This window comes from Paenibacillus dendritiformis, from assembly GCF_015845845.1.
Lineage (GTDB): Bacteria > Bacillota > Bacilli > Paenibacillales > Paenibacillaceae > Paenibacillus_B > Paenibacillus_B dendritiformis_C.
This window is the reverse complement of the sequence record NZ_LDIG01000113.1, coordinates 1-57671: the sequence shown is the minus strand read 5'-3', so window position 1 is coordinate 57671 and position 57671 is coordinate 1. Positions and strand designations below refer to the sequence as shown.

Sequence of the window (57671 nt, the reverse complement as noted above, 5' to 3'; positions counted from 1 at the left end):
TTCCTAATCGCTTTTTTCTGAGGGACGGGGATACCGATCAAACGAAACGCAGACAGACGATCAAAAGAAGCGCTGACAGACCATCAAAAGAAACGGCTACACCGATTAGATCCAAGAACCGTAGAGGTAATGAAGGATAGCAAGCCCTCACCTCCTACCCCACGAACCAACGCCGCCAAGAAAAAAAGCAGCGCCCCCGGCACTGCTCTGACCACCGTATTTAGACCATATTATTCGGGCACATTGGTTGAGGCTCTTTGCCCAGACACGCCGTCTGCTTGACTCTTATAAGCAGGAGCAGGCGGAGCGATTCGCGGAAGCTCGATAATGAACAGCGTTGCCTGAGGCGAGCTTTCGGCACGGATAGTTCCGCCATGAAGCTCGATAATCGTCTTGGCGATCGCAAGGCCGAGTCCGGAGCCGCCGGTTTTCTCGGATCGTGATTTTTCGACCCGATAGAAGCGCTCGAAGATATGCGGCAAATCTTGGCTCGGGATAGGGTCACCCGCATTTTTGACGATAATCTCCACCTTGTCTTCATCTTGGCGAAGATGAAGCTCCACGACGCTGCCGCTGTATGCATAGTGCATCGCATTGGACAACAGATTGTCGAACACGCGCACCAGCTTGTCGGGATCGGCGTTAACCCAGCATTTGTCCGTATTGCTGCTCATTTGAAGGGTCAGTCCGGCCTGCTCCATCGGGTAGCGGTAGTGAACGCACAACTGGCCAGCCATCTCAGACACGTTCATCGGCTTGGTCCGTAAAGTCATTCCGCCGTTCATCCGCGTATATTCGAACAGATCGTTAATCATGACATTCAGCCTCTCGGCCTTCTCATAGGCAATATGAATATATTGCCGAAGCTCCACTTCATCGCGGTAACGGTCCTGCTCGACCAGCCCCAAATAACCGAGAATCGAAGTAAGCGGCGTCCGCAAATCATGGGATACGCTCGTAATCAGCTCGTTCTTCGTCCGTTCCGCCAGCCGTTCTTCCTCAATAGAGGTCTTCAATTGGTAGACCATGATATCAATGTTCTTGGCCAGACGCCCAATCTCGTCATCGGTCGTAATATTGCACCTCTGATCGAAATCCCCATCCGCAATATGCTGCACCGTCTCTGTAATCCGCTCGAGACTGCCGATCAGCTGGCGATTCAGCAGCACATAAAAGAGGATAAAGAGGATGATGCCCGCAATCACCATCGTCGGCACGACGCCCACCTCAAACGCCAAGAAATTGATGATGCGGTATGTGACAGGCTCCTTCAGTTCCCGTATCACGCCGGCGGCGAACATGAGCAATACAAGGCTCATAAAGGTAAGAAGCAGCGTCAGCGCAAACCTGAAGAGCAGCTTCCAACGGATGCTTTTAGCCCAATGCTTGTTCAATCTTATACCCTACTCCCCATACGGTCTGTATATATTTCTCGCCATGGGCCTCCAGCTTGTCCCGCAGCTTGCTGATATGCACCGCTACTGTATTGTGGGAGCCGTTGAAGCTCTCCTGCCATACCCGTTCGTACAGTTCTTCCGCGCTGTATACTCTTCCTGGATTGCTTGCCATTACATAGAGGATCTCGAATTCCATCGAGGTTAAATGGATGGGCTGCCCGTTCACCCGGACGGAATGCGTCGCCTTGTTAATCTCAAGATCCTGGATGCGAATGACCCCGGCAGGCTCGGAGCCTGCCTGGATATGAGCGTTCAACTGATAAGTGCGGCGAAGAAGCGATTTGACGCGGGCCACCAGCTCCAACGGATTGAACGGCTTCACCATATAATCGTCCGCGCCGGTCATCAGCCCCATAATTTTGTCCATGTCCTCCGCCTTGGCGCTCAGCATAAGGACCGGTATCGCCTGCTTTTCCCGAATCTTCAGGCAGACGGACATCCCGTCCAGCTTCGGCATCATGATATCCAAAATAACCAGATCCACCGGATCCCGCTCCAGCACCGACAAAGCCTCAACCCCGTCATGGGCCTTGCACAATTGGTAGCCTTCGTTCCGTAAATATATTTCGATTAAATCGGCAATTTCTTTATCGTCATCCACAATTAAAATGCGGGTCACGTTCGAACCTCCTCGCTATATTCGTGAACCTTTCGGCTTTAGCATAACAACATCAGAGGGCTGAATTCAAGCGTACCCGTGATTTGCCACAGCCCAATCGTATCTGTTCTTCGCTCCTTGGGAGCTCCGCTGCAGCGGATCACTGATCCGGTACGCCCGTGAGACCGGCATCGTCAAGACGGAGCAATGGGGAGCCGTCTGTGGGCCTTGCACAAAAAAATCCTGTGTCACGCAAAGGGCGACACAGGATGGCGCTTACAGACTCTTATTTATGTCTTATTTTGCCGGAGCGCCTACCGCTTCCAGCCAAGCCTTCGCGATCAGCGCGTGGCCAGCGGGCGTCGGATGAACGCCGTCCGGAGCCCAGAATTGCGATTCGCGGCGGGCGGCCGCCTGCGCGAACAGACCGTCCAGCGGCACATAGTAAGCGCCGTATTCCCGAGCAAGCCCGCGCACGATATGAATTTTCGGATCCAGATCCTCCCGCCATTGCGTCCGATCGGCCGGCACCGGCAGCACGAACGGCTCGACGAGCACGAGCTGCGCTTCCAACTCCTTCAAGGTTCGTTCAATAATATCGCGATACCCCGACTCGAATTGCTCGGCCGTCGTCTCCTCCTGACGGGTATAGCGCCTCCAGCAATCGTTAATTCCGATGTAAATGCTGACCCATGTCGGCTTCAGCTTCAGGCAGTCTTCCTCCCATCGCGCCTGCAGATCGCGGACCCGATCCCCGCTGATTCCCCGGTTCAGGAAAGAGACATCGAGCTGCGGGTACATGCTCTGGAACAGACCGGCCGCCATGAAGGCATAACCTGTGCCCAGATGGGAGGACAATTCCCGCTGACGGCCCGCATCCGTGATGCTGTCGCCTTGAAAAAGAACCACATCTCCATCTTGAATCGTTCGCTTCGGTACTGAGCTACTCATCGAATCCCTCCATCGATTGGAATGACCATGTTCCACCGATGATGCGCATGATGGAACCCGCCCGTTCCGTCCTTGGCAATCATCATATACCCTACCTCCCCGTCTGTCCATACAAAAGGATCCACGAAATGTACGAATTCGGGAAAAATCGGTGCCTCCGAACGGCATGCGGGAGCGGCCTTCCATGCGGAAGAGGGCGAGGACGAGCGCCATTCTGCTGTGCTCATTCGTTCGGGACATTTCCTCGATATGTATATAAGCCGTATCCTTCCTGCTTCCTCTCAACAGCATGGATGGCATCGAATCCGGCGCATTCTGCATACTATATTTTCAAGCCTAATTACTGCGTCAGAGTAAAGCAATGGAGTTCTTGAGGTGCATTCATGTGACAAGCTTACACTAGGGGGGAGAATGCGAATTCAACACCTATAGAAGGAAAGAATGAATAATTCGGACCCGGAATAACAAAAAATAATCACCACAATAAAAAAATCATTTCCATTATAATAGGGCACATTTTAGGATAGAAGAACAGCACTCCGCACTCCGTTATGCCGGTTCGCCGGGTGAAGCGAGGTCCCTCGTCCATTTTCAAAAAAACACGAACGTCCACCAGAGAAAAACAAAGTTCAAAAAACGAGAAGGCGTGCTGTCATTAGGATTATGCCACGTCAGCTTTCCCTTCCTTACTTCTTCCATTGCCCGAATGTCCACATCACGTAGACGAAAAAAGTGCGTATAATTGACAAATATTTTCTATTAAAAGGTTTTATAGCCATAAAAGAATAAATTAATGTCATGAAAATTTACACTAAACGTCATATAATCTTTAACTATTTTATGAATTTCACAATGTTTGCTATTTCAAAATCCGCACATTCTCAGTATAATGTTTGAAAAGTGTTCCTATAATGCTTGAAAGGATGGGTGATGAGCCTTGGAAATGTTACAACGTGAACAAGCAGAAGTGCTAAACCCGTACGAAATCGTACAAAAGCAAATCGATGCGGCTGCGGCAAAATTACAGTTACCCGAGCATGTTACTGAACTATTGAAGAAACCAAAACGGGTATTATCGGTGAGCTTCCCTGTACGGATGGACGACGGTACGGTACGGATTTTTGACGGGTATCGTTCCCAGCACAACGATGCTATCGGGCCAACAAAAGGCGGCATCCGATTCCATCCGGACGTGACACTGGACGAGGTCAAAGCATTATCGATGTGGATGACATTCAAATGCGGCGTCGTTGGCCTGCCTTACGGCGGGGGCAAGGGCGGCGTCATTTGCGACCCTCGCCAAATGAGCAAAGGGGAAATTGAACGGGTCAGCCGCGCTTTCATGGAAGCCATCTCGGATATTGTAGGACCTGAACGGGATATTCCTGCTCCAGACGTATACACGACACCGCAGATTATGGGCTGGATGATGGATACCTACAGCAAGCTGCGCGGACATTATACGCCGGGCGTCATTACAGGAAAACCGATTATTATCGGGGGATCCCAAGGACGGAATGCAGCGACGGCCCAAGGCTGCGTATATACCATTCAATCGGCGCTTCAGGACATCGGCCGGCCGATGGAGAAGGCGACGGTAGCCATTCAAGGCTTCGGCAACGCCGGACGCATCGCGGCTCGCCTGCTGACCGATCTCGGCGCGACCATCGTAGCCGTAAGCGACTCCCGCGGCGGAATCTACGATCCGAACGGGCTCGATCTCGACCGCGTCGAGCAGTTAAAGGACGAGGCGACGATTTTGGAATATGGCCACGATTTCCACATTTCGAACGAAAAGCTGCTTGAGCTGGACGTCGATATCCTCATTCCGGCAGCATTGGAAAATGTCATCACGAAGGAAAATGCCCCTCGCATCAAAGCCCGCATCGTGGCAGAAGCGGCGAACGGCCCGACAACGCCGGAGGCGGACACTATCCTGAATCAAAAAGGCTGCATCGTCATCCCTGATATTTTGGCGAATGCCGGCGGCGTAACCGTATCCTACTTCGAATGGGTACAGAACTTGATGAACTACTACTGGAGCGAAGAGGAAGTCCTCGACAAGCTGCAGACAAATATGGTCAAGTCGTACGAAGCGGTGCGCGACATGGCCAATGAGTACAATACGGACCTGCGTACGGCCGCATACATGATCTCGCTTCAACGCGTTACTGAAGCTATGCGCGCTCGCGGCTGGGTGTAATCGATCGAATCAGCGCACGAAAGAGCTATCTTGCTGCAGAATCCATCTGCCGCAGGGTAGCTTTTTTGCTGCATTCCGGTTAAGCTCCTGCGACCAAGGCTTCCATCCATTCGTTCGGATTCAACTCACCCATTTTTCATTTTTCCGCTTCATTTGGCTTACGGGCGCTATTTTCCTATAATAGGTTATAACGCATGAAGGATGATGCGCCTCAGGCAGCGTCGAATTGTGGTACATTCTCATCTAAAGGAAACGTATTCATCATGAACTCCATGAACCTACGGACGCGGCGTCCGTTTCAAATGATTCGCGGGGTGCTGCAGGTCTGGAAATACGCCTACCGGCCCTTTCTTCTTTTTGAGCTGTTCTACAAGCTCATGACAATCGGATTATTTATCCCGTTCCTGTCGATCGTATTCAACAAAATATTGGAGATCGGCGGCTTCGGAGCCGCCGCCAATCACGATCTGCTGCGCTTTGTCCTGAGCCGGTACGGATTGCTTAGTCTCATCCTGCTCGCTCCGGTGGCAATGATGCTGATTTATACCGAATTCGCCGTTCTTATTTATATCGCTTATTATGGGATGCAAGGAAAAACAGTCCGGCTGCGCGTCGTCGTGCTCAAGGCCTTATCCCGTCTGCCCGGCCTGTGGCGCATCGGGATCTTTGGCTTGGCGATGTACCTGCTGCTGCTGTTCCCGCTGCTGAATACGGGCTTCGGCTCCTCGCTGCTGCCGAATGTCACGATTCCGAACTTCATTACGGGCGAGCTGATGAAGACCGGTACCGGAACGGCGGCGTTTGTCCTGTTTTTCACGTTCGTCGCCATTCTGAATCTGCTCTGCATCTATGCGCTGCCCATTCTTGTGTTGGAGGAGTCGAACCGGTTCTGGCGCGCCTTCGCCAAGAGCGCCCGCCTGTTCTGGAAGAGCAAATGGTCGATTCTCCGGGCCGTCGGCGAATGGGTGCTCGTGTTCGCGCTGATCGTCGCCGTCTTCATCGCCCTCATCGCCGGAGCGATTGCCATCCTTCCGGAAAGTCTGCCCGAGACGGCCATCGTCACGGCCGGGGCCGTCATCAGCTTCGGCATCTATGTGATGACCCTCGTCATGACGCCTTTGTTCATCACGGTCGTCACCCGGCTCTATGTGCGCTATGCCGGCAAGAAGCACATCTCCCTGCATTCGGGGGAGCTGGATATCACCGAAGGCCACACCCGGGCGGAGAGACGCCTCTTCGCTTCGCAGCATCGCCCGAAGCTGGCCCTGTTCGGCCTGCTGATGCTCATTGCGGTCGGCTGGGGCGTCACGGCGCTGCTGACTGACTGGGGCGAGGCGAAGGATGAGTTCGTCATTATCGCCCACCGCGGGAATGTAAATACAGGAGTCGAGAATACGCTGGACGCGTTCGAAGGGGCGGTCGAGGCCGGGGCCGATTACATTGAGCTCGATATTTTGCAGACGAAGGATCGGAAGCTGGCCGTTATTCACGACCATAATCTGAGACGCCTCGCGCGGCGCAATGTCAACGTCTATGATCTGACCCTGGCCGAGCTGCAGGACATTCCGCTTTTCCAAAACGGTTATGCCGGACGCATTCCTTCGCTGGATGAAGTGCTGGATGCGATGAAGGGCCGCATCCGCCTCAACCTCGAACTGAAGACGCATGGCTTTGAGACGCCGGATTATGTCTCCAGCTTCATCGATACGATCCGGCGGCACCAGGCCGAGAATGAGGTTGTCGTATCCAGCCTCGAATATGATTTGCTTCAAGAGGTGAAGGAAAAGGCTCCCGAGCTGAAGGTCGGCTACATTATTTACGCCACCTTCGCGCCGCTGAACCGGTTCGACGCCGACTTCTTCGTCGTGGAGGAGGCGTTCGTCACCGCCCGCCTGGTTGCCTCCGCCAAGCTGATCGGCAAACCGCTCTATGTATGGACGATTAACGACCCGGAACGGGCAGCCCATTTCTATTCGCTCGGGGTCGACGGCATTATTACCGACATCCCGAAGGAAGCGAGAGAAGCCGTCAAGGAGCTCGGCGGAGAACCGGTCTTTTTGCTTGATCTCGAGTCGCTGCCATAGCGCAAAATCGCCTCCCTTCGGCCGTTCAGGCCGGGGAGGAGATTGCTGTCTTGCCGCTGCCGCAGCAAGCGAGACATTATGGATGCTTTTTTAATGCTTCAGCTTTTCCCGTACGGAAGCCAGCTTCTGCTCCATCGATCCGGCCTTGTCGCGGCGATCGTCGATTTTCACGACGGTCGATACCCGGGAAGCCCCGCTCTGGAACGGGCTCTCATGCAGCGCGCGGATCGCCTCGAACAATCGATCCAGCGGCCCTTCAATAATCGTCCCCATCGCCGTCAGCTCATAGACGATGCCGTCCACCTGCTCGATCGCACGCTGCATCTCGGCGACGTACGAGCTCAAGCTCGTCGACTCCGTCCCGATAGGAATGACCGTAATCTCTGCCAGCGCCATGGCGCCATCCTCCCTTCGTCACGCTCTCCTTGAGTGCCTTATCTCCGTTCTCATGACTACGCCAACATATTATCCGCTCAATCCGACGACGCCCTGCTCTTCATCGAGGCGAATCCGTTCCGCCGCCGGATGCTTCGGCAGCCCCGGCATCGTCATCACCTGCCCGGTATGCACGACGAGGAAGCCCGCGCCCGCGGACCAGCGAATATCGCGCACCTCCAGCGTGAACCCTTCCGGCGCGCCGAGCAGTCCCGGCCGATCGCTGAACGAATACGGCGTTTTCGCCATGCATACCGGGAGCTTCGCCGTATCGAACCGTTTCAGCTCGCGCAGCGCCCGCTTGGCGGCCGGGCTATAGGCTACCTCGGCTCCGCGGTAAATGCGGGTGACGATCGTTTCGATTTTCTCTTCGATCGGAAGTTCATCCCCGTACAGCAGCCGGAACCGGCCCTCTTCCTGCGCGTCGGCCAGCCGCGCGACGGCTTCCGCCAGCGCCGCGCCGCCTTCTCCGCCCTTCGCCCACGCTTCAGACAGAATCGCCTCCGCCCCGATCTCGCGGCACATCCGCTGAACAGCCTCCAGCTCCTGCTCCGAATCGGCCGCGAACCGGTTCACCGCGACGACCACCGGAACGCCGAAGCTCCGCATATTCTCCACGTGACGGCGCAGATTGGCAAATCCGGCGGCGAGCGCTTCCGGCGACTCCTGCTCCAATTGATCCTTCGCCAAGCCGCCGTTATACTTCAGGGCGCGTACGGTCGCGACCAGGACGACTACCGACGGCGCCAGCCCGCTCTGGCGGCATTTGATGTCCATGAACTTCTCCGCGCCCAGATCGGCGCCGAAGCCGGCCTCGGTCACGACATAGTCGGCGAGCTTCAGCGCATAGCGCGTCGCCCGCACGCTGCTGCAGCCGTGCGCGATGTTTGCGAACGGACCGCCATGCACCAACACCGGATCCCCTTCCACGGTCTGGACCAGATTCGGATAGATGGCGTCCTTCAGCAGCACGCACATCGCCTCGACGGCTTGGAGCTGCGACGCGGTCACCGGCTCGCCCTCATAGGTATAGGCGACCACCATGCGGCCGAGTCTCGCTCGCATGTCGTCCATATCCTCGGACAAGCAGAGTACGGCCATAATCTCCGAAGCCGTCGTGATCATGAAGCCGTCTTCCCGCACGGCGCCGTTGCCGTCGCCCAGCCCGACGACGATATGCCGCAGCGCGCGGTCGTTCATATCGACAGCCCGCTTCCAGACGATGTGTTCCGGCTGGATGCCGAGCGCATTGCCCTGATACAGATGGTTGTCGATCATGGCCGCCAACAGATTATGCGCCGACGTAATCGCGTGAATATCTCCGGTAAAATGAAGGTTGATGTCCTCCGCCGGCACGATCTGGGCGCGTCCGCTGCCGGTCGCGCCGCCCTTCATCCCCATGCACGGCCCGAGCGACGGCTCGCGCAGCGCCGCGACCGCCTTCCGGCCGATGCGGTTCAGCCCCTGCGTCAACCCGATTGTCGTCAGCGTCTTGCCTTCTCCCGCTGGCGTCGGATTCATCGCCGAGACGAGAATCAGCTTGCCGTCGGGCCGGTGCGCATTCGCCTCCCATACTTCCTGGCTCAGCTTCGCCTTGTATTTGCCGTAGAGCTCCAACTGCTCCGCCGGCACGCCGATACGGGCTGCAACGTCAACTATTGGTCTCATCATTCGAATATGCTCCCCCTGACTCCTGTCGATACCTTCATTATACATTTCCGTCCCCGACCAAGATATTCACAAATCCGTGACAAACCGCAAGCGATGACGCGCCCTGTTCTTCAAGCCGTTGAGCGGTTCGCCTTAAGGATCCGGCGTCTGGGCGCTCCGCCTACCGCAAGGCGTTGAACTGTGTTCCATTCAGGTTGTGGCATTCGGGCGTCTCGTCCCTTTGAAGTTCTCGTCATGCCGAGGGCAAGGTGTTCACGCACACGAATTTCAATTCCGTCATGTCCCGAATCGCGTATTTGACGCCTTCCCGGCCATAGCCGCTATTCTTGACGCCGCCATACGGCATATGATCAGTCCGGAAGGTCGGGATGTCGTTGATGATGATGCCGCCCGCCTCAAGCTGCTGGGCCGCTCGCATCGCATCGGCCAGATTCGCCGTATAAATGCCGGCGTTCAGACCGAAGTCAGAGCGGTTCGCCAGCGCAATCGCCTCATCGAGCGAGGCATAAGGAACGATGGACACGACGGGCGCGAAGGTCTCGCGGCAGGAGACGTCCATATCCGGCGTCACGCCGAGCAGCACGGTCGGCATGAAATATCCTCCCTCGCGGCGTCCGCCGCAGGCAACCCGGGCCCCCTGCGCCACGGCCGCGTTCACCCATGCCTCGATGCGCTCCGCCTCGCGCTCGCTAATCATGGCGCTGATGTCGGTCGCCTCATCCAGCGGATCGCCGGAGCGCAGTTCCTGCGTCCGCGCCACGAACCGCTCGGTGAACTCTTGGCAGATCGACTCGTGCACATAGATCCGCTGGATGGAGATGCAGACTTGTCCGGCGTAGCCGAAGGCCCCCTCCACGCAGCGCGGAATGATCGGCTCCAGCGGCACGCCGGGCTCGACGATGAGCGCCGAATTCGAGCCAAGCTCCAGCGTCGTCTTGCGCAGCCCGGCCTTCGCCTTCAGGCGCGCTCCGACCTCCTCGCTGCCCGTGAACGTAATCTTGCGCACGCGCTCGTCCGCGACAAAGCGGTCGCCGATCAGGCGGCCGCTGCCCGTCACGATCTGCAGCGCCCCGTCGGGCAAGCCGGCCTGACGGAAAATGCCGCCCATGGCGAGCGCGCTAAGCGGCGTCTGAGAGGCCGGCTTCAGCACGACGGCATTGCCGGCGGCCAAGGCCGGACCAAGCTTATGCGCCACCAGATTCGCCGGGAAATTGAACGGCGTAATCGCGGCGACGACGCCGAGCGGTTCGCGCAGCGTGAAGCCGAACCGGCCTTCCCCGCCCGGAGCCGCATCCATCGGTATCGTCTCGCCATAGAGACGCTTCGCCTCTTCCGCCGCGAACCGGTACGTCGTAATCGTCCGCTCCATCTCGGCGCGCGCAGCCCGAATCGGCTTGCCCGCTTCCTGAGCCAACTGCCGGGCCAGTTCCTCCTTGCGCGCGCTCATCTGCTCGGCCGCCTTGAGCAAAATGTCGGCCCGGGCATGGGCGGGCATCGCCCTCATCTTCGCCGCCGCCCGCTGCGCCCCGGCGATCGCCTCCTCCAGATCCGCCTCGCCGGCCTGGCTGATATTGGCCAGCAGCGCCCCATCATAGGGGGCGAACAGCGGTGCGGTCCGCTCCGTCACCCTCCATTCGCCGTTAATGAACAATCCGTATGTCTCAACCTGTGACATCGTTATCCCTCTTTCCATGAACATCATATCTACTCCTCATTATACATTACCCTGTAAGCGGCGGCCGGTTCGGCCTCATCTCCGTCTGAATTCGGAAGCTGGAATCAAGCTGCTGTTGTGGCGCTGGCTATGCGTGGTCTATTAAAGTGGCCGTTATGTTATATGTACCTATGTACTCTGCCTTATCCGCACTCTCCCATCGGCTCAGGCTTGCCATAAGCTAATCGGCCCCGGTCCCCCTATCCCCGAACCTCAGCCTAGACAGGGTTACGCCGGGAAAGGGCCATTTTCATTAATGAGGCATAACATTCACGTCATAAAACATCGCTGCGTGCTGGTTACAGCCTTAATTGAAAAGGCACAATATCTTAGGAAGCATGAAGCAGGCAGCGTATGATCTCCAGTAGGAGGAGAGGCGGGAGCTTATCACTGACAGACCCTATTTATGCCAAGAAATTCCGGTCAGGAGGATGAGAAGAACTTTACAGCATGAAATGATGAGAAAATTTCGATAGTTGCGCATCCCTGAGAGTTTGGGATATTGGACAAAAGGAGCGGATTGACAACGGCAACACCGCGTTCTATAATTCATGGTATCAATCAATAGTCAATGTTGGTTATCCAATGTTGTTTTCTAATTGCACGATATGAAGGGAGCTCACGCATTTTGACGGACTTGATTATTCTCTCCTTGCTGCGCCAGCGGCCGATGCACGGCTATGAAATTCAACAGACGATTCAGACCAGCCGCGTCGATGTGTGGACGAATGTGCTGTCCGGCTCCATTTATTACGCCTTGAACAAGATGGAGAAAGAGGGTCTGATTCGCACGGAAGCGGAGGAACGGACCGGTGCCCGCCTGCGCAAAATCTATGCCATCACAGACCAAGGCGAACGGTACTTCAAAGAGAAGGTGCGGGAATCGCTGACCCTGGCGCCCCATTCGGTTAAGTCTGATTTCGTGCTCGGGCTGACCTGGATCGATGAGCTTCCCCGGGAAGAAGCGAAGCCGCTGCTGGAGCAAAATGTGAAGGAGCTGGAAGCCACGCTGGAGCAGTGGAAGCTCGGGAAACAGATTAAGAGTCAATACGGGCTCCCCCCTATCGCGGAAGCTTCCTTCGACAACGCTATCACGCTGCTGGAGCTGGATATCCGCTATCTCCGCAAAGTAATCGAGCTGATGGAACAGCAACCAAAGTAACTTCCGAGGGCCAAGGCCGCTTTTCCGTGCATGCCGGAACGAGCGGCTTTCCTTTCATGCTTATATCCAACATTGGATATAAAACATTGGCCAAATAAAAGGAGATGAGCCATTGATGACGACGCAAGCGGACATTTTAATCAAAGCGACGGAACTCGTCAAGACATACGGGCCCCCGCCACCATCGTGAACGGCGTGGACGTGACGATTCGGCAGGGAGAGGCGCTTGCCATCATCGGAGCGAATGGGGTCGGGAAGTCGGCGACGCTTGACTTGCTCCTTGGCCTGCTGCGGCCGGGTCGGGGACAGATCAGCTACTGGACCGAGGATCCCTGTCGCCATATCGGAGTGCAATTGCAATCGGCTCCGTTTTTTCCGGTTTTAACGTTTTGGAAAATATGGGGGCATGTTCGTCTTCTTTTATGGCTGCCGCCTCTCCGATGCCATCCTGATGGGGCATTTGCGGCGCTGCGGACTTGGGGAAGCCGCGCGGACCGATGCGGCACGGTTGTCCGGCGGGCAGCAGAAGCGGCCCGCCATCCTGGCCGGGTTCGCCATATTATGCATGACGGTAGCGGTATTCACCTTCCGCTGGGATCCGAGCAGACCGGAGTGAAGCAGAAGCGGCGCACGCACGCCGCGTCCGGCTAGCCGGTGTCTTCCATAGAGGAAGGGGCGACGGCTTGTCCCGCCGAATGAATCGGCGCTCCAGCAAACGCGAGCCGCAGGGCAGCCGCCTTCAGAATGCTTTTCATGCCCCCAGCCATTATCCGCGCGAAGGGACGGCTTCTTCTGCCAACGCCAGCAGACCGCGGCTCAGACAGGTCGGGGCGTGCATCCGCTTCCGCTCGACGGCGAATTGAATCTCGACAGCCTCCTCATCCAGGCTGACAATCTCGCCGAGTCCAAAGGCCGCATGCTGCACCTTCGTTCCGGCCCCGATCCCGCTCCATGTCCGAATCGCATTCGGCAGTACAGGGGCCGCTCCTGCCTGCGCTGCGGACACGGCCGCCGTCGGTGCCGGGCTCGCCGCTGCCGCAGGCTGAAGCTTCTCGACATAAGACACGAACCGGGAGCGCTTTGCCTTCTCGCCGCCCCGCTCCCGGTAGGACAGCAGCTCCAGATGGGATTTGGCCCGCGTCATGCCCACATAGAACAGCCGGACCGCTTCCTCCATCTCCGCGGTCTCCCCTTTGTCGTAGCTGCGGATGTCCTCCTGCGACGGGATGATCCCTTCCACCAGGTCGATCATGAACACATGCTCGAACTCCAGCCCTTTCGCGCTGTGAAACGTGGAGAACGTCACCGCGTTCGCGCCGCGGTTCCGCTTGGAGGAAGCCATGATCGCCTCCAGCCGCTTCAAGCGCGCCGCAAAGTCCGGCAGCGTAGCGAGGCCGTCGGCGATATTGTCCAGGGTGTTCAGTATGCCGACGATATACTCCTTGCGGAAGCCGAGCCGCTCGCATGTTTTCTCGACGGCCTTGTCATAGCCCAGCTTCGTGCGAATGACGCGGATAGCCGCCTGCGGGGTCATCTCCTTCAGCCGGGCGAAGGTTTCCTTGCTTTCCTGCAGCAGACCGACCTGGTAGTCTTGCAGCGGGACATGGCGAAGCAGATTGTCGAAGACCGATTCGCCGTTGTGAACGGCCTTCAATGCCGCCATTTGCTGCTTCGAGATGTACCCGTTGAACTTGAGATGGATTTTTTCCAAAAGATCAGGCCGCCGGTCGGTAAATGCCATCCGCATAAAATTCAGCACATCCTCGACCACCCAATGCGAGAAGAACCGGTTATCCCCGTCACGGATAAAAAACGGGATGCCGGCGCGATCAAACTCATTCATAAGCGCAATCGAAGAAGAATTGTTGCGGTAGAGCACGGCCGTGTCCCGCAAATTGGCCATGGCGGACACGCGCTCCGCCACCCTTTTCGCCTGATCCTCGTATTCGGCGACCTCGCTAATGACAATCGGCCGCTGCGGCGGGTTGGCCGTGAACATTTGTTTGTCATACCGCTGCTTGTTCTGCTTGATGAAGCGGTTGGCCACTTCGACGATATTGCGCGAAGAGCGATAATTCTGCTCCATTTTCAACAGCTTCGCATCGGGGTAGACTTGCTTGAACTGAAGCAAATAATCCGGCTCCGCGGCCCGCCACGTATAAATGCTCTGATCATCGTCGGCCACGACGCACAGATTCCGGTGCGGCTGCGCCAGCTTGCCGATAATCTCATGCTGCACGAGCGAGGTGTCCTGGCTCTCATCGGTCAAAATATAATCATAACGGGACTGGTACCGCTCCAGCAGCTTCCGGTCCCGGCTGAACGCCTCGTGGGCGACCGTCAGCATATCGTCGTAATCAAGCAGGAGCTTATCCGTTCCCGAGCGCTTGAATTGCTCGTACTGCCGGGCGATATGCGCGGCCTTCGGCACGCTGCAGGGGACGCGCTCCCATTGGTCCGGAGGAAGCATTTTATTTTTGACAAAGCTGATGTACGTCGTTAATTCATCCATCTGGTCATCGGCAATATGTTCTCCGGCGATCGTTTTGTACAGCTCGCGGAGAATGAGCTTTTTGTGAAGTGCCGGCATTCCCAGCGGGGCTTCTTCCCGGCTCTCCAGATCGGTATCCCCTTCGATGATCCGGAAATCGGTGCGCGCATTCCGCAGATGTTCGCGCGTGACCGCGAACGCCAGGCTGTGAATCGTCGAGAAGTCGACGCTGCGGACCGGCAGCTCGGGACATAGCCGCGCGAACCGCTCCCTCATGTCTGCCGCAGACGCCCTGCTGAAGGTGATCGCCTTGATGCGTGACGGATCCGCCTTCTTTTCCGCGATAAGATACCCGATCCTCATCACGATTGTCGTCGTCTTCCCCGATCCGGGAGAGGCCAGCAGCAGCATCGGCCCGTCCGTATGAAGGACCGCCTCGGTCTGCACGTCGTTGAGAACGATGCCTTCCCGCTGCTTGCGTGCCAAGAATCCTTCCTTTATATGCATGGCCATACTATCCTTTCGTTGTTGCCTGTGGCTGCTCTCGGTTCAAGCCCGATGCTCTCCATTATACCTGTTATCCTGCCATGAAAAAAAGAGCCCGGACATCCGGACTCTTCGCTGTATGGCACGCCCTAAGGCTGCAAATAAGCGGGAGGGTTACGATTGACGGTTCATCTCATAATTGTTCTGGTGCATTTCCTTAATGAGATGCTGCAAAAAGTGCTGCTCCTGCTGGCTTAGTCCGTGCTGGTTCTCTTGCAGAAGATACTGTTGAATATTGCGGCGCAGCAATTCATTTTTGCGTTCCAACATATGCTCGTTACTCAAAAATCGTCACTCCCTGCTGGATTGGATTTACGCATTCCCAATCGATGCGTAAACGGCTTCTGTAAGTATAACGGATAAGGGCCTGTAGTTGAAAATGCCCTGAAAACGCCTCAGCACGCCTCTCACGACCGGAAGCCCGCTGCTCGAAGCCTGAGCGCTTCCGCTTACAGTTATCCTCCGTCATACTCGAAAATTCAGCCCTCTGGACATTCCGCCCAGAGCCCCTGCGGCTATTCACTCCCCGTCTTGCTGGCGGGCCAACTGCGCATAGATGCCGACAATCTCCTCCAGCTTCATCCGCACAAGCCCGCTGGATGACGGCGCCACGAAATCGCGGACGCCTTCTACGACCGGCTCGTCCTGGAATCCCCAGTCCACTCCTCTTCGCCCGCTGTAAGCCTCATAGACGCCCTTGCCGACGAAGCATACGGTCTGCGGGCGGTACGTCTCGATTTTGCGGCGCAGCAGCTTGCGCCCCTCCGCATATTCGGCCGCTGTGATATCCGCTGCCGTCGGGGTCGGCCGGGCGACAATGTTGGTGAAGCCGTAGCCCAGCTTCAGCAGCTCTCCGTCCTCCTCGGCCCGGTACAGCCGCGGGGTCAAGCCGGCCCGGTACAGGATCGTCCAGAAGCGGTTGCGCGGATTGGCGTAATGATGGCCCGTCTCTCCCGATCGCGGGCTTGGGTTGAAGCCCACGAACAGCACGTCCAGCCCCCAGGCAAGATGATCGGGTATCGGATTCATAAATAGCGCCTCCTGTACTTTTGTTCTGAATATGGCAGCCATAATTAACGTAGTTAATCGCAAAAGGCAATAATGAACACTTGCTGGTTCCAGAGTCGATCCTATGCTTATAATACCTATGAACGGCATCAAATCAAACGCGGCTGATCCAGCTGCACGAGATAGACAAGAATATATGCCAAATAGATTAGAAAATACATGTCCAAGGACAAGGACGGGAGGATTCGCCATGCTGCTGCATCTTACCTACCTGTCCGGGGATCACAAGGTCACCGGATATTTGAGCCTGCCGCCCGGATGCCGCGTGGATCCGGAACGGCTGGGGCTCTGGCTTCGCGGCCACTATGCGTGCCCGGAGCTGCCGCGCCCGACGGAAACGGCCTGCGGCTGGCCGCCGGAACGCCGGGACATGTCGGCGGGCCGCTGGCCGGTCCTTCTCTATTGCCGCGGCGGAATGGGCAAGTTCGGCCGCGTGCGGACGCATTGGCTGGAGCAGTTCTCCAGCCATGGATATATCGTCTTCGCCCCTTGCTACCGCGGCAATGAAGGGGGCGAAGGCCGGGACGAATTCGGCGGCGCCGATACGGAGGACGTCCGCGCCGCCTGGCGCATGCTTGTCCAGCTCCCGTTCGTCGATGAGCGGCGCATCTCTATCATGGGCTTCTCCCGCGGAGCCATCAACGCGTCCAGGACGGCGGCAAGCGCCCCCGGCATCCACCGCCTCATTCTGTGGAGCGGCGTCTCGGATCTGGCGCAGACGTACGAGGAACGCGTCGATCTGCGGCGCATGCTCAAGCGCGTGCTCGGAGGGACGCCCGCCCGGCAGGAAGCGGCGTTCCGCCTTCGATCCCCGATTCATTTGGCGGAGCGGATTCGCTGTCCCGTCCTGCTTATCCACGGGACGGAGGATGAGCAGGTTCCTTATGCTCATGCCGTTCGAATGCGTGACAAGCTGGCATCGCTCGGCAAGGAGTGCACGCTGCATGCCTATGCCGGGGAGGGCCATTTATTCCCGCCCGGGAAGCACCGCGAAGCCGTAGAGCGAATGTTCCGCTGGATAGAGGAGACGGGACGCTGACTTCGGCGCGCTGTCATACATAACCAGCCCGTTCCCGGCGCACACTGCAATGTAGAAGCGTTTTTCGCCTTCTTCCGAAGAGGGTGAAACGCTGCTGCGAGAAATATAAGCCAAGTATGGTCCGAAGCGGACACTTTCTTATATTTTATCAAAACGAATGAGGTGAATTCGCCATGGGTTACTCCGGCGTTCGTTTTTTGCTGCTGTGCTGCGCCGCATCCTTGCTATGGGTTGCGGCATCCTGCGCGAGGCCGAATCCGATTGAACCGCCCGGGCCGACGAGCACGGCGCTTCTCGACGGTTCGCATATCGATTCGATGGGCAACCGGCTGGTTCCGCTCCGGGAAGCCGCGCATGCCCTCGGCTTGCGGATGGAGGATCGCGACCAAGTCGTGCGCATCGGTTATACCGACGTCATCTATGAGCTCTATCCGGGACGCCCCGAAGCGCTATCTTCCGGCCAGGCGGTCACGCTGCCGCAGGCGCCCGTCCGGCTGAAGGGAGCGCCGTTCGCCACGATGGAATCCCTGTCCTTGCTGCTCCAGGCTCCGTTGCGATGGAATCCGGAACGGCAGACCATCGATATCGGAGCCATCCGGAAGGCTCGTTCGACGCCGCCCTCCGGCGGCATCTCGGCCCAAGCGCTCCATATGGCCGGGACGGGGGTGAATGCTCAGGACTTGATTCAATACGCGAAGTCGTTCCTGGGAGTACCATACGAATTCGGAGCCGGCCCTTATGAAGAGTCGAAGAAATTCGACTGCTCCTCCTTCACCAAGCATGTGTTCGCGCATTTTGGAGTTGAACTCCCGCGCCTGGCCCAGGATCAAGCTGGACAGGGCTCTGCCGTCACCCGGGATAATCTCAAGCCGGGAGATCTGATCTTCTTCACCGTTCCCGGGAGGTTCGAGGATGACCGGATTCCGGGACATGTCGGCATCTATATCGGCAATGGAAAATTCATTCATACATGGGGCGATCCGGGCGTCCAGATTAGCGATGTGGACGGCGAACATTGGGGCTCCACGCTTCTGTCGATGCGCCGGGTCATCTAATACCGGAAGGCTGTTGCACCGGCCAATAACGGCCAATCCAGACACGGGGCATTCCGTGGGAAGTCAAGCTCTGCGGGAAGCGAATGAAGAATAGGATGGGAATCTCCGGACGGATCACGATATAATGGATGAGATAATCCGGTGAGACGGAGAAGTGGCAGAAACTCAACCGCCGCGCTTCCCGCGCCCCGGGTAGACCTGAAGCCAAATGGGGGAGCGACGATGAAGCATTGGGGAAAAACCGTCGTATTTCTGGTAGTGGCCGCCGTCTTGACGCGGGTCATTCCGTTTTCATCTTTCTTTCGCAATGTAGATACGCTCGTGCATGAGCTCGGTCACGCGATCGTCACCCTGCTCGTGTCCGGGAAAGTATTGTATATTCACTTATTCGCCGATCATAGCGGAGTCACGTACTCTTCCGCGGCAGCCCATTCGTGGCGCTTCATCCTTATCGCGCTCGCCGGGTATACCGTCTCGACGGTGTTCGCGGTCCTGCTGTTCTACGGATATGCCCGCGGCAAGCAGCAGACCGGATTAATGGCTATTCTCATTGTCACGGCCATCAGCCTGCTTTTCTTCGTGCGCAACGGCTATGGCGTCATGTGGTGCATCGGCTTCCTGCTCTTGACCGCCGCGATCTGCTTCTGTCCATGGCCATGGCTGCGGCAAGGCTACTACTTGCTGGTCGCCTTCATCGCCCTGGTCGAATCGGTACTGGGCCCGGTGTTCCTGCTCATCCTGGCCGTACAGAATCCGGGCCAGGCCGGAGATGCCGCCAATCTGGCGCGGCTGACCCCGGTTCCGGCCGCCTTGTGGGCGCTCCTGTTCACGGCGGTCGCCCTGCTCGGAGCGAGGGAATGCCTGCGGCTCTTCCTTCATCCGAGGAGAAGCTCCCGCTCCCGCTAACGGCAGCCCGATCGGATGCGGCTCCGCCCCGATCGCCGTGCACGAACGGCTAAGCGCGTTGCGGGCGAAGCGCACTGCCGCCGTGAACTGTCATAGAAGGAGGCCGCCCTCGCTTCGACATAGGGCAGCCTCTTCTTATGCTTACATATTCAGCCGCGAGATGAATTCCTCGGCGGCGCTGTATCCCTGCTGCTGCAAATAATAGTTGTTGGCGGCCGCCTCGACCAGGCTGGCGACATCCCGTCCGGGCTGAAGCTGAATCTGGACGGTCGGAACCTTGACGTCCATATATTCCGTGAACCGGGGCTCCAGCTCCAGCTCGTTGTTCAGTTCGTTGTCCTTCCACTTCGTCAGCTCGATATCGAGCACGATGCGGGTCTCTTCCTGGAAGGCGCTGCGGCCGTAGATGCGGGCCACATTAATGAGCCCGATGCTCCGCAAAGCGAGAAATTCGCGCGTCTTGCCGTCGTGGGTGCCGATCAGCGTCTCCGGGTTCATCTTGCGCAGGACGACCGCGTCATCCGACACGAGGCGGTGCCCCCGGCGAATGAGCGTGAGCGCCGTCTCGCTCTTGCCGATGCCCGACTTGCCGCGCAGCAAAATGCCGATCCCCGCCACGTTCATGCATACGCCATGCACCTGAATCTCGGGCGCCAGCATTTTCGTCAAATAAGAATCAACCAGTCCGATGAACTTCGATGTCGTCATGGAGGTGCGGAGCAGCGGAATGTCTTCCCGCCGGCAATGATCGATCAAGTACGTGAGCCCTTCCTGATCCCGAGTAACGACAAAGCAAGGGGGATGGTATTTCACGACGTTTTTGATCCGGGCATCGCGCTCTTCCTCGGTCAGCGTATGAAGGTACCCGATCTCCTTCAGTCCAAGGACTTGAATGCGTTCCTGCGGGAAAAATTCATAGTACCCGGCGAATTCAAGCCCCGGCCGGTGCACGCGTGTCTTGGAAATGGTGCGGTTCAGGCGGTTCTCGCCCGTCAGCACTTCAAGCTTGAACTTCTCCACGAGCTGTTGAATCATGACCGTTTTCATCTCATCACCTCATCGGATCCAATGTTCCTTATATTCTAACAAAAAGAAGGCTGAAAAACCCATCCATCGTGAAAATTTTCACTAATTTATTTAGAAAAAATGACTCGTTTGACCAAGAAGGAAAAAAAGGGGGCTGTGCAAGTGTAGTCTGGTGCTGCAGCGAGACACTCCCCCTTATTCTTAAGGCTCGACTTGCCAAAAAAACTGCAACAATGCAGTATTCCCTTATAACGTTTGCTTCGGTACAACAATTCCTGCAAAACCGCATCATTTTCAGCATATAAAAGAGATATACAGCAAGAATCCTCCAGAAATAATGCTCTTTTGCAGGAATTTAATAAAATAGCGGTTCAAGGGGCATAAATTCCTGCATTCACGCAGGATTTCACTGCATCTTCCATCTTCGCCGCTATCTTCCCGCCTCCAACATTTCTGTTGTCCCGTCTTTCCCCGTCTCCTTCTACACTACCTGGCAGACAGTCTCTCCATTCCGCTTCCGCCGCTAGCCGTGCAAGGACAAAATTCAGTGCTTTCAAATGCGCTTCAACACCTTCACGATCTCTTCTGCGATGCCAAGCTTATACCCTTGGGACAAATAGCGAAGACGAAGCTCACGGTCAACGACGAGCACTAGGGGGTACTCATTCCCGTTCCAGCCCGAAAGGAACGGCTGTATCGCCTGCAGGGCCGCTCCCGCTTCATCGACGGCATAGCGGGTCCGCTCCGGCATTCCTTCGAGGGAGAACGGCCCGCGATTGCGCTGCTCCTCGACCCGCAGCTCGATTCGGCCGCCCCAGGCGTCCAGCTCCGCCTGCAATTGCCGCAGTTCGCGGGCCAGATGCTTCGACGGCTCCCGTTCCGGGTCGAGCCAGGCCAGAATGGCGCCTTCGGCAGGAATATCGAGCGTCCCCAACTGCTCCGGACCAAGCCGGCTCAGCACCGGAACCTCGAACTGCTCCTGGCGGAAGGCAATCGTGACCGGGACGACGCCGCCGGCCGGAACCGTGAAAAACGTCAGCCGGGCCAGCACCGTGCCGTCGCCCAGGCGGACGCCGGTCGTCAACCGGTAGTCCCCGGCCGGGACGTCGATCGTCTTGCCGTACGCCGCCTTCTCCCCGAACGGGAATGTCAATGTTCGGTACAGGCCATCCTCCAGCCGCGCGATCGTGAAGTTCTGATAGTAGGCGGCTTCCGGACCGTCTTCGCCTCTCTCGAAGCAAATGGCGCCCTTGCCTGCCGCTTCCTCCGCCGCGGCCGCCTCGGTCTGTCCCGCTTCCGCCGGGAACTCGGCGCGAACCCATTGCCCGCCGGCCCAATATTCCGGGTCGGCGTGAAGCGGATCGAGCCGCGCCGGGATGCCCAGGCTTCGGGCGGCGGCGACGAAGCAGATGTCGCGGCTGAGGCGATCGATCCGCTTGAGCCGGTAGGCGCCCGCCGGAGTCGCCATCCCCGCGTAGCGGTCCATGCCATGGACGAGGCCGATCTCGCGGCCGAGACGATCGGCAAGCGCCTGCGGCTCGCTCCGGTACCGCTCCTGCTCCTCCGGCGTGAACTGCTGCCGGAAAAAGGCGCGGTACGGCGCAATCATCTCGAAATGAACCCGCGGGCACAGCACGTAGTCCGCGAACAGGCGGTCGTCGCCTGTCTGAGCCTTGAACGGCATCGCTCCTTCCAGATGCTCGGCGAGCGTTGGCTGCATCGTGTCATGAAGATCTTTGCTCCGCAGCGACTCCAGCAGCTTGAGCGCCCATTCGCCATGCACAGGCGTCTGCGCCTTCAGGAAGGCAGCCATCTCGGCGCTCCCTCCCCGGGCCGCAAGCAAAATGTCCTTCACCCGCTTCTCCGGCAGACCGAGCTCTCGGGCCAGCTCCTCCGCCTGCCCGGCCGTCCAGAATGTCGCTTCATAGGCGGCCCGGGTTGCCGTGCCATGCTGAATCCGGCGGTCGTGGACCCGGCGCTCCTCCTCGCCCGCGCCATCGCCGCCGCTCTCGGCCAGCTCCGGCGGCGGCGTCATATCCCACTCCAGCGTGCCGGGCCGGGGAGCGCCATGCCGGAGGACGATGTCGCACTCCTCCGTATCGCCGACGGCGATCTTGCGGCAGCCCCAGCCCCGCTCTCCGCGCGCATGGATAACCAGATCGCCGCAGCCGGTCGTGAAAGAGACCCGCCCCAGCGAGTCGGTCGGCAGCGTGGCGATCGTGCTGAACTCGGCGAAGTTATAGAGCTGGAACTGCACCTCGGCCTGAGCCGGCTCCCCTGCCTCGGTCACGGCGCGAACCGTAATCGTCTTTCGCGGCGCATAGTTGCCGAGCAGATTGATCTCGGTGTACCACGGATGATCCGAGCAGGTCTCCTCCGGCCCGATGTAATCTGCCGCGACGCGGGTGTTGACGAGCATCGCCCGCCGCGAGGGCGCGCGGAACCAGCCCTCGTTCAGGCGGGCTTCCGGTTCGCAGGCGCCAAGGAAGTGCCATTCGCCGTCGGCCCAGGCCTCGACCCAGGCATGGTTCGAGTCGCAATGCGCCCAGCGCGGCGTATAGCACTGGCGCGCCGGTATGCCGACGCTTCGGAGAGCGGCGACGGCCAGGGTCGACTGCTCGCCGCAGCGTCCGAGCGCGGTGCGCATCAGGGTCAGCGGCGACACCGTCCGCATGTCCGTGCCGATGTATGTCGCCTTTTCATGGCACCAATAATTCGTCTCGAGGATTGCCTCTGTGATCGATTTATTTTTGACCCGATCGAATAACTCCTCGAAAATGACGTGCCGGCTGTCATCCATATTCTCGTTGTTCACCCGGTAAGGCAGCACGAAATTCAGGAAAACGTCCTGCGGAATCCGCTCTCCCCATGGCGCCAGCCCGCGCGTCTCCAGCGTCCGGCGGACATGCTTCAGGAAGTAGTCCCCGTCATAATCCGCCATATCATGCAGCGGCATGTAGGCATATAGAAATTGCAGACAAAAGCGCTCTTCTTCCGTTAACGGCTCGTCAAAGATGCCGAATAGCGCTTCGTCCCGATGGCGCGCCAATTGGCGCTTGTACTGGAATTTCTCCTTCAAGCGCTGAAGCCATTGCCCGTCCGTCACGTTCAGCTTGCTCATCCACTTCGTCCCCTGTCTTCTCGCAGATTTGGTGCATCAGAGATGCGGTAATGCTTCAGAAATGCGGTAATGCTTCAGAGATAACGTTGAGATCCGTTGATGCTTCAGAGATACGGCGATGCTTCGGAAGCCGGGAACCAATCCGGCTCATGCCAAGCTATCTGGAAATTCGTCGTGGTGTTACCGATATCTCTATTATAGTCGAAGAGATCGGGAGTGGGAATCGCCTCTCTCTTTTAAGTTTCTATTTTCTGCATGAAATTGTATAATAATGTACGATGAACAATCGTTTCTATGAGAAAGGATTGAGAAAATAGGCTCGGAACATTTACCATGATAAATTCCACATTTTATTCTCGTAAAAACGTCCATTTTATTTTAATTTCTGGCGAACAAGTGGTACACTAAGTGTAAACGCAAACATTGGGTATGTCATTTTAGATATACTCATAGATTTGGCATAATCCGTAAGGAGGTCTAGCATTCATGTCGGCTGCAGAAGTTACTGAGAAGGAAAGGGTATGGAAGGATTACTATGGACCCAATCTCGGGTACATCCAGGAACAGTACGAGCAATACGTTAACGATCCCGAATCCGTCGAAGCGAATTACCGGGACCTGTTCGCCCGCTTCGGGCCGCCGCCTGCTTCAATCGGTTCCCAAGCAGCGGGAGCCGCTGCTCCGGTCTCGCTGGACGGGGACGGATTAAATAAAGTCGTCTCCGCCGTCAAGCTGGCCGGCATTATTCGCACCTTTGGCCATCTGGCGGCCGATATCGATCCATTGGGCATTAATCCGCCCGTGGATACCCGCCGCTTCGAGCCGGAGACCTACGGCTTGACCCGCGCGGATCTGGAAGCTCTGCCTGCCTCAATCGTGCTCAAGGAGGCGCCTGCCGGCGTCCACACCTGCTGGGATGCGATTGAGCATCTGCGCGCGGTATACACCCGATCCATCGCGTACGAATTCAGACACGTGCATGACGAGGAAGAATTGAAGTGGCTGCGCAGACATACGGAATGCCTCAACTCGCCGGAGCCGCTTACTCCGGCCGAACGCGTCGCTCTCTTGAAACGGCTGATCGAGGTCGAGCAGTTCGAGACGTTCCTGCACCGCACTTTCGTCGGGCAGAAGCGCTTCTCGATCGAAGGCACCGATGTTCTCGTGCCAATGCTGGACGAACTCGTCCGCGCCTCCGCGGCCAACGGCACTCAGCGTATCCTCATGGGCATGGCTCATCGAGGCCGGTTAAACGTGCTCGCGCACGTGCTTGGGAAGCCGTACGGCAAGATTTTCTCGGAGTTCCATCACTCTCCGAACAAGGACCTGTTCCCGTCGGAAGGCTCAATGGGGATCAACTACGGCTGGACCGGCGACGTGAAGTATCATCTGGGCGCCGATCGCTCCGTAACCGAAGGCAATACCGTGCGGACCAAGGTTACGCTCGCGAATAACCCGAGCCATCTGGAATACGTCAATCCGGTCGTGGAGGGCTTCTCCCGCGCCGCCCAGGATGACCGCAGCCAGCCGGGCTATCCGCGCCAGGATACCGGCAAGGCCGCGACGGTGCTCATGCACGGCGACGCCGCCTTCCCGGGGGAAGGCATCGTCTCGGAGACGCTCAACTTCAACAAGCTGCGCGGCTTCCGGAACGGGGGCACGCTGCATATTATCGTCAACAACCGCATCGGGTTCACGACGAAGAGCGAGGACTCCCGCTCCACGCATTATGCAAGCGACCTGGCCAAAGGCTTCGAGATTCCGATCGTGCACGTGAACGCGGACGATCCGGATGCGTGCATCGCGGCCGTTCGCATGGCGGTCGAATACCGGAGCGTGTTCAAGAAGGACTTCCTGATCGATCTGATCGGCTACCGCCGCCACGGCCACAACGAGATGGACGATCCGGAAGGAACGTCGCCGTTCGTGTACCGCAAGGTGAACCAGCATCCGACCGTGTATGCCCTCTATGGCGAGCGGTTGAAGCAGGAAGGCCTGGTTGACGACGCGCAGATCGAACAGATGAAGAAGGATGCCGAAGCCGTCCTGCAGCAGGCGTATGACAAAATGAAGGAGACGACCGACCGGGCGTACCGCCACAATACGGGCGAGCCGCCAAGCCGCTTGTCCGGCAACGGCACCGCCGTGCCGCTCGAGCAGTTGCGGGAGATTAACCGCGAGCTGCTGGTGGTGCCGGAGGGCTTCCAGGTCTATCCGAAGCTGCAGCGCATTTTGCAGCGCCGGGCCAACGCGCTCGATGAGGGCGAGAAGGTCGACTGGGCGCTCGCCGAGACGCTGGCGTTCGCGACGATCCTGGCGGAAGGGCAGCCGATCCGCATCACCGGGCAAGATTCCGAGCGGGGCACCTTCTCGCAACGCCATCTCGTGCTGCACGACTATCACACGGGCGAGACGTTCTCGCCGCTGCACCGCATTCCGCAGGCGAAGGCCTCCTTCGCTATCTATAACAGCCCGCTGTCCGAGGCGTCTGTGCTCGGGTATGAATACGGCTATAACGTATTCGCGCCAGAGACGCTCGTGATTTGGGAGGCGCAATACGGCGACTTCGCCAATGCGGCGCAAGTCATTTTCGACCAGTTCATCGCTGCCGGCCGGGCGAAGTGGAACCAGAAGTCCAATCTCGTCGTCCTGCTGCCGCATGGGTTCGAGGGCCAAGGGCCGGAGCATTCCAGCGCCCGCCTGGAGCGCTTCCTGCAATCGTCCGCCGAGCATAACTGGACGGTTGTCAATTTGACCAGCGCCGCGCAATACTTCCATCTGCTGCGCCGTCAGGCCGCGATCGGCGGAACCGATGAAGCGCGTCCGCTCATCGTCATGGCGCCGAAGAGCCTGCTGCGCAACCCGCGGAGCGCATCGCCGGCCCGCGAGTTCAGCGAAGGGCACTTCCATCCCGTCTGGGATGAAGCCCTGGAAAGCCAGCAGCCGAAGAAAGTGGAGCGCCTTATTCTGGCTACCGGCAAGATGGCAATCGATCTGCAGACGGAACTGGAGACGTCGGATGGAGATCACTCCTGGCTGCATATGATCCGCGTCGAACAGCTCTATCCGTTCCCGCAGGAGGAAATTGCGGCTATCATCGGACGCTATCCGGCCCTGAAGGAGATCGTCTGGGTGCAGGAAGAACCGAAAAACATGGGCGCCTGGACGTACATGGAGCCGCGGCTTCGCGAAGTCGCTCCGAAGAAGGTGCCTGTCCACTATATCGGACGTCCGGAGCATTCCAGCCCGGCGAGCGGGTATGCGGATGTCCATAGTTTCGAACAGCGCCAAATCATTACCGAATCGTTGCATCGCTCGACAAAAACTAATTAACCTGGGAGGTTACGGTCGTGGCTGAAATCAAAGTGCCTGATCTTGGAGAATCGATATCGGAAGGAACCTTGCATAAATGGCTTGTCAAAGTAGGCGACACGGTAGGTCAAGGGGATCTGCTCGCCGAGTTGGAAACCGATAAAGTCAATCTGGAAATCAGTGCCGAAGAGAGCGGAGTCATTGAATCGATCCTGAGAGGGGAAGGCGAAAATGTCGCTGTCGGCGAAGTCATCGCCGTCATCGGCTCCGGGGCGGGAGCAAGCGCTCCAGCAACTGCTCCAGCGGCGGAAGCGGCTGCCGCAGAGAAGGAAAGCGCTCCGGCCGCAGCCCCGGCAGCGCCGGCCCCAGCGCCTGCGCCTGCTGCGGATAGCGGCGCATACCACGCGTCTCCGGCGGCGCGCAAGCTGGCGAGGGAGAAAGGCATCGACTTGAACGGCGTGGCTGCGCGCGACCCGATCGGCCGCATCCAGCATGATGACGTGCAGGCGAACGCGGCCCGCCCGGCGGCAGCGCCAGCGGCGGCTCCAGCCGCGCCGGCGAAGCCTGCGGCTCCGGCTTCCGGAGCGGCTGGCGATTCGGCCAAGCCGATCGAGCGCCAGCGCATGTCCCGCCGCCGCCAGACGATCGCGACTCGCCTGGTGGAGGCGCAGCAGACGGCAGCCATGCTGACGACGTTCAACGAAGTCGACATGACTGCGATTCTCGATATCCGCAAGCGGCGCAAAGACGCCTTCAAGGAAAAGCATGATGTCGGTCTCGGCTTCATGTCCTTCTTCACGAAGGCGGTCGTCGGCGCATTGAAGGCTTACCCGTTGCTGAACGCCGAGATCGACGGACAAGATATTCTCGTGAAGAAATTCTACGATATCGGCATCGCCGTGGCAGCGAAAGAAGGGCTCGTCGTGCCGGTCGTTCGCGACGCGGATCGCCTCAGCTTTGCGGAGATTGAGCGCTCCATCGCCGAACTGGCGACGAAGGCCCGCTCCAACTCGTTGGCGCTGTCCGATCTGCAAGGCGGCTCCTTCACGATCACGAACGGCGGCGTTTTCGGCTCCCTGCTGTCGACGCCGATCTTGAACGCGCCGCAGGTCGGCATCCTCGGGATGCACAAGATCCAACTGCGTCCGGTCGCCATCGATGAAGAGCGTTCGGAGAACCGTCCGATGATGTATATCGCTCTCTCCTACGATCACCGCATCGTCGATGGAGCGGAAGCGGTCGGCTTCCTGGTTAAGGTCAAGGAGATGCTGGAAGATCCGGAGACGCTGCTCCTCGAAGGATAAGGCCGCGTCACCTATGCACTTAGGTAGAAACAGCCGGCTCTGCGGAGCCGGCTGTCTTCATTCGCGGCGCCGGAAGCGCTCCGGTTGGCGGCGCGAAGATCTTGTTCCGCCTGGGCCTACGGCCTGTCCGCATTTTCGCCCTTGCGGAGAATTGCTTTGACTTCCCCGAATCCGAGTGATAGGATAATTTTGGATATTGCGGATTGTAGAAGATCGCATCGATATTTGCCACTTTGCGGCTGCCTGCAGGCATGCCGCTTTTTCTGTATCATGCGTTTGAAAGGATCAGCATTCATTCTAGTTGTAACGGGGGTGCAGCGGTTGACGACAACCGTATTTTTCGCTTCGAAATCGTTAGGCGACCTGACGGACAGCCAACTGCAGCGGATGCTGGACCGGTTCGGGCTGGGCCGATTGATTCACACCGCGCCTACGGAGCACGGGGTCATGAAGCAGACGCTGTTCGTGACGTCCACAGCCGGGGAATTCGTGCTGAAGGGCAATCCTCTCTATCCCGGACAGTGGAAGGAGCAAGCGTATTTTGTCCGCCATTTGCACGCGAATACCGGAGTCAAGGTGCCTTATCCCTATCTGCTAGATGAGTCGGAGGATATTTTCGGCTGGACCTATGCACTCATGCCCCGCCTCCCCGGACGGCATATCCACGATCCGGAGATGCTGCGCCTGCTTCATCGCGAAGATGGGGTGAGCATCCCGGCTCAGCTCGGGAGCGCCCTGCGCGCGCTGCATGGGTGGAAGGCCGACCATCCCGGGGAATTCGATCCGGACAGCGGCCTTATCCGCCCGTTCGACGGCTCCTACACAGAGTGGCTATACGGAACAATTCGCTACTGGCTCGACGACGCCGCGAAGTACTCTGTCATTACGGATAGGGATAAGGCATGGGTGGAGCAGCTATTGGACAACGCGCAGGCAACGATGGAGAGCCTGGACTCCCCCCGCTTCGTCATGGGCGACTTCAAGCCGGAAAACGTGCTCGTGCAGTACATCGATCGAGGCTGGGAAGTGAGCGGCGTGATCGATTTCACGACGTCCTATTTCGGGGATGCCGCCGCTGACTTGCCGAAGCTGACGTGGGCCGAGCCGTATACCGAAGCGGCTGGAAGACTGTTAGGATCGAATCAGGATCAGAAGACTTGCCCGACAAGCGAAGGAGAATGAGCATAATGAAAAAGATAAGGCGGCTGAGATGGATGGCGGCCGCACTTGCCGCTGTAACCATCCTTACGGCATGCGGCCAGGAACAGCAGGCTGTACCCGCACCAGAAGATGCGGCTTCCGCTCCCGGCGAAGGAACGAGCGCGCCCGGGACAGCAAGTCCGAACACGCCGTCGGCTCCCGCCTCCACTGCTCGAACCATATCCGAGCCTGCGGCAGCGCCGGAAACACTCGAATCGCCGGCGGCCCCGCAGGCGGAAGCCCCGGTGAATGCCTCGGCGTGGCTCGGCACATGGAGGTGGGCAGAGTCGGATAAATATAATTCCGCCGCCATCGAAATTAAAAGCGTCGATGAACGACAGATGGTCTTTTCCTTAATGGCTTTTCATGTGACCAATATGAAGACGATGGATGGGTCTCACGGCAACATCGAGAACGGCGTGGCCGAGATGGTTGGCAATGAGGCGGTTTTTACGGATGTAGAAGATGAAGACTTTGAACTGCGCATGTCTCTCGGAGATGATCATCTTACCGTAACAACCAATAAGAACTATATTGGTTTCGGCGCTTTTGTCACCGTTGACGGCGCCTATGCGCGCTGGACCCCGGAGCCGGCCAATACCGACTACCTTGTCGTGCCGGGACAATCGCTCGGCAAAATCTCGCTCGGGATGACGCAGGATGAAGTCATTCGGCAATTGGGCCAGCCTGCGGCCGCGGAAGAGAACCGGATGATCTATCAATCCTCGGAGCATGAGATCGTCCTGTATATGGAGGAGCAGACTGTCCGGCAGATCGCCTTCTCTTCTCCGGCGTTCTCTACGGCGGAAGGAGTCAATACCGGCAATCACGCCGATTATGGCGATTTCTTTGCCCGCTCGGAATACCGGCAGCGCTACCTGCACCTTCGCGAGGAATGGATCGAAGGCGGACTCGCTTTCTTCACCTTCAACTCCGATGCGCCGGAAGGCGACACGGAGCAACGGCAGCAAGTCCGCGGTTATATTTACGAGGGGCAAGAAATGTATGAAGAACCGCTGAGCGAGGCCGAATGGAAGCCTGTCGGCCAATGAATTGATTTACGGCGCTCCGTCCGAATACGCCACCAGCACTTCCGTAATGATGATGACAGCCGCCATCAGAACGAGGATCGATGGCCCCTGGTATTTGGCGGAGCACCATTTTTTAATGGCAAAATAACCGGCAAAAAAGACGAGAATCATCCAGCGAACGGCATCGTATTTCGGCGTGGCCAGCAGAAAAAATCCGACAAACGCGGCGACCGCGGTATAGAACATCCATTTGATCCACACTAGTTGTACTCCTTCCAATACCGGTACTGAATATCCTTCTGGCCGTTCGTGACGATGACCATATTTTCGATTTTGCCCGTCTCGATATTCGTACGGTAGATCATCGTCCGCGTTTCTCCGACATCAGGAACCGGGGGAATGTATTTGTCCAGGAAGAAAGCCCCGCCTGCGCCCGAGGCATGCTGGACCCATGGCTTGCTTCCCCGGGTCAACAAGAGGCCTACGCCATAGCTGGTCGCCGTTTTGGCCGCGGATCCCATAAAGTTCTCGAATTTGCCCGTCGTATGTTTTTGCTCCCAATATGTATATTTTGATTCGTCCTTTTCATAGCTGACGACGTTGCCCTTGCGGTCCACCGAGATCATCGTCTTGTCGTTGCCCTCCTGCAGCGGATAGTTCACGACAACGGAATCGCGCGTCATCTTCGTCGTCTCTCCTCCCCCAAGGTAATCCGTTCTCTCCACCTCATCCGCATATTTGAGGTTGATAATATTCATCTTGTCATGAGCTTCCTGCATCAGATTTTTATCGCCCAACTCCTCCGCCTGCTTCAGAATGTCCTCATATTTCTGATATTCCTTCACGTCTTCCTCGTCCCAGTCCTTGAATTGCTCTCCGGCGGAATCGGCGCCAGGCTGGGCTCCGGCCCCCAGCACGCTGCTTACGAACACCGCTCCGCTGGCCGCCATGACAGCCGCATTCAAGAGGGCCTGAATTCCCCCGGTTGGAGTGCCGTCCCCTTCCCTGAACCGGCGGGCGATATCCTTCAATTCCAGCTCTATCTCCTGGAGCTTCGCCAAGAAGGAAGAGAACACCTGCTGAGACGACTGGAACTCGCTGTAGAAGCGGTTCTTCTCCATGCCCATCCACTGCGATTCCAGCGACTTGATGGCCTTTTGAAGGCCTTCCATTTGCGTTTTGGACAACCCGTATGCCAAGTGGAACAAGTTTGCCACATTATCGATTTGCTCCGGTTTGATCGTAATGCGCATCATGCATCCATTCCCTTATCTTGAATTTGATATGATTATAGCGAATCACCGCTCTCATTCCCAGCGAGGAATTTCCTAATTTTTTACTGGTATTCCGAAGCGCCTCCCGGGATATCTCCTCATTATGAACCATTCATCCCCTTTGCTGCCGGACCTGTGAATCGGGACTTACGGCTTATCAGCCCGGCATATTTTTGTTTTGACATTTGAAAAAAAGGAATATACTTCTCTATAACAGGAGATGATCTGATGAATTTGAATGCGCCCAAGTTCACTCCCGTCCCCCGACGCAAGCTGGTGGATCAGGTGTTGGAGCAGCTCTATGGCGCGCTGGCCCGCCATTATCGTCCCGGCGATCGGATGCCGACCGAGCCGGAACTGATGGAGTTGTTCGGCGTAGGCCGCTCGACGGTCCGCGAAGCCGTGAAGATCTTGGTACATGCCGGCGTGCTGGAAGTCCGGCAAGGGGACGGGACGTATGTCCGCTCGCTTCCCTCCGATGCGGACTCGCTGGAGCAACGGCTGCTCCGGGCCGAGACGGCGCACATTACCGAAGTGAGAAGCATGATGGATGTCCAGGCCGCGCGGCTGGCCGCGGAACGGCGTACGGACGGGGATCTGAGACGGATGAAGCGGCTGCTTGAAGAGCGGAAGAAGGCATTGGAAGCGGGCAATTATGCCTCCTATGTGGATGTTGATGTGGAGTTCCACTGTTCGATTGCAGAGGCAAGCCAAAACCCGCTGCTCCTCGATCTGTACCGGGCCTTTTCCGACGCGCTGCGTGGCGAGCTCAGCCACATCATCGTCGGCACGAAGCATTATGAGGACCGGTCGGAATTGCATGATCAGCTCTACCAGGCGATTGCGGCCCGGGACGCCGATACCGCCGTGCGCTTGTCGCTGGACAATCTGGCCCCGCAGGGACGCCGCGGGAGCGAATAATGGTTGCCAACACAGAGGAGAGGAGAGATGTTATGGTCATTGATGTTCGCGATGTAACCTGGAAGAGGGACAACAAGACGATTCTGGATCGGGTATCCTGGGAGGTAAAGCCAGGAGAGCATTGGTGTCTACTCGGGCTGAACGGCTCGGGGAAAACGACCTTATTGAATATGATCAACGGCTATATCTGGCCGACCACGGGAAGCGTCTCCGTTCTCGGCAAGCGGTTCGGCACCTTCGACCTGCGCGAGCTGCGCAAACACATCGGCTGGGTAAGCACCTCCCTGCAGCAGAAGCTATACGGCCACGAGACAGTGCAGAAGATCGTGCTCAGCGGGAAATTCGCCTCGATCGGCTTGTACGATGACATCGAGGAGGCTGACGAGGAGAAGGCTTTGTCCTTGATCCGGCTGCTCGGCTGCGAGCGGCTGCTGAACCGCACCTACGACACGTTATCGCAGGGCGAGCGGCAGCGGGTGCTCATCGGCCGGGCGCTAATGGCGTCGCCGAAGCTTCTCATCCTGGACGAGCCGTGCACGGGACTCGATATCTTCGCCCGCGATCAGTTGCTCCATATGATTCAATCGATAGCGCGCGAGCCGGATGCCCCGACTCTTATCTATGTCACGCATCATGTCGAAGAGATTATGCCCTGCTTCAACAAAGCCCTGCTCATTAAGCAAGGAACCGTGTTTTCATCCGGCGATACGGCCAATCAGTTGACCTCCGCCCATTTAAGCGAATTTTTCCATGCGCGCATTGAAGTGCGGCAGGAGCTGGGCCAGCGCTATTCCCTTCAATTGCTGGACACCGAATAATACGCTCCCGCTCTATTTCTTCAATGCGACATTGCTTTCAAGGACAAAAGCCGACCTGCGTCGGCTTTTGCTGCTTCCGCCCTCTCCTTGCCTCTGAAGGCAATTCCGGCTTGGCAGGAAACTTATACTAAAGGCGGATAATAGATGATATCCGGATCGTAGCGGTCGCCGTCATACGGATTCCCGCTCCAGGCGAAAATGACGATCTTGCCTTTGTCCAGCTCCCGTTCCAGCATCTCGGCATGCTGCTTCGAGACGCCCATCGACGTCATCTTGGCGCGCAGCTCGTCGCCATGCGAGCGGAACAGATTGGCGAGCGCGGTGAAGACGCCTTCTTCCGCCACGCCGATTTGAGAGGCAGCCGCTTGTTCGGCGATATGCTCCGTCCGCTTCTTGTCATGGGCCAGCACGTATAGATGGTCCCGGTTATAGCCCAGATTGGCCAGATCCTGAATCTTCGCCTCGGCCTCCCTTGCCGTATTGACCATGTACACCTTCGTCTGCTTATTCATACCGATTCCTCCTTCAGTTCTTTCCTTTCCAATGGGGTCCGGCCGGCTTATTGTGTTCTTAACCATACCCTATGACGATCAAACATCCAACGGACTGAAAAAGAAGCGGCTCTGCGTTTTTAATCATCAAAAAGGGCTCCGGCTTATTGCCGGAGCCCTTGCTGCCTGCTTCCGTTAGAAAGCAGGATTGTATGCGCCGCACCCTGGGACGCTTAGAACTGTGCCACGACGCCCTGGGATGGAGCGGACAGCACGTTTACCGCACGGCCGTCCGAAACGGTGAGGACGTAGATAATGTATGTTTCCCCATTGACAAGGGGATTGCCATAAGCGTCTTTATCGTAGGAGTTCAGCGTAACCAAGCCTTCTCCCGAAGGAGATACGGTTTTAGAGCTATTTGCTCTTGCCCAATTCGCCTCATCCAGCGTAAAGCTGCCTGCTTTGTAGGAAGGCACCGCCATCACGGCATAGTTTGCAACGCCGCTCTCATTCGTCGGCTTGCTGAAGTAGACCCGCAGGTCGCTTCCATTCATCTCCGCCGTTACGTTTGTCGCCGGAGATACGTATTGAGCCGACAAGACCACATCGCGGGACGGATCAGAGAGCGCATTGACCGAGCTGACCCGGCTATCGGCTACGGTGAGAACATAGAAGCGATAAGCGCTGCCGCTTGTAATCGCCTCTCCTCTCACATCGCGTGCGTTGTCTGGAAGAGACAGGCGAATCGTGCCGCCCTGCTTCGCCGCATACGTGTAATATGGCGTATTGTTGGCATCCGCCAATCCAAAGCTCTGATCCGACTTCACGGCCATCACGCGGTATTCCAGCACGCCATAATCATTGGACGGCGCGGTGAAGCTCACCTCGATATCGCGCGCCGTGCCGCTATTGCCTGTTACGTTGGCCGTTACGTTCGACACCGCCGAGACCGACGAGTTGCTTGTCAGCACGATTTCCGGAGAAGCACCGGACAGCATATTCGCGTTATAGCTATTGTTGCTGACAGACAAGACAAATACCTTGTAGCCGACGCCATTTCGAATCGCCGCTCCATCAACGTCTCGTGCCGAGGAGGACAGAATCTGATCAATATTTCGGCCTGTCTTGCTTACATACGTATAGTTGTTGCTGGATACGTTGTTGGCGCGATACAAGTCGAAGCGGCTTGCATCGACCGATCTCACGACCATGATCCGGTAATGCGAGATGTTCGCTTCATCCACTGCCCGGTTGAAGCTGACCCGCATATCGCGGCCGTCGTTATAATCGCCGACGTCGCTTGCGTTGACGTTGGTAGCCGGATACACCGTCGAGTTATTGCTCAACGTGATGATGTTCGAATAGCTGGACAACGTATTGGAATAACTGCCCGAGCCGACAGACAGGACGAACACGCGGTAGCTGACGCCGTTCCGAATCAGCGCCCCGTCGACATCTCTCGCACCGGACGAGAGCGTCACGCTCTGGTTGCTGCCATTGCGGCTCACATAGGTGTAATTATAGCTGGATACATTGTTCGCATCCCCTACCGTGAAGCGCCCCGCATCGGAAGACTTCACGACCATGACGCGGTAGTGGCTGATATTGGACTCATCCGCCGCGCGGTTGAAGGTTACCCGCAGGTCACGGCCATCGCCGTAATCATTGATGTCGTAAGCCTCGACATTCGTCGCGGCATATACGCCCGAATTGCTGGACAGCGTAATGGCGCTGGATGCATAAGACAATGCATTGGAATAGCTGCCTCTGCCTACCGACAGGACAAACACGCGATAGCTCACACCGTTCCGAATATATGCGCCGTCCACATCTCTTGCGCTGGAAGAGAGCGTCAAGCTCAGATCGCGTCCCGTCTTATTTACCCGCGTGTAATATGAGCTTGACACATTATTCGCATCCGACACAGTGAACCGGTCCGCATTGGATGTCTTCACGACCATGACGCGGTAGTGATCAATCAACGACTCGTCAGAAGCCCGGTTGAACGTGATCCGCATGTCGCGGCCGTCGTTATAGTCGCTGACATCGCTGACCTGCACATTCGTTACCGCGTTAGCGATGGAATTATGAGACAGCGTAATCGACGAGGACGCGCCGCTCAGCACATTGTTAGAGCTGTACCCGTCATTCGACACCGCCATCACGAATACCCGGTAGGTCACGCCGTTGCGAATATAAGAGCCGTTGACATCCGTCAAGCTCGAAGACAAGGTCGTCGTGATATTGTATCCGGTCTTCGACACTTGATAATAGCGGCTGGAAGACAATTTGTTCGCCTCGGTCACATCGAAGCGGGTGTAGTCCCGATCCGGCACGACGAATATGCGGTAGTGGCTCACCTTCGACTCATCGGAAGATCTCGTGAACGATACCTGCAGGTCGCGGCCGTCGTTATAATTGCTTACATCCGCCACGCTCGTAATGACTGGCGCGCCGACCGTGGTGCCCAGCGTAATCGTCGCCGTGGACGAAGAGAGCTGATTGGAATGACGATTCAAATTATTGCTTACGGACAAGACGAACACCGTATAAGGCACGCCGTTGCGAATTCTGTCTCCGGACGTATCCCGGGACGACGAGCTGAGTGTCGTCGACAAGGTCGTGCCGGATTTGTATACCGTCGTATAGTTGGAGCTGGATACCGCATTCGCCGCGTTCAGATCGAAGCGATGCGCATCCTTCGACTTCACGACCATGACGCGATAGTTGGCGATATTGCTCTCATCGGAAGCCCTTGCGAAGCTCACCGACAGGTCTCTTCCATCCCCATAATCGGCGACATCACGCGCCTGCACATTCGTGACCGCATAGGCCGAATCGCCTGTCAGCGTCACGGTCTGGGAAGGGCGGGATAATACATCCTGGTTGCGCTTGCCTACCGTCAACACATACACGACGTAGGACTGGTTCGCCCGGAGAACATCTCCGTTCACGTCGCGGCTCCAGGAATTGAGCGTAATCGAAGGATTTCGGCCATACGTATCGACGACCGTATAGTTATTGTCCGATACCAGACGAGCCCGCGCCAGCGTAAAGGACGATGAATCCGAAGCCTTGACGACGAGAACCCGATAATGATCGATATTCGATTCCTGGGACGCCCGCGTGAAGCTGACGGTCAGGTCGCTGCCGTTACCCGCTTGGCCGGTTACTTTGGCATTTACATTCGTTGCCTGATAGACTTGGTCGCTCGGGTAATCGTCCCAATCACGATCCGTCGTATTAATCGTTACGGTCTGCGTTCTGGAATTCCACAGCACTTGCTCTCCCATCGCTTCGCTCACGAAGCGAACCGGAACCATCGTTCTTCCCCGGATCGTCTGGGCGGGAACGTCCAGAGTCACGTTCGAATCGTTGATTGTAGCTACCCTGGAACCGATTTTGAGGACAACGGTCGTACCCGCCTTGGTCGCGGTGACCGTCTTCGTTCTCTGGTTCCATCCTACCTTCGCATCCAACGCCTCGAAGATGGCCCGCAGCGGCAGCATCGTCCGCCCTTTAATCATCATTGGCGGTTGATCCGTCACTAGCCTGGAACCATTGATATACACACTGATTTGCGGGGCTGCCTGCACTTGCGCTTGAATGGCAAATGTAAACAACAAGGCAAATGCAATCAGCCCGGATAGCATCCTTTTCACAAGTTCATCCTCCATTTGGTGTCATTTCAAACCTCTGATATGTGTAACGCGGTTACCGAGGTAAATGTTTCTTCCTTTTTAAAAATATTTTCATTTTTGGTCAAATTATCGATTAGGCGCCCTGATGCATGAAAGGTATGCAGGCCAGCATCTCCGTCTCTGCCTTCTATGCTTCAATAATCGTCAGCAGCGGCCAATGTTCGCGCCATTGCTTCGCGTTCACCCGCGCCATATAATAAGCCGGATCGGGAAATGCCGGGCTCCGCCTGACGACCATCTGGAACAAGTCCTCCAAGCCATGCGGATGAATCAGTTCTATCCGCCCCTCCCCATTCAGACGCGCGCCTACTGCCGTGGCCGTCTCCGGCCACCGGCTCAGCGCATCGAAGGTGGATGCGTAAGGCGCCACGCCATTGCGGATATGCATTCTGGCCTGGTTTTTGACCGACCATTTTTCGTTCCCCGTACGCCTGATCAGTTCCTGCTCCAGCGCAACATCCCGCTGCTCCGACAGCTCCTCCGGGTCATAGTAGACGACATCGATATCCTGATGCCGGGCCCGGTACTTGAATCCATGCAGCCGGTCCCATATATAATTGCGGATATATCCGGCGGCTATATAGCATTGCGGCAGCCGCAGGTCCCTGACGATCCGCAAGTCGGCCATCAATTCCTCATGTTCTTCCAAATATTGAACCAGACGTTGCTCGAACACGGGGATTCCTCCTCTTTCGCAGGCGCTGGACGCCTTATTTTCTCCGGCCGATGTAGAGCAGATGGGAAGAGACGCCCAGTACATAAGGACAGGATGCCGTCTCATAGATCAGCTCCATCGCTTGCCAGTACTCGTCTTCCCCGCGCGAACGCCAATATTCGAACTGCTGCTCGTTCATTGCCCCGGCGATGCTCGAAGAACCAAGGAACTGCACCGTCTCGAAACCGTGCGCTTCCATGAACGGGGCAATCTCCTCCACCCGGAAATAATACGCGCCGGTGAATCGCCCTTCATCCTGGTGATCGAAGATTCCCGTCTCCATGAAGCTGCGAATCTGGCGGATGCTGTCATTCGGCTTCCAATGCTGCGGATGGAGGAGCGAGTTCATCACATGGCGGACCACGCTCATTACCGCGACGAAGACCATGCCCCCACGCTTGGTCACGCGATACAGCTCTTGCACTGCGGCGCGCCGATCCTCTTCCGCCTGCAGATGATAGAGCGGTCCCATCATCAGCGCCGCATCGAACCGTTCATCGGCGGCTCCATTGTCCAAGAGATGTCCGCCAGGCGGAAGATGCTTGCGGATATGATGGCAGTTCACCATAAATTCGAGGGGTTCCCTGTCCAGGCGGCCCCACTCGTCATACCCGTTATAATAATCGATAATTTTGTTCATGGCGCACCGCCCTTGTCTCTGCCCATCGTCGTTCCAGCGATCAGAGCTCGGTCCAGGTCGAACGCACGTACCCGATCCGCATGCCGGACCGCTCCATATTCCGGTGGCTGCCTGACAGGAAAGCGCATTGGCCCACGGCCAGGCTGCAGTCGCGGCGTGCCGCCTCGGCAAGCCTGCAGCGCAGCAGACTCAACTGCAAGCCTCGCCGCCGAAATTCGGGAAGCGTGGCCGCGAACGTGAAGGAAGCGATATCTCCCTTGACATGCAAGACGCCGACAGCCGCCGGCCGATCCTCGTAATAGGCCATATAAAAGATCCACCCCGGGCGCTGATGCAGCACGCGATTGTTGGCCGCGACATGCGGGATGCCGTCATCCGGCAGTCCCGTCCCCCGGCAATGAATCATCGCGTATGTATCGAATTCCGAAGCCCCGATCTCTTCGATTCGAACCGCTCCCGGCACAGGCTCCCGAATAGCGGCAGCAGGCTGCGCATACAAGGACGTATGGCTGCCCGACGGATACAACCCCCGCTCTGCCAGCGACCGGAGCACCTGCTGATCGGCAAGTCCGGGCACGATTTCGAATTGGGGTTTCCGTTCCCGTTCCCGGTAGAAGCAGATCATGTCGTCGATATGCCCGATATCGCTGCTCCGCAGCCCTTTAACCGTATTGAAGGAGGGCCATGGCATCGTCTTGCTGTAAAAGCAGACCGCATGCCCGAACTGCTCCACTTCCACGCCTTCCGGATTGCCCGGACGTTCCCGGATCGCATTCATCCGATCGGTCATATAATCGATTTCCGACTGCTCAATGGCTTGTATCATCTTTTCTGACGGATGTATGGCATTCATCCTCAAATGGTCACGCTCCGCTTACATATTCGCTCTGCAGAATGCTCATCTGAATAATGTCCCAATACTTGCCTTCGCGGTACAGCTTCTGCCGCAGCCGCCCTTCTTCCTTGAAGCCGCTCCCCTGATAGCAGCGAAGACCGCGCTCATTGAATTCGAACACTTCCAGCTCCAGCCGGTTCAGATTCAGCGTGTCGAAGGCGAACCGTTTGATCAAGGCGATCGCTTCCTTGCCATACCCTTTGCCAAGATGCGATTTGCGGCCAATGACAATGCCCAGGACAGCGCAGCGGTTTTTCCAATCGAGCTGATGCAGATCGATCTGTCCGATGTATTCAAGCGAATCCTTGTCGGCGATAATGAAGCCTTTGCTGCGGCTGTTTCCCTCGATCATCATTTTCAGAAAGGACTCCGTGTCATGCAGCGTCTGCGGATAGGTAAAGATATCGCTCAACGTATCCGTAATCTCCGGGTCGTTGACCCACTCCCGCATATACGGCAAATCTTCCATTCGATACTCTCTTAATATAATGCGCTCTCCTGCGATATGCGGCATTCGGATCATCCTTTCTGTCCAGGTTACGTACTTGGCCTGAGCTCGGACGGGCGCGTCGTCCCCACTGTATAGACGGCCTGATTCCGCATAATCGCCTCGATAACGCCTCCGGCAATCTCGGAGCGGGTCAACCAGCGGGTACCGGACCGCTCAAGAACAAATCCAAGTTGAACTTGATGGTACTCGCATTTCGGAGAAATGTCCATAGCATTTTCCACTTCAACCAAATTTGCGCTGCATGCTTCATCCTCGCCTGACCTCCGTTCGTCGCATCTCTAATGAGCATCCGGGGCCTTGCCAATCCGGAACACCGTCCCTTCCGCGCTACCTCTTCTTCCTCTTGATCCCATCCGCAACCCATGCCGCCCCGTACCCGATAATCAGCGCCAGGTCGATTCCGAACAGATACGTAAAAACATTAATGCAGGTCGTATTCGTATATTGATTCCACCATCCCCAGCGGTAAATGACCGAACGGGGATGATCCGGCGGTCCGCCCAGATTGGCAATGAACTGCTTGACATACAGCCACTCCAGCACCAGAAGCGCCACTCCGAATAGGATAAGCATAAGAAGAATAACAGCCTGATTGTGACCTCGCCGAAGCCCGCACGCGAAGAACCGAAGCGAACCGATTCCGAGCATCACCAGGAATACGGCATATACCGGGACAAGGAGGCACAGAATCAACAGCGCCGGATTCCCGTTCCCGGACATGCCTCCACCCGGCCGCGGCCGAAGGGTGAACATATCGACCAGACCCACGCCGATCAGAGTCACGGCAAAGATGAAGAGCAGCGCGATGACAAAATACCGGCGACGGGCTTGATATGCATCAACCTTGGGAAGTGAACCATTCGCGTCATCCGGCCCCATGTTCCTTCAAGTTGTTCCTGCGGACGCTCGAAGCCTTTGAACCGCATCTCCTGACAGGTCCTACCCCGCGACCGCCCCGCTCCGGTTGAGGCGGCATAGACAGGATACCGGTATCCCGCTACTCCGCAGTCGCCTCTTCCGATTCGCGAATCTCTCGATTCGCCCGAATGTTACGAACGGCCCGGCATCGATTGTTTCCTTCATTACGCCCGCCAGATCATAATAAGCGTCCCGCAGCCAAGGATGAAGCACCTTCAGCGTATCCCGACGCTCCCACAAGTAGTTGATATGGGCATAGGAGGCATGTTCGAGAGAGATCTCAAGCGCTTGCTCCACTTGCTCCAAATAGGGAGGCGTGCCTTCCTGATCCCATTCGATCTTGTCCGCGACGAACAGCACCTTGTCTATCATCGTGGCCTGCTTGCGGAGCGTCGTATGGCAGCCAACCGCATCCAATATATCTCGTTCGGTTAGATGGAACAGATCCCGGGCCATTTGCCGCGACAGCTTCTGGTGAACAATCATCGGAAAGGCCTCTTCTTCCGGCAGCACTTCAATGCCAAGGGAACGAGATAGGGGCACTCTGACATTGTTGGGATAAACCGCGCTAATATCCATGGAGATAACCGGCGTATTCCGCAGCCTGTGAATCCTACCCGAATCGCTCCGCCAGACGGCGCGCTTCTTCCCCCACCCTCATGCAGTGCTCCGCCGTCCTTGGACAACCGTTCCTGACCAGAAAACGATAAACATCTTTGCCCAAATCGCCTGACAACGCTTCGACCTTTAGCTCAGCATAGACCGGATTCATATCCGCCTCCCCTTATGCGCAGCGCCATGGCGCATGCAGCCATCCGATTTACACATGATTGGATAATTGTGTATATTGAGCAGCTTCATCGTAACACAGAAGCGAACCGGAGGGGTTAAAGATATATAAATATTTCATTGATTCTCTCTCATCCTATTGCGCAATATCATCCCCGGTCGCTGCGTATCGGTCCGGCATTCTTGAATGAATGCCAAGCCGATGTCTACACATGAACAAAAGGATGCGCATTGCACATCCCTGAAGTGAATTGACAACCGGGTTTATGTACCATGCTAGCGGCGAGCGACGATCTCCACCTTCATCCGGTCCGGATCCTCGAAAAACACGGCATAATGACCGCTGCCCCCGGCATACGGATATCTGTCCGCATACAGCATAGGAATGCCTCTCTCCTCCAGCTTGAGGCGAAGCTCGTCAACTCGAGCCTTCGATTCCGCATGGAAAGCGATATGGTTCAGGCCGGTCCGCTTGCGATGGTATGGGAGATCAAGAAACCGGGCTTCCGTCTGTACGAATACGAGATAGGTGTCCCCCTGCTTCCAGCTGATGCCTTCCGGCCATCTCTGGAATTCCTCATACCCCAGCTCCTTCAGCAGCCATCCCCAAAACGCGATAGAGCGTTCCAACTCAGATACGTTAAACTCGACGTGATGCAGCATGTAAGCCTCCTGCTCTTTTACCGCGCTAACATAAAACCCACCTTCCGGCGCTTGGCTTAGGTGGATCTTCCCTGTTTCAACAGAACTGCGGCAGCTTGTTCAGGATTTGCACGCTGGTATCCTCCTATTGATAGTCTTTGGACAACGACAAATATTGCGGCGGGATAAATGGAATTACATTAGACTTGTCCCTGAAGCTAACGATAGCGTAAGTACGCCCGATTCTACGAAATCACCTTCATCCTGCTTAAGACACTGGCTATAACAAGCCCCAGGAAAAAGCCCGTGACCGGGGCGACGACGATAATGCCGATGCAGTTCGCACTTGATGCGGAGAAGAGCTTGATTCCGGCGACCGCGATTGCCGTACAGCATACCACGGTCCAATACTTCACCTTGGCGCTTTTTTTGACTCGAACAAAGCCGGCCCCGCACCGGGCCTTGCTGAGCACCAGAACAAGAAACAGCCCCTCGGCCAGCAATCCTATGATCGACAGCCCATATTGAAGAAATTTGTACACCGGCGTGCCCATCATAGTTTGTTCCAGCAACGGACAGAGGCTTACAAATATTCCTGTCTCGTGCGTAAAGCCGTCCAATAACACATGAGCGTAGAATCCGATAATGACCGAGATCAAAAATACAGTCCAGCCGCGAATGCCTGTCAGCCTCCATGGCCGTACCAGTCCGTGCGCTTTTCGGTCCAGATTCCATACGGACGGCAGATGACGCGCCAAAGGGGCTTTGATCAGGTAGTGGAACAACACCGCCAATAGTATGCTTAACGGGATCGCCTGCAGGAACAGGCCCAGCGTCGAAACCCATCCTTGATTTGATCGTATTTGTCGGCAGCGACGGCAAACCCGAAGCTTGCCCCGGGCCCGTAACCATCCCCCCGTATGCGACTGCTTTTCCTTCGGCGTTGATGATTCGGAATGGGATGTCAGGCGAGAAGGCCCGGTACGACCCGTCCTCAACGAATGTGTTATGCAAAAATTCGCCGCCGGAGTAATGCAGTTCGGGAACGGCTTCGAAATCAAAATAAATATCTTTCCCGCGATGCCACACGCTATCTAACACAAGCTTGGTACCGTGCATCTTCGCCAGTTCAATACGCAGCTTGCTGCTTTCCGCTTCTTCTTGCGCCGGAATCCACTCCGGCCGTACCTTCAACGCCACGGGCACGGGCTTTTCCTTCTCCATCAGGACATACCCCGATTGACGCATTACCCTCTCCAATATGGCCGTTTCATTGAAATAATGGTCGTAAACATAGAACACGCCCCAGCCTCATGATTTCGAATGTCTTCTGCATCAACTCCGCAGGCGAAAAGGATCGACGCCCCCATGGAAACATATTAGAAAAATTGCCCCGATACGTCCCTTCCCGCTCGGAATAAACCGTTACGTGTCCGATCACCTCGCCTAACCGGCTTGAATCCACCTCTTCATCGGCAGCGACATCCTTTTTCCCGTCATTCACCACAAAGGAATAAGCCCAATCTGCAAATGAGACCCCGGCGAACAGGAAAAAGGAAACGCTGTCATGACCGATATCTGAAGCATCCGAGAAATGCCAGTCACCTCATTATGTACAAGGTTGGAATCCTCTTTCTCCTCTGTCTTGCCACATATTGTAGTAGATTATGTAAAAATACTCAATCCGATCTCGGGGTATCGCCCTGCATGAAAAAATGGAGAGACGGCCTCATGGCCGCCTCTCCGCACTCCGCTTCCCTTTCTTTTGCGATTCGCCGTTGGCGCTATAAGCATCGTATGCTTTCTTTACCCAATCGAACAGATAGGCACTGCCGCCATGATCGGGATGAAGCAGCTTTAGCAGCTTTTTTGACTGCTTCCGCACCTGCTTCTCATCCGCCTCTTCAGGCACGCCGATCAGCACACGATAAGACGCGGCCCCGGCCTGCCGATGCTCCCATGAGTTCGAGGAGCTGTCGCCATAAGAGCGGTTATACGATTGCTCCCGGCGCGGAGCCTGATCGGCCAGCTCGGACAGCTTGTGGCGCATGTGCTCCAACGTTGCCTCCAGCCGTTCCTCCTCGCGCGGGAGGCTGCCTTCCCAGAACTCGAATTCGAAATCCCTCATCATCTGCTCCAATTGTTCCATCAGATCGTTATACATGATGAGGGTCGCCTTCAGGCGGTCAGCCAGCCTGTAGATTCGGAGCAGTTGCCGCACCGCCCATTCCGGCATTTCCAATTCGAACCCGTGCAGCACCTTGCCCATATCCTTCTCCGGCACCGGCACCTCCTGCAAGAATTCCATCAACCGTTCCTGCTGCTCTTCGTTCAGCCTTGATCCGATCTGGACGGCAAATTGCAGCTTGGTGGTCCCGGCCTTCACTCTGTTCTGCCAATCCCTGTTCAAGTTCATCAAGGCCCGGACGAACTCGACAATATAAGGTTCGGTCACCGTAACGCCATCCGAATCATGCACATTGGCGAATTGGGCTCCTTCCACGTCATCTTCTCTGCCGATCTGCATATCCTTCCTCACCTCGAACCGGACGCCGCCGTCTGAACTAGATATCTTCTTCATCATCATTTGTCGTCTCATTGCCTGAAGGGACGCTTCGCTTCCCGGTAATCCGGAACATGCATTTGCGTCCGCCGTCCGCCATGCATTCTGTCCGCTCGACATCGGCTTGCAGCAGATCGGCAAACAAAGCGAGCTCGCACTGGCATGGCGGGGAATGCTTGGCGGCCACCTGCGCAATCGGACAATGGGCCTCCTCCAGCCAAAACGATTCATCCGAGCCGTGTCCCCACCGGGCCATATAGCCTTCCTGCTCCTGAATATCAGCCAGCGACTGCACCCGCTGCTCCAGCTTCTGTCCCTCCAACTTGCTCGCATACTGCTGCATCAGCTTCCGCTTCCGCCGCTCGAACAACCGCTCCACGAACGTATCGCCGGCCATGGCCCGCATCTCTTCAATCAACTCCAGCGCAAGGCTGTCATACTTGGTCACGAACAACGCGCTTGCCTTCTCCGACAAGCTATATAGATAGGCCGGTCTGCCGATGCTGGGGCGGGTCAATTGAATGCGGACATAGCCGCCTTTCTGCAGATCGTACAAATGCCTGCGAACCGCGATGCACGTCAGATTCAGTTGATCCGCCAGCGGTTGAATGCCAATGGGCCCCTGCTGCTTCAGCATCGTCAGGATGTCTCTGCGCGTGGGCTGGTTGAGCAGACGGGCTTTCTGCGCAATTGTCATCTTTCATCCCTCCGCCGATTCAATCTGATGAAATTCCGACGGCCACGCTTGCCGTCAGACCCGGTTTTTACTCCTCCTTATTGTACCTTATCGAAAAACTTTTGTATATGGTAAACATTCTTGTCTAGAGTAAAATTTGTAGTCAAAAAAATTGTTGCTGAATCTCGAACAAACGCCCTAAAACCTGCAAATTTGCAGTATTTTCGCCGGGGCCGCTATTCGGATAAAAAAATCCTGCAAATATACATCAATTTTGCCCCATTTTTTCCAGAATTGAGATTCCAAGGGCAAAATCATGTATTTTTGCAGGAATATTGCCGAAAACACCCTCTATAGAAAGAAAAAACTGTATAATCGCAGTATTTTGCCACGAGCACATCCTCGTTCAGGTCACAAATCACTTCACTTCTCTTTACTCGTGCAGTTTGCGATCCAGATAGCGGCCGATAACATTGGCCGAAGTCGGTTCGACTCCCATTTCCCTTGCCCAGACGGACAACCTGCATCTTCACAGGTATTAAAATTTCACCGGATCTCTCGCTGAGACAGCGCTTGTCCCGCGTGATGAATTTCGTGCGCGATGACATGCCTCAATATTTCCCCGGCTGTGTACTGGGTATCCGGCCGCCAAGGGACGAAGACACATTTCTTCTCCTCTTCCCCAGACCAATTCATGATGACATCTTTGATTTCCTTCTGATAAAGCTGCAAATGGCAAACCACTCGTCTCTCTCTTCCCAATTATAGAAAAACAATGATTTCATCGATTCACTCCTTGTCACTCAATATAATGTCCTCATGATACGGTCTATACAAGGCAGCACAATCGGATATAACGCATTCTCATAGATTACGAGTTCCCGTTGATTCAGCTTGCCTCCCGGAACTTTCGCAATCTCACCCACAACGGCATGGCTGCAGGAGTCGGATATCGTTGTCGTCCTGTTCAGCGGATCTTTGGCTATGACATACTCGCGCTCTTCACTCGTCCATATTAACCGGGGATGTGTGGCAATCTTTGACCGATCCTTTAGAAAAGACAAGCTTTCCCTGCCTTCACGGATCGTTGTTATCGTCCATTTTCTGCGCCCAAGCCATGGGCTGCTATCCATAATTTTTACATGCAGCTCCGAGTGTATATGTCGCCCTTCCAAGCTCAATTGCCAGTTATCAACCACCCAGCTTAATGCTTTATTTGTCCTCGTCGTAAATATTCGGTGAAAAGAGCCGACTGCATTACCGCCCTCATTTTCGATTGCTATAGGGGCTGTTGACATTTTAAGCAATGGACAAGTGTAATAATACCTTTCCATAAAGAGACTCCTTATATCTGTTTTACGCTTTGAAACTTAATCTCCTTAAGTTTATCATCCAACCCGAATATTGGATACTCCCTCAATCTTTTTCTTAGGCTTGGAAAAATAGGCTCTTCTCTCTCTTCATCTGCAAATCGCAAAAAGCACCCAGAACCGAAGCGATCGCGCGCCCTGCCTTCTGAGTGCCTTGAGTATTCTAAATTAGAAATTAACAACGCCCAGGCCATGAACCGAAGCGCTGCGCCTGGACTTACTTGGCGTGCTGCTTATTGTACCATGCCACGAAATTATCGACGACCGAATCGAGAAACGCGATGGTCGGCTCATGAATCAATGTCCCGTTATCGTCAATCTTCTCATGAACGGAGCCCACATACACTTCATTCCCGGGAAGAAGCGGAGAAGACACGCCCGGCGAGAACAAAATATCGCGCAAATGCTCCTGGGCCCGCACGGTTCCCAATGTGCCCATCGAAGCGCCGACGATCCAGGACGGCTTGCCTGCCAGCACCTTCTCCCCGCGGGACAGCCAGTCAATCGCATTTTTCAATACGCCCGGGATGGAGTAGTTATACTCCGGCGTCACCCATAGGACGGCGTCTGCCGCGCCTACCTTTTGGACGAATTCCTTGACTTCGGCCGGCGAGCGGGCCGATCAAGGCGATTTTCCGGTGCCGGTCATAATCGAGCGGAAGGATGCCGCGGTCGTTCTGCAGCAGCACGATCGACTTGCGCGCGCTGTCTCTCGCCTGCTCCGCGTGTTCCGCCGGAATGCCGGCCGCTCGCGGCTCCCCGGCATCGACATAGGGCTGCTCGAACAAGCCGAGCCGGAATTTCCGAGAAGCTTGGAAGCCGGCTGGCCGATCCCGTTCCGGTCCTTGCTGTATATAATTCGGTTGTCCTCGTCGATCAAATAAAAATTCGTGTTCTCCGTCATAGAGGAATCTCTCCATAGCGTATTCAGCTTGTCGACGGATATGTTCAGCAGGATGAACCCCAGATCCTTTTTGGTATAGGGATCAAGAATGGCTCTTCCGACCGACACGACGGGCTCGCCATGCGGGGACAGCAGCCGCTCCTGATGGATCCCGATAGGCACGTATCCCCCGCGTTCCTCTCGAATCCTCTGCACGAACGGCTCGAGGACGAGTTCCTTTTCCAGGTAAGACATGTTCATGTATTGACTGTTGCTGCGGCGGATAATGAGATGGTCATTGCCATGGTAAATGATGGCCGAATCGATCAGATCGGAGTACAGCATCATGCCATTAAGGATAGACCGTTCACCGTGTCGAAGTCCCGTCCCCGTTCCAGCATCGGATATGGCTTCTTGCTGTATTCCTTGCGCATAATCTGGTATATGGTCGATTCCTGGAGCGGGAACATGGATAACCGCACCAGAGGCTGCAGCGACGTGTCGATATTGTTCATAATCTGCCGGTTGTTCTCGACCGCGGCATCCAGCATCGTATTCCGGTTATTGTCCACATATACCCAGGACACAATGCCGCCGATCAGCAGCAGCGGGACGATAATAAAACAAGAAAACGCCGCGATTAATTTCTTCTCGAGGCTCCAATGCAATATATTCTGCTTCAGTGTGTTCATAGCTGATTCCTACTTTTTTCAGATTTACTTGCCGGAATTGTCCCTGCGGAACTGCCTCGGCGTCAGGCCCGTAAATTTTTTGAAGATCTGAGTATAATAACTTTGGCTGCAGAACTTGAACAGGAAAGCGATTTCCGAAATGGACTGATTCGTATAAATCAGCAGATGCTTCGACTCCTCCACCTTCTTCGCGTGAATGAACGAAGTAATGGACATGCCGGTCTCGCGCTTGAAGCGATCCGACAAATAACTCGGATGCACGCCAATATGGGCCGCAATCCCTTTCAAGGCGAGATCCTGGAAAATATGCTCCCGAATATAATGCACCGATAAATTGACAATATGCGAATAGGGCAGCACTTCCTTCTCCCGCCGGATGGTCGCAATGAACTGCATCAGCATTTCGTACTCGAACAGATTGAGCCGCTCGACATCGCTCATTCGCTCAATCTCCAAAATCAGCGTATCGCTAAGCTGGAAGGCGGTCTCCGCATCGACGCCTCCCTTGATAATCGCCCGGGTGAACAGCGTGCAGGAAGCAATCAAGGCATTCTTCCTGGAGCGCAGCGGATAGGAAGCCAGCACGGCCCCTTCCAGTTGGTTGATGCGGTTCAGCATATCGAGCGCCTTGTTCTCGTCCCCGAACCGGATTGCCTCCAGCAATTCTTGTTCATAATCGAACGGAGGATGAACATAATTATCCCGCAAGTATTGCATGCGGGACGACAAGAAACTCGGCCGGTTCCCGGCATGGAACGACTTGTTCATGCGTCTCTCTCCATTCACCTAAAAATATTGATAATAATCTTAATATTTTAGTATAATCTTATCCTTTTACGAACTAAAATTCAAATCATAATCACACAAGGGAGGATCCGCAACCATGACCTGGACAATTTCCAACCGTGATTTGACATCGGACGCGCTGCTCAATATGGAAAGTATCTTTGCTCTTGGCAACGGTTACTTGGGCGTGCGGGGCAACTTCGAAGAAGGCTACGGAGAAGCCATGCCGACGATTCGCGGCACCTATTTGAACGCTTTTCACGATGTTATCGATATTCCTTACGGGGAGAAGCTTTTCGCCTTCCCGGATACGCAGCAGAAGCTGGTTAACCTTATCGACGCCCAGACTATCCGGATTTATATCGGCGAGGAGGAAGAAGCGTTCCGCCTCGATCAAGGCCAAGTGACGGCCTTCGAACGCCGGCTTCATCTGGATAAGGGATATTCTGAACGCGCCGTGCGCTGGACCTCGCCATCGGGCAAGAAACTGAAGCTGACCTTCCGCCGGTTGGTGTCGTTCACCCGCCGGGAACTGTTGGCCATCCATGTCTTGATTGAACCGGTCAATTTCACGGGCTCCATCAAGCTTGTCTCGACGGTCAACGGCAATGTGACCAACTACACCAACCCGAATGATCCCCGCGTCGGCGCAGGCCATGCCAAGCGTCTGAATGTCGCTGATTTCGGAACCGAGGGGCCTTACGGCTATGTCGTGGACGAGACGATGGCGTCCTCGCTGCAGGCGGCCTGCGTGGCCTGCCACCGCTTCGACGGCCAGGCGCAGGAAGCTTGGGAAGCCGCATCCGGCCAGGTTGTCTATACGGCAACGGCCGATGTATCCGGTCCGGTAAGCTTCACCAAATACAGCATCTATACCGACACGCTGCGCCATGGGGACGGTCTGGTGAAGCAAGGCATCGCGCTTCAAGATCAGCTTGCTGCGCTGTCGTTCGACGATCTGCTCGCGGAGCAAGCGCAATATATGGATAATTTCTGGAAATCGGCAGACATCGTGATCGAGAAGGATGACAAGCTGCAGGAAGGCATCCGCTTCAATTTGTTCCAGCTTCTTCAATCGGCGGGCCGGGACCGGCACAGCAACATCTCGGCCAAAGGCTTGAGCGGAGAAGGCTACGAAGGCCATTATTTCTGGGATACGGAAATCTATATGTTCCCGATCTTCCTGATGACGCAGCCGGAGATCGCCAAGCAGCTGCTGCTGTACCGCTATTCGATTCTGGATCAGGCGAGAGCGAGGGCGCGGGAGATGGGGCATCGCCGGGGCGCGCTGTTCCCGTGGCGCACGATCGCGGGGACGGAATGCTCGTCCTTCTTCCCGGCAGGAACCGCGCAGTACCATATCAGCGCCGATATCGCTTATAGCTATATTCAATATTATCTGGCCGAGCTCGACAACGAGTTCCTGCTGTCCTACGGAGCCGAGGTGCTCATCGAGACGGCCCGCCTCTGGGCGGAGATCGGGCATTACCATCAAGGGGCCTTCCATATCGACGAGGTCACCGGTCCGGACGAGTACACCTGCCTGGTCAACAATAACTACTATACGAACGTGATGGCCAAGCATAACCTGAAATGGGCGGCCAAGAGCTGCGCCATCCTGCAATCCTACGATGCAGCGGGGCTGAAGGCGCTGTGCGATCGTCTCGGCGTCACATCCGAGGAAATCGGAGCATGGGAGAAGGCCGCGGAGGCGATGCTGCTTCCGTATGACGAAAAGCTCGGCATCAACCCGCAGGATGACACGTTCCTTCGCAAGGCGGTCTGGGACTTCGAGAATACGCCGAAGGACAAGTACCCGCTGCTGCTGCATTATCATCCGCTGACCATTTACCGCTATCAGGTCTGCAAGCAGGCCGATACAGTGCTGGCGCATTTCCTGCTTGAGGATGAGCAGGATCTCGACACCATCCGCCGGTCTTACGATTATTATGAACGGATCACAACGCATGACTCTTCCTTGTCCTCCTGTATCTTCAGCATTATGGCTTCCAAGATCGGCGACGTGAACAAGGCTTACGACTACTTCATCGAGACGGCGCGCCTTGATCTGGACAATACGCACGGCAATACGAAGGACGGCTTGCACCTTGCCAACATGGGCGGCACATGGATGTCGATCGTCTACGGCTTCGCCGGAATGCGCCTGAAGGAGAGCGGGCTGTCGCTCGCGCCGGTCCTGCCGGCGGCATGGGAGCAATACGCCTTCCGCCTCACGTTCCGCGGACGCCTGATTGCCGTGCGCGTCGCCGGCAATGGCATCACGCTCGAACTGCTGGAAGGCGACAAGCTGGACATCGCCTTGTACGGCGAGCCGGTAAGCCTGGACAGCACCGGAGCGGTTCACCGTCCGCTCGGCGCAAAGTGAGGAAGGGCTCGATAAGCAAGAGCTCAGGAAGGGCTCGAAGAACAAACCGGAACCTATGGGAGGAGCGATAACGATGAATCAGACAAGTTCGCTGCAGGCTGTCCTGTTCGATCTGGATGGCGTCATTACGGATACGGCCGAGTATCATTATTTGGCCTGGAATGCGATTGCGGAAGAGCTGGGGATCCCGTTCAGCCGCGAATTCAACGAGAATCTCAAGGGCGTCTCGCGGATGGATTCCTTGAAGCTCCTGCTCAGCCAAGCGCCAACGCCGCCATCCTATACGGAAGAAGAGCTGGAGCAGCTCGCGGATCGGAAAAACAAGCTGTACCAGGAACTGATCGACAAGGTGACGCCGGCTGACCTGCTGCCCGGCATTGCCGACTTCATCGCCGATATTAAGCGGCACGGCGTAAAGATGGGGCTCGCCTCCGCCAGCAAAAATGCGCTGGCGGTCATCAGCCGCCTCGGCATCGCGGATCAGTTCGATGTCATCGTGGATGCCGCCGCATTGAAAAACAACAAGCCCGATCCGGAAATTTTCCTGACCGGCGCAGCGGCGTTGAACGCCGATCCGAAGTTCTGCATCGGGGTCGAGGATGCGGTCGCGGGCGTGGACGCCATCAAGGCCGCAGGCATGTTCGCGGTGGCGATCGGAAGCCCGGCCGCCTTCCCGCACGCCGACCTGGTGCTGGAGCGCACGGCGCAGCTCCGCTTCCAGGAGTTGGCGAAGCGGTTCTCCTAAACCCGCGTTATTTCACGCGAGCAGGCAGAGACATCCGTCTCTGCCTTTTTTGTGTACTCGCATTAACGGAGCGAGGTTATTCCCTAGAGTGTGCTGTGCGCTAGGATGCGGGGCAAAACGGGACAATCGGGAACATAGAGGCAGGGAGGCGGGGAGACGGCGGCGGGAAAAGCGGCAGAAGATGGATGCGGCAGTGAAATCCTGCGTGAATGCAGGAATTTATGCCCCTTGAACCGCTATTTTATTAAATTCCTCAAAAGAGCATTATTTCTGGAGGATTCTTGCTGTATATCTCTTTTACATGCTGAAAATGATGCAGTTTTGCAGGAACTCCCGCAGTGAAGGAGATGTTATAAGGAAAAGCTGCAGTTTTGCAGTTTTCCGGTACATCGAGCGTTGAGAAGCAAAGAGAGCTGTATCCCCGTTTGGATGCCCGCCTTATCCGGCCATTGGAGGATCGGGCGGGGGCGGGGCACGATGGAGCGGGATGGGCCGGCAGACCGCGGGCCGAACCGGGGCGTCTCCCTCACGGCCTGGCCTTGTCGACTCCTTCGAGTTCCGGAAGCCCCGCCTTCCGCCGCTGTTCGATGATATGCTGGAGATACCACTCGGGATTGTCGGTGTTCCTTCTTATTGACCGGATCGTGTTCAGCCAACACTCTCCAACTCATTCCAATGGACATTTTGTGCCCTCGCTGTTCCATCTCAATATTCCGATCATAGGCGCAGGCAGCGTCGGCCCGCATTTGAGGCGTATCGAGCAAGGTGATTTTTCCCTGCCAGCGTAATCTTCTTTCTCAAAAAAAATCGCACCCCCTAGAAGAGATGACCCATCCATTGGGGGGCTTGTCCTCTAAGGGATGCAATTCATTCCGCGTGCCTTCCGCGGCAAGCTTCTATTGATCGACGTTGTGATAGACCTGCTGCACATCGTCCAAATCTTCCAGCGCATCAATCATTTTTTCAAATTGGGCCTGCGCATCTTCCGGAAGGGAGACATAGCTTTGCGGCAGCATGGTCAGCTCCGCCACGGTGAATTCCGAGGTGCCCGCTTCGCGCAGCGCGTTCTGGACCGCATGGAACTGATCGGGCTCTGCATAGATGATGACCGCCTCATCCTCCTCAAGGATGTCCCGGACATCGAGATCCGCATTCATCAGAATCTCCAGCACTTCCTCGGCGGTCTTGCCTTCCAGACCAATGACGGCGGTCTGATCGAACATATAAGTGACCGAACCGCTGACGCCGAGGCTGCCGCCGTTTTTGTTGAATGCGGCACGCACCTCGGACGCTGTCCGGTTCACATTGTTGGTCAAGGCGTCCACAATGACCATCGTCCCGTTCGGACCGAAGCCTTCGTAGCGTAGCTCGTCATAGTTTTCATCCGAGCCGCCTTTGGCCTTCTCAATCGCCCGATCAATGATTGCTTTCGGCACATTGTATGTTTTGGCGCGCTCAATTACGAATTTCAAGGCTTGGTTTGATTCGGGATTCGGCTCCCCTTGCTTCGCAGCTACATAAATCTCTCTGCCGAACCGGGCATATATGCGACTCGTGTTCGTATCCTTGGATGCCTTTTTTTCCTTAATGTTATTCCATTTACGCCCCATCTGTACTCGCTCACTTTCCACATTGAATATCCATATTTATAATAATATCTCTTCGCCGAAGCTTGAGCAACAATGGTCACACTGCAGCAGAAAACATTTGCGAAGGGCGAGCCTGTTCCGGCCGAATGACGCCATGTCCCGCGAAATAGAAGAAAAGCCCCTTTCCCGAGATAACAGGAAGAGAGCCTTTCAGAGCCAGCTCTATTCACATCGACAATGCCTTGTTGGCGTTTTTCATATCGTTCTCCAACAGCTTCGGCAGGTCGTATGAAGGATAGTATCCGCGATCCAGCATATAATGGAACACTTTCGCATGCAGGTCGATCGCGGCATTGAGCTGCTTCTTCAGCGTTTGGCGCAGCGACGGCATCGATGTCTCGGTAATGCCTATGGCGTAGCTCCGGACCGACGTCTTGCAGAAGGCGAACAGATGCCCGGCGTAGAACCCGGTCATATCCGCTCTATCTCCTGTATGGCGAACAAATGCCGGGGCCAGCGGGTAGTAGCCGAGCAGCTCCTTCAAGTTGTTCTCCATTGCGTAGATCGCTTCCTCGTATAATCCGCGCAGCTTCGCATCCTTGACGTCATCCAGCATCATTTTGAACGCGATAGATAATTCGCCTGGAACGCCGTCAACTCATGCATTTCCATCGTCTCATGCCATGCCAGATGCTTCTTCCGTTCACTCTCAGCCAACCATAATCCCCCCACCTTCGATTATGGTGGTAGCATATGCCTATATTGGGCGGGTGGTGCCTGCCCACTCCTTTGGGCTCCGTCAATTATGTCTGCTGATAGTTCGTGGCCGCGATGCAGCAGTCCGGGCAGATGAAGGCGTAATAGATTCCTTCCCCGTATTCCTCTACGTCTTCCCAATCGATCTGCCCAACGAACTTCATCGTGGCGGAGCAGCTTGGACAGGCGGGGTAGTCGGCGTCCTGGACCCAGGACGGATGGCCCCCCAACTGGGAGGAGGCCGCCTCCAGCGCCCAATGCGCCGCACGAAAGGCGCTTCGCTTCGAAGCGGACAGGCGCAGCCCATGACCGGTCTCGCCGAAGGCGATGTCTTCATCCGGCTTTACCCAATAATCAGGCTCCCGGTTCCATTGGCTCCAATGAACCTGCCCTTCGGCATCGACATCGGTATAGATATAACCGTAGCAGGTGCAGCTGATGCAGGTGGCAAGCCGGAGCCTGTTCCACGGGAGACCGTAACCGCGCAGCAATGGGTGCGTCATATCCAGATCGAACAATACGGTCAAGTGGCTTCCGCACCAGCCGCACTGCTGCTCCCCTTTCGTGAGAATCGCGGCCGCATCGCCTTCTTCGCTGGACGGGCTCCCCGCTACTGCCGGATAGCATTCCGAATAATACAAATTCCGCCGCTGACCGTCGGCTGTCAGCTCCCAGCCCGCTTCCCGGGCATACGCTTCAGGCGAGATGTACAGTTCCTTCGCCCATTGCGGCGGATGATCCCGCCATTCCCGGAACAGCTTCACGATCTTCTCGTCGCCAATCCAGGCCAGAGCGAGAAGAATGGCGTTGCGGTTCTCCGCATCGATATCGGCTTGACGGATCAGCTCGTCCCGAATCTCCGGGGAAGCATGCATATAGAGGATGCCCGGATAATACTCGCGCCGCCGCATAAGCAAAGGGAGACAATCCGCAATGGACGCCTCCGTCCAGCATATTAACGAGGTTAACATCTCTTGCGCCGTATCCAGTTCATCCTCCTCGATGAGCGCAGCGGCATGCGCCTTCAGACGCTCGATATCCCCGCTCGACAGCGAAGCGTATACCTCCTCGCGGCTTTTCTTATAAGGAAGCACCCGTTCCAATGGATTGTAGGGGCGAGGCGTATGCATCAGCCGCAATATTTCCACCGGATCGGTAATCCCTGCATAGATGTCCATGTCCTTGCGGTTCTCCCGGATATACGCTTCGCGCTCTAGCCGGCCCAGCTCTTGGCGGCACGGCATGCAGATGCCGCCCGTCTTCTCCGCCGTCGCCGGCAGAATCGTCGCCGAGCAGCCTTCCGTCCGGCAAGGAATGCGTTCGCTCATTCGCTGTCTCCTCCCCCGTCTTACTCTGCCGCAATCGGTCCTATTTCCGGCCATAATCGGCCTTGATCTCGCCCCATGCCTTCGTGTCCCATTTCAGCACCTTGTTGTCATAGGTGTTCGTCTGCAGCCAGGCAAGCGCCCGATCCACGAGATTCCAGATCTCCTTCGTCGACTCGTTGCGCTCCAGGGTGGTGGCGACCTTCTTCTCCCGTACCCATTTCATGGCGGTGCGGGAGTCGCTGTACACCGTCTGGCTGCTGCCCTTCCGCTTTAAATACGCCAGCGAGTGCACGATCGCCAGGAACTCTCCCAGATTGTTCGTGCCGTTCGGAATCGGACCGACGGCAAACAACACTTCGCCCGTCCGCGTTGATACGCCCCGGTACTCCACCGGCCCCGGATTGCCCCTCGTGCCGACATCGACCGAGATGCTGTCGTAATCCACCTCGGCCGGCGGGGAGCTGGCAGCCGCGCCTCCCCGGGCTGGCGAGCCTGTCCCGGCCTTCTTCTTGCCCCAATGCTTCTGCCAGCCGTCCCGATAGGCCTGCTCCGCAGCGGCCTTGGATGGGAAGGATTTATACTTGGCATCCTTATAGTTATCCGTCTGCGCCTTGCATTCCGCCCAGCTTGTATAAATACCCGGACGGTGCCCGGCCCATACGACGTAATATTTTGCCTGCGCCACGCTTACGTCCACCCCCAGCAGAAGCCGTCCCGATCCCAGGCAATCCGGCCGCGGTGCAGCTTCCGGAACGCCTTCTTCACTTCCTTGTCCAGCGACGCATTGCCCCTCTCATTCACGAACACGAACTCTTCGCCGAAATGAGCGCGGACATATGCAATCACATCGCTCTGATGGACGACTCCCTTCGCCTGAATCTCGGCTACCATCCATTCCGCCACCTGCTGTGCGGTCGCTTCCATCCTGTCCACTCCTCGTATAGTATTTCCTGAAGGCAGTTTTGAGTCTTTTTCCAGTCCTTTATAGGAACATGGAATGCCTTCAAAATTTCCAGTTTTCATATTGAAAATTAATATTGGGACTGGACTTTCCGGAATGTCTCCGGACAATGGAACTTAGGGTTCCATTCGGGGAAATTCGTTTCACTCCTGTAGTCCAATCTACTTTTTAAGTCTGTTTCTCCGGTACTCGCTTGCACTTCTTACCCGCTGGCTGTTCCCTTCGGCAACCCATGCCCGGCAGTAGC

Annotated in this window: 48 protein-coding genes and 4 pseudogenes; 15 read left to right on the top strand and 37 right to left on the bottom strand. The window is 56.3% G+C overall.

Annotation, left to right across the window (positions count from 1 at the left end):
• Positions 1–230: 230 nt before the first annotated feature.
• The 3 genes from ABD76_RS09845 to ABD76_RS09835 all read right to left on the bottom strand — a co-directional run bounded on the left by ABD76_RS09845 (position 231) and on the right by ABD76_RS09835 (position 3006).
• Positions 231–1394 (bottom strand): sensor histidine kinase, encoded by a 1164-nt coding sequence (locus ABD76_RS09845; protein ID WP_197256449.1) that lies wholly within the window; start codon positions 1392–1394, stop codon positions 231–233.
• Positions 1375–2076 carry a response regulator gene (locus ABD76_RS09840; RefSeq protein ID WP_197256447.1) on the bottom strand — a complete coding sequence of 234 codons (702 nt, stop codon included), beginning with the start codon at positions 2074–2076 and terminating at the stop codon, positions 1375–1377. The genes ABD76_RS09845 and ABD76_RS09840 overlap by 20 nt, the downstream gene beginning before the upstream one ends.
• A gap of 276 nt (positions 2077–2352) precedes the next feature.
• The gene (locus tag ABD76_RS09835; RefSeq protein WP_197256445.1) at positions 2353–3006 is read right to left on the bottom strand and encodes an SGNH/GDSL hydrolase family protein; all 654 of its coding nucleotides are present in this window, start codon (positions 3004–3006) and stop codon (positions 2353–2355) included.
• A gap of 943 nt (positions 3007–3949) precedes the next feature.
• Between ABD76_RS09835 and ABD76_RS09830 the strand changes: the two genes are divergently transcribed.
• Positions 3950–5209, top strand: a complete 1260-nt coding sequence (locus ABD76_RS09830) for a Glu/Leu/Phe/Val family dehydrogenase (protein ID WP_197256443.1) — start codon at positions 3950–3952, stop codon at positions 5207–5209.
• A gap of 263 nt (positions 5210–5472) precedes the next feature.
• Positions 5473–7293 carry a glycerophosphoryl diester phosphodiesterase membrane domain-containing protein gene (locus ABD76_RS09825; RefSeq protein WP_197256441.1) on the top strand — a complete coding sequence of 607 codons (1821 nt, stop codon included), beginning with the start codon at positions 5473–5475 and terminating at the stop codon, positions 7291–7293.
• 90 nt (positions 7294–7383) lie between these two features.
• On the opposite strand, the gene ABD76_RS09820 is transcribed toward ABD76_RS09825, so the two are convergent.
• The 3 genes from ABD76_RS09820 to ABD76_RS09810 form a co-directional block, all read right to left on the bottom strand.
• Entirely contained in the window at positions 7384–7689 is a 306-nt protein-coding gene (locus ABD76_RS09820; protein WP_197256439.1) for an MTH1187 family thiamine-binding protein, read from the bottom strand.
• Positions 7690–7758: 69 nt separating this feature from the next.
• Entirely contained in the window at positions 7759–9396 is a 1638-nt protein-coding gene (locus tag ABD76_RS09815; RefSeq protein WP_197256479.1) for a formate--tetrahydrofolate ligase, read from the bottom strand.
• A 235-nt stretch (positions 9397–9631) separates the two neighbouring features.
• Positions 9632–11074, bottom strand: a complete 1443-nt coding sequence (locus ABD76_RS09810; protein ID WP_197256437.1) for an aldehyde dehydrogenase family protein — start codon at positions 11072–11074, stop codon at positions 9632–9634.
• Between the two features lie 667 nt (positions 11075–11741).
• Here ABD76_RS09810 and ABD76_RS09805 point away from each other — a divergent pair.
• Together ABD76_RS09805 and ABD76_RS09800 are read left to right on the top strand one after the other, a co-directional pair.
• Complete coding sequence (locus tag ABD76_RS09805) at positions 11742–12275, top strand: PadR family transcriptional regulator (protein ID WP_197256435.1); 534 nt, start codon at positions 11742–11744, stop codon at positions 12273–12275.
• Between the two features lie 186 nt (positions 12276–12461).
• Positions 12462–12926 (top strand): ATP-binding cassette domain-containing protein, encoded by a 465-nt coding sequence (locus ABD76_RS09800; RefSeq protein ID WP_338125091.1) that lies wholly within the window; start codon positions 12462–12464, stop codon positions 12924–12926.
• Positions 12927–13041: 115 nt separating this feature from the next.
• Here ABD76_RS09800 and ABD76_RS09795 read toward each other — a convergent pair whose 3' ends face one another.
• From ABD76_RS09795 to ABD76_RS09785, 3 genes are all read right to left on the bottom strand, one after another.
• Positions 13042–15273 carry an ATP-dependent helicase gene (locus ABD76_RS09795; RefSeq protein WP_197256433.1) on the bottom strand — a complete coding sequence of 744 codons (2232 nt, stop codon included), beginning with the start codon at positions 15271–15273 and terminating at the stop codon, positions 13042–13044.
• A gap of 153 nt (positions 15274–15426) precedes the next feature.
• Positions 15427–15597 (bottom strand): hypothetical protein, encoded by a 171-nt coding sequence (locus ABD76_RS09790; protein WP_197256431.1) that lies wholly within the window; start codon positions 15595–15597, stop codon positions 15427–15429.
• 234 nt (positions 15598–15831) lie between these two features.
• Positions 15832–16341 (bottom strand): mismatch-specific DNA-glycosylase, encoded by a 510-nt coding sequence (locus ABD76_RS09785; RefSeq protein WP_197256429.1) that lies wholly within the window; start codon positions 16339–16341, stop codon positions 15832–15834.
• 229 nt (positions 16342–16570) lie between these two features.
• Between ABD76_RS09785 and ABD76_RS09780 the strand changes: the two genes are divergently transcribed.
• The 3 genes from ABD76_RS09780 to ABD76_RS09770 all read left to right on the top strand — a co-directional run bounded on the left by ABD76_RS09780 (position 16571) and on the right by ABD76_RS09770 (position 19380).
• On the top strand, positions 16571–17419 hold the full coding sequence (locus ABD76_RS09780) for an alpha/beta hydrolase family protein (RefSeq protein ID WP_197256427.1): 849 nt from the start codon (positions 16571–16573) through the stop codon (positions 17417–17419).
• 173 nt (positions 17420–17592) lie between these two features.
• Complete coding sequence (locus ABD76_RS09775; RefSeq protein WP_197256425.1) at positions 17593–18474, top strand: C40 family peptidase; 882 nt, start codon at positions 17593–17595, stop codon at positions 18472–18474.
• Positions 18475–18696: 222 nt separating this feature from the next.
• Positions 18697–19380 carry a M50 family metallopeptidase gene (locus tag ABD76_RS09770; RefSeq protein WP_197256423.1) on the top strand — a complete coding sequence of 228 codons (684 nt, stop codon included), beginning with the start codon at positions 18697–18699 and terminating at the stop codon, positions 19378–19380.
• Between the two features lie 141 nt (positions 19381–19521).
• On the opposite strand, the gene hprK is transcribed toward ABD76_RS09770, so the two are convergent.
• Positions 19522–20427: an HPr(Ser) kinase/phosphatase gene (gene hprK, locus ABD76_RS09765; protein ID WP_197256421.1), complete on the bottom strand. Its 906-nt coding sequence runs from the start codon at positions 20425–20427 to the stop codon at positions 19522–19524.
• A gap of 532 nt (positions 20428–20959) precedes the next feature.
• Entirely contained in the window at positions 20960–23527 is a 2568-nt protein-coding gene (locus ABD76_RS09760; RefSeq protein WP_197256419.1) for a transglutaminase-like domain-containing protein, read from the bottom strand.
• A 486-nt stretch (positions 23528–24013) separates the two neighbouring features.
• Between ABD76_RS09760 and ABD76_RS09755 the strand changes: the two genes are divergently transcribed.
• The 4 genes from ABD76_RS09755 (at position 24014) to ABD76_RS09740 (ending at position 30395) form a co-directional block, all read left to right on the top strand.
• Positions 24014–26860, top strand: coding sequence for a 2-oxoglutarate dehydrogenase E1 component (locus ABD76_RS09755; protein WP_197256417.1), 2847 nt, complete (start codon positions 24014–24016; stop codon positions 26858–26860).
• A 17-nt stretch (positions 26861–26877) separates the two neighbouring features.
• Positions 26878–28143, top strand: a complete 1266-nt coding sequence (gene odhB / locus ABD76_RS09750; protein ID WP_197256415.1) for a 2-oxoglutarate dehydrogenase complex dihydrolipoyllysine-residue succinyltransferase — start codon at positions 26878–26880, stop codon at positions 28141–28143.
• 321 nt (positions 28144–28464) lie between these two features.
• Positions 28465–29325, top strand: coding sequence for a phosphotransferase family protein (locus ABD76_RS09745; protein ID WP_197256412.1), 861 nt, complete (start codon positions 28465–28467; stop codon positions 29323–29325).
• Between the two features lie 5 nt (positions 29326–29330).
• Positions 29331–30395, top strand: coding sequence for a RodZ family helix-turn-helix domain-containing protein (locus ABD76_RS09740; protein ID WP_197256411.1), 1065 nt, complete (start codon positions 29331–29333; stop codon positions 30393–30395).
• Positions 30396–30401: 6 nt separating this feature from the next.
• Here the strand turns inward: ABD76_RS09740 and ABD76_RS09735 are convergent, their stop codons facing one another.
• Together ABD76_RS09735 and ABD76_RS09730 are read right to left on the bottom strand one after the other, a co-directional pair.
• On the bottom strand, positions 30402–30635 hold the full coding sequence (locus tag ABD76_RS09735) for a hypothetical protein (RefSeq protein WP_197256409.1): 234 nt from the start codon (positions 30633–30635) through the stop codon (positions 30402–30404).
• Positions 30635–31630 (bottom strand): WXG100 family type VII secretion target, encoded by a 996-nt coding sequence (locus ABD76_RS09730; RefSeq protein ID WP_197256407.1) that lies wholly within the window; start codon positions 31628–31630, stop codon positions 30635–30637. The genes ABD76_RS09735 and ABD76_RS09730 overlap by 1 nt, the downstream gene beginning before the upstream one ends.
• A 246-nt stretch (positions 31631–31876) precedes the next feature.
• Between ABD76_RS09730 and ABD76_RS09725 the strand changes: the two genes are divergently transcribed.
• Together ABD76_RS09725 and ABD76_RS09720 are read left to right on the top strand one after the other, a co-directional pair.
• Complete coding sequence (locus tag ABD76_RS09725) at positions 31877–32569, top strand: FadR/GntR family transcriptional regulator (protein WP_197256405.1); 693 nt, start codon at positions 31877–31879, stop codon at positions 32567–32569.
• Positions 32570–32601: 32 nt separating this feature from the next.
• Positions 32602–33387 carry an ABC transporter ATP-binding protein gene (locus ABD76_RS09720; RefSeq protein ID WP_197256403.1) on the top strand — a complete coding sequence of 262 codons (786 nt, stop codon included), beginning with the start codon at positions 32602–32604 and terminating at the stop codon, positions 33385–33387.
• 122 nt (positions 33388–33509) lie between these two features.
• On the opposite strand, the gene ABD76_RS09715 is transcribed toward ABD76_RS09720, so the two are convergent.
• The 19 genes and pseudogenes from ABD76_RS09715 to ABD76_RS09630 form a co-directional block, all read right to left on the bottom strand.
• Positions 33510–33899, bottom strand: a complete 390-nt coding sequence (locus ABD76_RS09715) for a YflT domain-containing protein (RefSeq protein ID WP_197256401.1) — start codon at positions 33897–33899, stop codon at positions 33510–33512.
• A 212-nt stretch (positions 33900–34111) separates the two neighbouring features.
• Complete coding sequence (locus ABD76_RS09710) at positions 34112–37531, bottom strand: copper amine oxidase N-terminal domain-containing protein (protein WP_242069491.1); 3420 nt, start codon at positions 37529–37531, stop codon at positions 34112–34114.
• 175 nt (positions 37532–37706) lie between these two features.
• Positions 37707–38255: a nucleotidyltransferase family protein gene (locus tag ABD76_RS09705; RefSeq protein WP_197256399.1), complete on the bottom strand. Its 549-nt coding sequence runs from the start codon at positions 38253–38255 to the stop codon at positions 37707–37709.
• 34 nt (positions 38256–38289) lie between these two features.
• Positions 38290–38934 carry a class I SAM-dependent methyltransferase gene (locus ABD76_RS09700; RefSeq protein WP_197256397.1) on the bottom strand — a complete coding sequence of 215 codons (645 nt, stop codon included), beginning with the start codon at positions 38932–38934 and terminating at the stop codon, positions 38290–38292.
• A gap of 40 nt (positions 38935–38974) precedes the next feature.
• The gene (locus ABD76_RS09695; RefSeq protein ID WP_197256396.1) at positions 38975–39787 is read right to left on the bottom strand and encodes a GNAT family N-acetyltransferase; all 813 of its coding nucleotides are present in this window, start codon (positions 39785–39787) and stop codon (positions 38975–38977) included.
• Positions 39788–39797: 10 nt separating this feature from the next.
• Positions 39798–40343: a GNAT family N-acetyltransferase gene (locus ABD76_RS09690; RefSeq protein WP_197256394.1), complete on the bottom strand. Its 546-nt coding sequence runs from the start codon at positions 40341–40343 to the stop codon at positions 39798–39800.
• A gap of 23 nt (positions 40344–40366) precedes the next feature.
• Positions 40367–40549: a Rossmann-fold NAD(P)-binding domain-containing protein gene (locus ABD76_RS09685; RefSeq protein WP_197256392.1), complete on the bottom strand. Its 183-nt coding sequence runs from the start codon at positions 40547–40549 to the stop codon at positions 40367–40369.
• 118 nt (positions 40550–40667) lie between these two features.
• Positions 40668–41219, bottom strand: coding sequence for a hypothetical protein (locus ABD76_RS09680; RefSeq protein WP_197256390.1), 552 nt, complete (start codon positions 41217–41219; stop codon positions 40668–40670).
• Positions 41220–41417: 198 nt separating this feature from the next.
• Positions 41418–42030, bottom strand: a pseudogene (gene yqeK / locus ABD76_RS30915) (bis(5'-nucleosyl)-tetraphosphatase (symmetrical) YqeK); the annotation flags it as partial.
• A gap of 293 nt (positions 42031–42323) precedes the next feature.
• Positions 42324–42710 carry a VOC family protein gene (locus ABD76_RS09670; RefSeq protein WP_197256388.1) on the bottom strand — a complete coding sequence of 129 codons (387 nt, stop codon included), beginning with the start codon at positions 42708–42710 and terminating at the stop codon, positions 42324–42326.
• A gap of 224 nt (positions 42711–42934) precedes the next feature.
• Entirely contained in the window at positions 42935–43477 is a 543-nt protein-coding gene (locus ABD76_RS30910) for a DUF4184 family protein (RefSeq protein WP_420901934.1), read from the bottom strand.
• Between the two features lie 941 nt (positions 43478–44418).
• Positions 44419–45276: a molecular chaperone DnaJ gene (locus ABD76_RS09660; RefSeq protein ID WP_242069488.1), complete on the bottom strand. Its 858-nt coding sequence runs from the start codon at positions 45274–45276 to the stop codon at positions 44419–44421.
• Positions 45254–45949 (bottom strand): helix-turn-helix transcriptional regulator, encoded by a 696-nt coding sequence (locus ABD76_RS09655; protein ID WP_197256384.1) that lies wholly within the window; start codon positions 45947–45949, stop codon positions 45254–45256. The genes ABD76_RS09660 and ABD76_RS09655 overlap by 23 nt, the downstream gene beginning before the upstream one ends.
• Positions 45950–46361: 412 nt before the next feature.
• A pseudogene (locus ABD76_RS30905) lies at positions 46362–46642 on the bottom strand (DinB family protein); the annotation flags it as partial.
• 89 nt (positions 46643–46731) lie between these two features.
• Positions 46732–47262: a tubby C-terminal domain-like protein gene (locus ABD76_RS09645; protein WP_197256382.1), complete on the bottom strand. Its 531-nt coding sequence runs from the start codon at positions 47260–47262 to the stop codon at positions 46732–46734.
• Between the two features lie 253 nt (positions 47263–47515).
• Positions 47516–47908 (bottom strand): annotated as a pseudogene (locus ABD76_RS09640) (NADPH-dependent FMN reductase); the annotation flags it as partial.
• Positions 47909–47920: 12 nt separating this feature from the next.
• Positions 47921–48529 carry a cache domain-containing protein gene (locus tag ABD76_RS29440; RefSeq protein WP_242069487.1) on the bottom strand — a complete coding sequence of 203 codons (609 nt, stop codon included), beginning with the start codon at positions 48527–48529 and terminating at the stop codon, positions 47921–47923.
• Positions 48526–48873, bottom strand: a complete 348-nt coding sequence (locus ABD76_RS29435) for a hypothetical protein (protein ID WP_242069486.1) — start codon at positions 48871–48873, stop codon at positions 48526–48528. Before ABD76_RS29435 ends, ABD76_RS29440 begins: the two co-directional genes overlap by 4 nt.
• 24 nt (positions 48874–48897) lie before the next feature.
• The gene (locus ABD76_RS09630; RefSeq protein ID WP_197256380.1) at positions 48898–49641 is read right to left on the bottom strand and encodes a helix-turn-helix domain-containing protein; all 744 of its coding nucleotides are present in this window, start codon (positions 49639–49641) and stop codon (positions 48898–48900) included.
• Between the two features lie 115 nt (positions 49642–49756).
• On the opposite strand from ABD76_RS09630, the gene ABD76_RS09625 reads away from it, so the two are divergent.
• Complete coding sequence (locus ABD76_RS09625; RefSeq protein WP_197256378.1) at positions 49757–52045, top strand: glycoside hydrolase family 65 protein; 2289 nt, start codon at positions 49757–49759, stop codon at positions 52043–52045.
• A 73-nt stretch (positions 52046–52118) separates the two neighbouring features.
• Positions 52119–52790: a beta-phosphoglucomutase gene (gene pgmB, locus ABD76_RS09620; protein ID WP_197256376.1), complete on the top strand. Its 672-nt coding sequence runs from the start codon at positions 52119–52121 to the stop codon at positions 52788–52790.
• Between the two features lie 896 nt (positions 52791–53686).
• On the opposite strand, the gene ABD76_RS09615 is transcribed toward pgmB, so the two are convergent.
• From ABD76_RS09615 to ABD76_RS09595, 5 genes and pseudogenes are all read right to left on the bottom strand, one after another.
• Positions 53687–54400 (bottom strand): YebC/PmpR family DNA-binding transcriptional regulator, encoded by a 714-nt coding sequence (locus tag ABD76_RS09615; protein WP_197256374.1) that lies wholly within the window; start codon positions 54398–54400, stop codon positions 53687–53689.
• A 205-nt stretch (positions 54401–54605) separates the two neighbouring features.
• A pseudogene (locus tag ABD76_RS09610) lies at positions 54606–55051 on the bottom strand (spore coat protein).
• A gap of 131 nt (positions 55052–55182) precedes the next feature.
• On the bottom strand, positions 55183–56463 hold the full coding sequence (locus ABD76_RS09605) for a M90 family metallopeptidase (protein WP_197256372.1): 1281 nt from the start codon (positions 56461–56463) through the stop codon (positions 55183–55185).
• A 40-nt stretch (positions 56464–56503) separates the two neighbouring features.
• Positions 56504–57148 (bottom strand): ribonuclease H, encoded by a 645-nt coding sequence (gene rnhA / locus ABD76_RS09600; protein ID WP_197256370.1) that lies wholly within the window; start codon positions 57146–57148, stop codon positions 56504–56506.
• A 2-nt stretch (positions 57149–57150) separates the two neighbouring features.
• On the bottom strand, positions 57151–57387 hold the full coding sequence (locus ABD76_RS09595; protein WP_197256368.1) for a DUF6953 family protein: 237 nt from the start codon (positions 57385–57387) through the stop codon (positions 57151–57153).
• Positions 57388–57671: the final 284 nt, after the last annotated feature.

Excerpts from the sequence above, each read along its gene's own strand:
- ABD76_RS09835 (WP_197256445.1), bottom strand. The coding sequence starts at position 3,006 with ATGAGTAGCTCAGTACCGAAGCGAACGATTCAAGATGGAGATGTGGTT.
- ABD76_RS09830 (WP_197256443.1), top strand. The coding sequence starts at position 3,950 with ATGTTACAACGTGAACAAGCAGAAGTGCTAAACCCGTACGAAATCGTA.
- ABD76_RS09825 (WP_197256441.1), top strand. The coding sequence starts at position 5,473 with ATGAACTCCATGAACCTACGGACGCGGCGTCCGTTTCAAATGATTCGC.
- ABD76_RS09820 (WP_197256439.1), bottom strand. The coding sequence starts at position 7,689 with ATGGCGCTGGCAGAGATTACGGTCATTCCTATCGGGACGGAGTCGACG.
- ABD76_RS09815 (WP_197256479.1), bottom strand. The coding sequence starts at position 9,396 with ATGAGACCAATAGTTGACGTTGCAGCCCGTATCGGCGTGCCGGCGGAG.
- ABD76_RS09810 (WP_197256437.1), bottom strand. The coding sequence starts at position 11,074 with ATGTCACAGGTTGAGACATACGGATTGTTCATTAACGGCGAATGGAGG.
- ABD76_RS09795 (WP_197256433.1), bottom strand. The coding sequence starts at position 15,273 with ATGCATATAAAGGAAGGATTCTTGGCACGCAAGCAGCGGGAAGGCATC.
- ABD76_RS09785 (WP_197256429.1), bottom strand. The coding sequence starts at position 16,341 with ATGAATCCGATACCCGATCATCTTGCCTGGGGGCTGGACGTGCTGTTC.
- ABD76_RS09780 (WP_197256427.1), top strand. The coding sequence starts at position 16,571 with ATGCTGCTGCATCTTACCTACCTGTCCGGGGATCACAAGGTCACCGGA.
- ABD76_RS09775 (WP_197256425.1), top strand. The coding sequence starts at position 17,593 with ATGGGTTACTCCGGCGTTCGTTTTTTGCTGCTGTGCTGCGCCGCATCC.
- ABD76_RS09770 (WP_197256423.1), top strand. The coding sequence starts at position 18,697 with ATGAAGCATTGGGGAAAAACCGTCGTATTTCTGGTAGTGGCCGCCGTC.
- hprK (WP_197256421.1), bottom strand. The coding sequence starts at position 20,427 with ATGAAAACGGTCATGATTCAACAGCTCGTGGAGAAGTTCAAGCTTGAA.
- ABD76_RS09760 (WP_197256419.1), bottom strand. The coding sequence starts at position 23,527 with ATGAGCAAGCTGAACGTGACGGACGGGCAATGGCTTCAGCGCTTGAAG.
- ABD76_RS09755 (WP_197256417.1), top strand. The coding sequence starts at position 24,014 with ATGTCGGCTGCAGAAGTTACTGAGAAGGAAAGGGTATGGAAGGATTAC.
- ABD76_RS09740 (WP_197256411.1), top strand. The coding sequence starts at position 29,331 with ATGAAAAAGATAAGGCGGCTGAGATGGATGGCGGCCGCACTTGCCGCT.
- ABD76_RS09730 (WP_197256407.1), bottom strand. The coding sequence starts at position 31,630 with ATGATGCGCATTACGATCAAACCGGAGCAAATCGATAATGTGGCAAAC.
- ABD76_RS09725 (WP_197256405.1), top strand. The coding sequence starts at position 31,877 with ATGAATTTGAATGCGCCCAAGTTCACTCCCGTCCCCCGACGCAAGCTG.
- ABD76_RS09720 (WP_197256403.1), top strand. The coding sequence starts at position 32,602 with ATGGTCATTGATGTTCGCGATGTAACCTGGAAGAGGGACAACAAGACG.
- ABD76_RS09715 (WP_197256401.1), bottom strand. The coding sequence starts at position 33,899 with ATGAATAAGCAGACGAAGGTGTACATGGTCAATACGGCAAGGGAGGCC.
- ABD76_RS09710 (WP_242069491.1), bottom strand. The coding sequence starts at position 37,531 with ATGCTATCCGGGCTGATTGCATTTGCCTTGTTGTTTACATTTGCCATT.
- ABD76_RS09700 (WP_197256397.1), bottom strand. The coding sequence starts at position 38,934 with ATGAACAAAATTATCGATTATTATAACGGGTATGACGAGTGGGGCCGC.
- ABD76_RS09695 (WP_197256396.1), bottom strand. The coding sequence starts at position 39,787 with ATGAATGCCATACATCCGTCAGAAAAGATGATACAAGCCATTGAGCAG.
- ABD76_RS09690 (WP_197256394.1), bottom strand. The coding sequence starts at position 40,343 with ATGCCGCATATCGCAGGAGAGCGCATTATATTAAGAGAGTATCGAATG.
- ABD76_RS09685 (WP_197256392.1), bottom strand. The coding sequence starts at position 40,549 with ATGGACATTTCTCCGAAATGCGAGTACCATCAAGTTCAACTTGGATTT.
- ABD76_RS09680 (WP_197256390.1), bottom strand. The coding sequence starts at position 41,219 with ATGGGGCCGGATGACGCGAATGGTTCACTTCCCAAGGTTGATGCATAT.
- ABD76_RS09670 (WP_197256388.1), bottom strand. The coding sequence starts at position 42,710 with ATGCTGCATCACGTCGAGTTTAACGTATCTGAGTTGGAACGCTCTATC.
- ABD76_RS09660 (WP_242069488.1), bottom strand. The coding sequence starts at position 45,276 with ATGATGATGAAGAAGATATCTAGTTCAGACGGCGGCGTCCGGTTCGAG.
- ABD76_RS09655 (WP_197256384.1), bottom strand. The coding sequence starts at position 45,949 with ATGACAATTGCGCAGAAAGCCCGTCTGCTCAACCAGCCCACGCGCAGA.
- ABD76_RS09645 (WP_197256382.1), bottom strand. The coding sequence starts at position 47,262 with ATGGAAAGGTATTATTACACTTGTCCATTGCTTAAAATGTCAACAGCC.
- ABD76_RS29440 (WP_242069487.1), bottom strand. The coding sequence starts at position 48,529 with ATGATGCTGTACTCCGATCTGATCGATTCGGCCATCATTTACCATGGC.
- ABD76_RS29435 (WP_242069486.1), bottom strand. The coding sequence starts at position 48,873 with ATGAACACACTGAAGCAGAATATATTGCATTGGAGCCTCGAGAAGAAA.
- ABD76_RS09630 (WP_197256380.1), bottom strand. The coding sequence starts at position 49,641 with ATGAACAAGTCGTTCCATGCCGGGAACCGGCCGAGTTTCTTGTCGTCC.
- ABD76_RS09625 (WP_197256378.1), top strand. The coding sequence starts at position 49,757 with ATGACCTGGACAATTTCCAACCGTGATTTGACATCGGACGCGCTGCTC.
- pgmB (WP_197256376.1), top strand. The coding sequence starts at position 52,119 with ATGAATCAGACAAGTTCGCTGCAGGCTGTCCTGTTCGATCTGGATGGC.
- ABD76_RS09615 (WP_197256374.1), bottom strand. The coding sequence starts at position 54,400 with ATGGGGCGTAAATGGAATAACATTAAGGAAAAAAAGGCATCCAAGGAT.
- ABD76_RS09605 (WP_197256372.1), bottom strand. The coding sequence starts at position 56,463 with ATGAGCGAACGCATTCCTTGCCGGACGGAAGGCTGCTCGGCGACGATT.
- ABD76_RS09595 (WP_197256368.1), bottom strand. The coding sequence starts at position 57,387 with ATGGAAGCGACCGCACAGCAGGTGGCGGAATGGATGGTAGCCGAGATT.